Origin of the sequence: Seramator thermalis, from assembly GCF_004138125.1 — a bacterium.
GTDB lineage: Bacteria > Bacteroidota > Bacteroidia > Bacteroidales > Dysgonomonadaceae > Seramator > Seramator thermalis.
Map to the genome: position 1 here is coordinate 173,014 of NZ_RXHS01000005.1, position 57,671 is coordinate 230,684.

Annotated in this window: 58 protein-coding genes and 3 pseudogenes (2 of these 61 only partly in view); 20 read left to right on the forward strand and 41 right to left on the reverse strand. The window is 41.0% G+C overall.

The genetic code is table 11. The annotated features are described in order from the left end of the window. Together EJN84_RS05945 and EJN84_RS05950 are read left to right on the forward strand one after the other, a co-directional pair. Positions 1-3,037, forward strand: partial view of a hybrid sensor histidine kinase/response regulator transcription factor gene (locus EJN84_RS05945; RefSeq protein ID WP_129594552.1) — the 3' portion only. The gene continues 1,064 nt to the left of window position 1, outside the view; the window shows 3,037 of its 4,101 coding nt (coding positions 1,065-4,101); its start codon lies beyond the left edge, outside the window; its stop codon occupies positions 3,035-3,037. 239 nt (positions 3,038-3,276) lie between these two features. Beyond that, entirely contained in the window at positions 3,277-4,149 is an 873-nt protein-coding gene (locus EJN84_RS05950; protein ID WP_129594553.1) for a polyphosphate kinase 2 family protein, read from the forward strand. Between the two features lie 51 nt (positions 4,150-4,200). Here the strand turns inward: EJN84_RS05950 and EJN84_RS05955 are convergent, their stop codons facing one another. The 3 genes from EJN84_RS05955 to EJN84_RS05965 are packed head-to-tail and all read right to left on the reverse strand — an operon-like array spanning position 4,201 to position 5,569. Then, complete coding sequence (locus EJN84_RS05955; protein ID WP_129594554.1) at positions 4,201-4,587, reverse strand: hypothetical protein; 387 nt, start codon at positions 4,585-4,587, stop codon at positions 4,201-4,203. Between the two features lie 4 nt (positions 4,588-4,591). Then, the gene (locus tag EJN84_RS05960; protein ID WP_129594555.1) at positions 4,592-5,164 is read right to left on the reverse strand and encodes an RNA polymerase sigma factor; all 573 of its coding nucleotides are present in this window, start codon (positions 5,162-5,164) and stop codon (positions 4,592-4,594) included. 9 nt (positions 5,165-5,173) lie between these two features. After that, positions 5,174-5,569: a DUF6249 domain-containing protein gene (locus EJN84_RS05965; protein ID WP_129594556.1), complete on the reverse strand. Its 396-nt coding sequence runs from the start codon at positions 5,567-5,569 to the stop codon at positions 5,174-5,176. Between the two features lie 239 nt (positions 5,570-5,808). On the opposite strand from EJN84_RS05965, the gene EJN84_RS05970 reads away from it, so the two are divergent. Together EJN84_RS05970 and EJN84_RS05975 are read left to right on the forward strand one after the other, a co-directional pair. Next, entirely contained in the window at positions 5,809-7,071 is a 1,263-nt protein-coding gene (locus tag EJN84_RS05970) for a putative DNA modification/repair radical SAM protein (RefSeq protein ID WP_129594557.1), read from the forward strand. Between the two features lie 39 nt (positions 7,072-7,110). Beyond that, positions 7,111-7,878 carry a TIGR03915 family putative DNA repair protein gene (locus tag EJN84_RS05975; RefSeq protein WP_129594558.1) on the forward strand — a complete coding sequence of 256 codons (768 nt, stop codon included), beginning with the start codon at positions 7,111-7,113 and terminating at the stop codon, positions 7,876-7,878. Positions 7,879-7,937: 59 nt separating this feature from the next. On the opposite strand, the gene mscL is transcribed toward EJN84_RS05975, so the two are convergent. From mscL to EJN84_RS05995, 4 genes are all read right to left on the reverse strand, one after another. Continuing rightward, positions 7,938-8,354, reverse strand: coding sequence for a large-conductance mechanosensitive channel protein MscL (gene mscL, locus EJN84_RS05980; RefSeq protein WP_129594559.1), 417 nt, complete (start codon positions 8,352-8,354; stop codon positions 7,938-7,940). 89 nt (positions 8,355-8,443) lie between these two features. Further along, positions 8,444-9,346 (reverse strand): citrulline utilization hydrolase CtlX, encoded by a 903-nt coding sequence (gene ctlX, locus EJN84_RS05985; protein ID WP_129594560.1) that lies wholly within the window; start codon positions 9,344-9,346, stop codon positions 8,444-8,446. An 81-nt stretch (positions 9,347-9,427) separates the two neighbouring features. After that, positions 9,428-10,657 (reverse strand): ornithine--oxo-acid transaminase, encoded by a 1,230-nt coding sequence (gene rocD, locus EJN84_RS05990; RefSeq protein WP_129594624.1) that lies wholly within the window; start codon positions 10,655-10,657, stop codon positions 9,428-9,430. A 37-nt stretch (positions 10,658-10,694) separates the two neighbouring features. Next, entirely contained in the window at positions 10,695-11,330 is a 636-nt protein-coding gene (locus tag EJN84_RS05995; RefSeq protein ID WP_129594561.1) for a 3-keto-disaccharide hydrolase, read from the reverse strand. A gap of 216 nt (positions 11,331-11,546) precedes the next feature. On the opposite strand from EJN84_RS05995, the gene porX reads away from it, so the two are divergent. From porX to EJN84_RS06010, 3 genes are all read left to right on the forward strand, one after another. After that, complete coding sequence (gene porX / locus EJN84_RS06000; RefSeq protein WP_129594562.1) at positions 11,547-13,091, forward strand: T9SS response regulator signal transducer PorX; 1,545 nt, start codon at positions 11,547-11,549, stop codon at positions 13,089-13,091. Positions 13,092-13,095: 4 nt separating this feature from the next. Beyond that, positions 13,096-13,512, forward strand: a complete 417-nt coding sequence (tsaE, locus tag EJN84_RS06005) for a tRNA (adenosine(37)-N6)-threonylcarbamoyltransferase complex ATPase subunit type 1 TsaE (protein WP_101488102.1) — start codon at positions 13,096-13,098, stop codon at positions 13,510-13,512. A 101-nt stretch (positions 13,513-13,613) separates the two neighbouring features. Then, the gene (locus EJN84_RS06010) at positions 13,614-15,683 is read left to right on the forward strand and encodes a tetratricopeptide repeat protein (RefSeq protein WP_129594563.1); all 2,070 of its coding nucleotides are present in this window, start codon (positions 13,614-13,616) and stop codon (positions 15,681-15,683) included. An 82-nt stretch (positions 15,684-15,765) separates the two neighbouring features. Here the strand turns inward: EJN84_RS06010 and EJN84_RS06015 are convergent, their stop codons facing one another. The 3 genes from EJN84_RS06015 to EJN84_RS06025 all read right to left on the reverse strand — a co-directional run bounded on the left by EJN84_RS06015 (position 15,766) and on the right by EJN84_RS06025 (position 18,902). Continuing rightward, the gene (locus EJN84_RS06015; protein WP_165004105.1) at positions 15,766-16,068 is read right to left on the reverse strand and encodes a heavy-metal-associated domain-containing protein; all 303 of its coding nucleotides are present in this window, start codon (positions 16,066-16,068) and stop codon (positions 15,766-15,768) included. 60 nt (positions 16,069-16,128) lie between these two features. Then, the gene (locus EJN84_RS06020) at positions 16,129-18,342 is read right to left on the reverse strand and encodes a TonB-dependent receptor (protein WP_129594565.1); all 2,214 of its coding nucleotides are present in this window, start codon (positions 18,340-18,342) and stop codon (positions 16,129-16,131) included. A gap of 98 nt (positions 18,343-18,440) precedes the next feature. Continuing rightward, complete coding sequence (locus EJN84_RS06025) at positions 18,441-18,902, reverse strand: hypothetical protein (RefSeq protein WP_129594566.1); 462 nt, start codon at positions 18,900-18,902, stop codon at positions 18,441-18,443. Positions 18,903-19,168: 266 nt separating this feature from the next. On the opposite strand from EJN84_RS06025, the gene thrS reads away from it, so the two are divergent. From thrS to EJN84_RS06060, 7 genes are all read left to right on the forward strand, one after another. Beyond that, on the forward strand, positions 19,169-21,121 hold the full coding sequence (gene thrS / locus EJN84_RS06030; protein ID WP_129594567.1) for a threonine--tRNA ligase: 1,953 nt from the start codon (positions 19,169-19,171) through the stop codon (positions 21,119-21,121). Between the two features lie 48 nt (positions 21,122-21,169). Next, a complete protein-coding gene (gene infC / locus EJN84_RS06035) occupies positions 21,170-21,748 on the forward strand; it encodes a translation initiation factor IF-3 (RefSeq protein WP_129594568.1) in 579 nt (192 codons plus the stop codon). Between the two features lie 162 nt (positions 21,749-21,910). Continuing rightward, positions 21,911-22,108, forward strand: a complete 198-nt coding sequence (rpmI, locus tag EJN84_RS06040) for a 50S ribosomal protein L35 (protein WP_129594569.1) — start codon at positions 21,911-21,913, stop codon at positions 22,106-22,108. 94 nt (positions 22,109-22,202) lie between these two features. Next, positions 22,203-22,547 carry a 50S ribosomal protein L20 gene (rplT, locus tag EJN84_RS06045; RefSeq protein WP_101487890.1) on the forward strand — a complete coding sequence of 115 codons (345 nt, stop codon included), beginning with the start codon at positions 22,203-22,205 and terminating at the stop codon, positions 22,545-22,547. 118 nt (positions 22,548-22,665) lie between these two features. Further along, positions 22,666-23,169 (forward strand): pyridoxamine 5'-phosphate oxidase family protein, encoded by a 504-nt coding sequence (locus EJN84_RS06050; RefSeq protein ID WP_129594570.1) that lies wholly within the window; start codon positions 22,666-22,668, stop codon positions 23,167-23,169. Between the two features lie 88 nt (positions 23,170-23,257). Continuing rightward, complete coding sequence (gene trxA / locus EJN84_RS06055; protein ID WP_129594571.1) at positions 23,258-23,719, forward strand: thioredoxin; 462 nt, start codon at positions 23,258-23,260, stop codon at positions 23,717-23,719. 12 nt (positions 23,720-23,731) lie between these two features. Further along, positions 23,732-24,520, forward strand: a complete 789-nt coding sequence (locus EJN84_RS06060) for a TrmH family RNA methyltransferase (RefSeq protein WP_129594572.1) — start codon at positions 23,732-23,734, stop codon at positions 24,518-24,520. A 35-nt stretch (positions 24,521-24,555) separates the two neighbouring features. On the opposite strand, the gene EJN84_RS06065 is transcribed toward EJN84_RS06060, so the two are convergent. Together EJN84_RS06065 and EJN84_RS06070 are read right to left on the reverse strand one after the other, a co-directional pair. Beyond that, positions 24,556-26,799 (reverse strand): inorganic phosphate transporter, encoded by a 2,244-nt coding sequence (locus EJN84_RS06065; protein WP_129594573.1) that lies wholly within the window; start codon positions 26,797-26,799, stop codon positions 24,556-24,558. A 217-nt stretch (positions 26,800-27,016) separates the two neighbouring features. After that, complete coding sequence (locus tag EJN84_RS06070; RefSeq protein WP_238943944.1) at positions 27,017-27,862, reverse strand: glycoside hydrolase family 16 protein; 846 nt, start codon at positions 27,860-27,862, stop codon at positions 27,017-27,019. A gap of 175 nt (positions 27,863-28,037) precedes the next feature. Between EJN84_RS06070 and EJN84_RS06075 the strand changes: the two genes are divergently transcribed. Together EJN84_RS06075 and EJN84_RS06080 are read left to right on the forward strand one after the other, a co-directional pair. Then, complete coding sequence (locus tag EJN84_RS06075) at positions 28,038-30,461, forward strand: heavy metal translocating P-type ATPase (RefSeq protein WP_129594574.1); 2,424 nt, start codon at positions 28,038-28,040, stop codon at positions 30,459-30,461. Between the two features lie 83 nt (positions 30,462-30,544). After that, positions 30,545-30,760, forward strand: coding sequence for a heavy-metal-associated domain-containing protein (locus tag EJN84_RS06080; protein WP_129594575.1), 216 nt, complete (start codon positions 30,545-30,547; stop codon positions 30,758-30,760). A gap of 731 nt (positions 30,761-31,491) precedes the next feature. On the opposite strand, the gene EJN84_RS06085 is transcribed toward EJN84_RS06080, so the two are convergent. From EJN84_RS06085 to EJN84_RS06140, 12 genes and pseudogenes are all read right to left on the reverse strand, one after another. Beyond that, the gene (locus tag EJN84_RS06085) at positions 31,492-32,160 is read right to left on the reverse strand and encodes a nucleotidyl transferase AbiEii/AbiGii toxin family protein (protein WP_129594576.1); all 669 of its coding nucleotides are present in this window, start codon (positions 32,158-32,160) and stop codon (positions 31,492-31,494) included. Beyond that, on the reverse strand, positions 32,150-32,653 hold the full coding sequence (locus tag EJN84_RS06090) for a helix-turn-helix transcriptional regulator (RefSeq protein WP_101487904.1): 504 nt from the start codon (positions 32,651-32,653) through the stop codon (positions 32,150-32,152). Before EJN84_RS06090 ends, EJN84_RS06085 begins: the two co-directional genes overlap by 11 nt. A 598-nt stretch (positions 32,654-33,251) precedes the next feature. Then, the gene (locus tag EJN84_RS06095; protein WP_238943945.1) at positions 33,252-33,653 is read right to left on the reverse strand and encodes a HEPN domain-containing protein; all 402 of its coding nucleotides are present in this window, start codon (positions 33,651-33,653) and stop codon (positions 33,252-33,254) included. A gap of 8 nt (positions 33,654-33,661) precedes the next feature. Further along, positions 33,662-33,979, reverse strand: coding sequence for a nucleotidyltransferase domain-containing protein (locus EJN84_RS06100; RefSeq protein WP_101487907.1), 318 nt, complete (start codon positions 33,977-33,979; stop codon positions 33,662-33,664). A gap of 351 nt (positions 33,980-34,330) precedes the next feature. Beyond that, positions 34,331-34,714, reverse strand: coding sequence for a GxxExxY protein (locus EJN84_RS06105; protein WP_129594578.1), 384 nt, complete (start codon positions 34,712-34,714; stop codon positions 34,331-34,333). Positions 34,715-34,927: 213 nt separating this feature from the next. Beyond that, positions 34,928-35,410 (reverse strand): hypothetical protein, encoded by a 483-nt coding sequence (locus tag EJN84_RS06110; protein ID WP_129594579.1) that lies wholly within the window; start codon positions 35,408-35,410, stop codon positions 34,928-34,930. 22 nt (positions 35,411-35,432) lie between these two features. Next, on the reverse strand, positions 35,433-35,735 hold the full coding sequence (locus EJN84_RS06115; protein ID WP_129594580.1) for a nucleotidyltransferase domain-containing protein: 303 nt from the start codon (positions 35,733-35,735) through the stop codon (positions 35,433-35,435). Positions 35,736-36,034: 299 nt separating this feature from the next. Then, positions 36,035-36,466: a protein-export chaperone SecB gene (locus EJN84_RS06120; RefSeq protein WP_129594581.1), complete on the reverse strand. Its 432-nt coding sequence runs from the start codon at positions 36,464-36,466 to the stop codon at positions 36,035-36,037. A gap of 4 nt (positions 36,467-36,470) precedes the next feature. Next, entirely contained in the window at positions 36,471-36,908 is a 438-nt protein-coding gene (locus EJN84_RS06125; protein WP_129594582.1) for a hypothetical protein, read from the reverse strand. A gap of 1 nt (position 36,909) precedes the next feature. Next, positions 36,910-37,323, reverse strand: coding sequence for a hypothetical protein (locus EJN84_RS06130; protein WP_129594583.1), 414 nt, complete (start codon positions 37,321-37,323; stop codon positions 36,910-36,912). Positions 37,324-37,497: 174 nt separating this feature from the next. After that, positions 37,498-39,534 (reverse strand): polysaccharide biosynthesis protein, encoded by a 2,037-nt coding sequence (locus EJN84_RS06135; protein WP_129594584.1) that lies wholly within the window; start codon positions 39,532-39,534, stop codon positions 37,498-37,500. A 96-nt stretch (positions 39,535-39,630) separates the two neighbouring features. After that, positions 39,631-40,095, reverse strand: a pseudogene (locus EJN84_RS06140) (DegT/DnrJ/EryC1/StrS family aminotransferase); the annotation flags it as partial. Between the two features lie 172 nt (positions 40,096-40,267). On the opposite strand from EJN84_RS06140, the gene istA reads away from it, so the two are divergent. Further along, a complete protein-coding gene (istA, locus tag EJN84_RS06145) occupies positions 40,268-41,839 on the forward strand; it encodes an IS21 family transposase (RefSeq protein WP_129594586.1) in 1,572 nt (523 codons plus the stop codon). Between the two features lies 1 nt (position 41,840). After that, entirely contained in the window at positions 41,841-42,632 is a 792-nt protein-coding gene (gene istB, locus EJN84_RS06150) for an IS21-like element helper ATPase IstB (RefSeq protein WP_165004108.1), read from the forward strand. A 153-nt stretch (positions 42,633-42,785) separates the two neighbouring features. Here istB and EJN84_RS06155 read toward each other — a convergent pair. From EJN84_RS06155 to EJN84_RS06190, 9 genes and pseudogenes are all read right to left on the reverse strand, one after another. Next, positions 42,786-42,998 (reverse strand): annotated as a pseudogene (locus EJN84_RS06155) (DegT/DnrJ/EryC1/StrS family aminotransferase); the annotation flags it as partial. A gap of 263 nt (positions 42,999-43,261) precedes the next feature. Further along, positions 43,262-43,462, reverse strand: coding sequence for a type II toxin-antitoxin system HigB family toxin (locus EJN84_RS06160; RefSeq protein ID WP_129594588.1), 201 nt, complete (start codon positions 43,460-43,462; stop codon positions 43,262-43,264). Then, positions 43,459-43,587 carry a hypothetical protein gene (locus tag EJN84_RS12440; RefSeq protein ID WP_262707346.1) on the reverse strand — a complete coding sequence of 43 codons (129 nt, stop codon included), beginning with the start codon at positions 43,585-43,587 and terminating at the stop codon, positions 43,459-43,461. The genes EJN84_RS06160 and EJN84_RS12440 overlap by 4 nt, the downstream gene beginning before the upstream one ends. A gap of 41 nt (positions 43,588-43,628) precedes the next feature. Then, complete coding sequence (locus tag EJN84_RS06165; RefSeq protein ID WP_129594589.1) at positions 43,629-44,030, reverse strand: WbuC family cupin fold metalloprotein; 402 nt, start codon at positions 44,028-44,030, stop codon at positions 43,629-43,631. A gap of 19 nt (positions 44,031-44,049) precedes the next feature. Continuing rightward, positions 44,050-45,015 (reverse strand): MraY family glycosyltransferase, encoded by a 966-nt coding sequence (locus EJN84_RS06170; RefSeq protein ID WP_129594590.1) that lies wholly within the window; start codon positions 45,013-45,015, stop codon positions 44,050-44,052. Positions 45,016-45,023: 8 nt separating this feature from the next. Then, positions 45,024-45,962, reverse strand: coding sequence for an NAD-dependent epimerase/dehydratase family protein (locus EJN84_RS06175; RefSeq protein WP_129594591.1), 939 nt, complete (start codon positions 45,960-45,962; stop codon positions 45,024-45,026). Beyond that, positions 45,962-46,705, reverse strand: a complete 744-nt coding sequence (locus EJN84_RS06180) for a glycosyltransferase family 2 protein (RefSeq protein WP_129594592.1) — start codon at positions 46,703-46,705, stop codon at positions 45,962-45,964. Before EJN84_RS06180 ends, EJN84_RS06175 begins: the two co-directional genes overlap by 1 nt. Positions 46,706-46,758: 53 nt before the next feature. After that, positions 46,759-46,865 (reverse strand): annotated as a pseudogene (locus EJN84_RS06185) (polysaccharide biosynthesis protein); the annotation flags it as partial. Between the two features lie 229 nt (positions 46,866-47,094). Then, positions 47,095-48,444 (reverse strand): IS5 family transposase, encoded by a 1,350-nt coding sequence (locus EJN84_RS06190; RefSeq protein ID WP_238943946.1) that lies wholly within the window; start codon positions 48,442-48,444, stop codon positions 47,095-47,097. Between the two features lie 172 nt (positions 48,445-48,616). Between EJN84_RS06190 and EJN84_RS12225 the strand changes: the two genes are divergently transcribed. Beyond that, positions 48,617-48,769, forward strand: a complete 153-nt coding sequence (locus EJN84_RS12225) for a hypothetical protein (RefSeq protein ID WP_165004111.1) — start codon at positions 48,617-48,619, stop codon at positions 48,767-48,769. Next, positions 48,769-49,593: an IS3 family transposase gene (locus EJN84_RS06195; protein WP_129594593.1), complete on the forward strand. Its 825-nt coding sequence runs from the start codon at positions 48,769-48,771 to the stop codon at positions 49,591-49,593. Before EJN84_RS12225 ends, EJN84_RS06195 begins: the two co-directional genes overlap by 1 nt. Before the next feature lie 235 nt (positions 49,594-49,828). Here EJN84_RS06195 and EJN84_RS06200 read toward each other — a convergent pair whose 3' ends face one another. The 8 genes from EJN84_RS06200 to EJN84_RS06235 all read right to left on the reverse strand — a co-directional run. Next, positions 49,829-50,782, reverse strand: a complete 954-nt coding sequence (locus tag EJN84_RS06200; protein ID WP_129594594.1) for an IS1595 family transposase — start codon at positions 50,780-50,782, stop codon at positions 49,829-49,831. A gap of 176 nt (positions 50,783-50,958) precedes the next feature. Next, complete coding sequence (locus tag EJN84_RS06205) at positions 50,959-52,053, reverse strand: glycosyltransferase family protein (protein ID WP_129594595.1); 1,095 nt, start codon at positions 52,051-52,053, stop codon at positions 50,959-50,961. A 10-nt stretch (positions 52,054-52,063) separates the two neighbouring features. Next, positions 52,064-53,146, reverse strand: a complete 1,083-nt coding sequence (locus EJN84_RS12550; protein ID WP_129594596.1) for an EpsG family protein — start codon at positions 53,144-53,146, stop codon at positions 52,064-52,066. Continuing rightward, entirely contained in the window at positions 53,139-54,317 is a 1,179-nt protein-coding gene (locus EJN84_RS06215; protein WP_129594597.1) for a glycosyltransferase, read from the reverse strand. The genes EJN84_RS12550 and EJN84_RS06215 overlap by 8 nt, the downstream gene beginning before the upstream one ends. 8 nt (positions 54,318-54,325) lie before the next feature. Then, complete coding sequence (locus EJN84_RS06220) at positions 54,326-55,081, reverse strand: hypothetical protein (RefSeq protein WP_129594598.1); 756 nt, start codon at positions 55,079-55,081, stop codon at positions 54,326-54,328. 52 nt (positions 55,082-55,133) lie between these two features. Next, positions 55,134-56,183: a glycosyltransferase family 2 protein gene (locus EJN84_RS06225; RefSeq protein ID WP_129594599.1), complete on the reverse strand. Its 1,050-nt coding sequence runs from the start codon at positions 56,181-56,183 to the stop codon at positions 55,134-55,136. Positions 56,184-56,216: 33 nt separating this feature from the next. Then, on the reverse strand, positions 56,217-57,143 hold the full coding sequence (locus EJN84_RS06230; protein ID WP_129594600.1) for a glycosyltransferase family 2 protein: 927 nt from the start codon (positions 57,141-57,143) through the stop codon (positions 56,217-56,219). Between the two features lie 43 nt (positions 57,144-57,186). After that, positions 57,187-57,671, reverse strand: partial view of a TDP-N-acetylfucosamine:lipid II N-acetylfucosaminyltransferase gene (locus tag EJN84_RS06235; RefSeq protein WP_129594601.1) — the 3' end only. It continues 637 nt past the right edge of the window; the window shows 485 of its 1,122 coding nt (coding positions 638-1,122); its start codon lies beyond the right edge, outside the window — the gene reads right to left on this strand; it ends in the stop codon at positions 57,187-57,189.

Genomic DNA, 57,671 nt, shown 5'->3' on the forward strand with positions numbered 1-57,671 from the left:
TTCAAGCAGCATTGCATCCATATACACCGATCGACAAAACACCCTATGGGTTGGTACAGATAACGATGGCCTGTATCAGCTTGAAAACAATACAAAAAAATCCATTCATCACGCATTTACCAATCTGTCCGGGTCTGTTCCCAATACCGTATCGGCCATTGTCGAAATGGATAAGGGCGAAATTTGGTTGGGATCTTTTTCCCAAGGATTGGCTTTTTTCGACAAAAATACGGGCAGCTGCACTTACTACAATGATATTCCTCCCAATATTCAGTCCAACAATTGGTCGATCAAAATCAACTTTCTTATCAAGGACGATCGCGGTAATTTGTGGATAGCAACTCACGGCGGAGGACTTTATGTGTTCGATACATACTCGCGAACCTATATCAGGCATTACGGTATGAATGCGATTTCTAACGAATGGGTATCTTCGTTGTTTATGGACAAAGAGGGTAGAATTTGGGTTGGGACTTATAAAGGTTACTCCGTCATTGACACGAAAAATTCAATCATTCAAAGCAATATCGCCTCCGAATTGTCAAACGCAGTTATCTATACCATAACACAGGACAAAAAAGGAAATATCTGGATCGGTACTACCGAAGGACTTTATGTGTTGAATGGGAAGAATCAAACCCTGCTCAACAAATATACTCTCGAAGATGGATTGCCGAGCAATGTCATCTGTGGCATCATCGAGGACGAACAAGATAACGTGTGGCTGAGTACTCATAACGGTCTCTCGAAATATAATGTTAAAGAAAACATCTTCATCAACTATTACAATTCCGACGGCCTGCAGGGTAACGAATTTTCGAGAGGGGTTTTCCATAAAAGCCATAGCGGCGAAATTTATTTCGGGGGCATCAATGGCATTACGTTTTTCAATCCGTCGCAAATAAAAGAAAAACGGGAAGAACTTCAATTATACCTGATTGCATTAAATATCGGGGACAAAACAGTTTTTTGTAACAATAAAAGTGAAAAAGGCGAACCTTTATACTTTATATCCGACTTGGATACCCTTTATTTGGATTACAACGACAATATTTTCAATCTCGAATTTTCGACTTTCGATTATGGCATTCCCGAACAAATTTCTTATCGATATCAATTGGAAGGATTCAACAACAATGAATGGATTCATACCGAACCGGGTGTCAATAAAATTCATTTCACCAATGTCAATTATGGCAAATATCGGCTGAAAATTATGGCTTCCGTTCACGATACATATTCGCCGATAAAAGAAATTATTCTTATCATATCTCCTCCGTGGTATCTTTCCCGGCAAGCCATCACGGCCTATATCCTGCTATTCTTGTTAATCATTGCTGGAGTCGTCAAATATATTTATGATCGTATCAAATATCGGCACGAGCTCGTTCGTCAACAGCATATCGAGGAAATTAACGAAGCCAAACTTCAATATTTTACCAACATTTCTCACGATATCAGGACCCCCATGAGCCTCATCATTAGTCCACTCGAAAAATTAATGACCTCGGAAACGGATGTACAAAAAAAATACATTTATCAGATTATGTACCGAAATGCTAATCGCATTCTTCGACTTATTAATCAGATGATGGACATACGCAAGATCGAGAAAGGACAAATGGTGATGAAGTTTCGCCAAACCGATATTGTGGGTTTTATCGAAGATTTGATGAAAACTTTCGAATATACGGCTCAAAGACGCAACATCGAGTTCAAATTTCTTCATCAGGAGACGCAACTGAATGCATGGATCGATATCGATAATTTTGACAAGGTCATGATGAATGTTTTGTCCAATGCGTTCAAGTTTACACCGGATAACGGAAGCGTCGTCGTTTCTCTGAAATCGGTTCATGACTCTAAAAAAGAAGAGTTTCATACCAAAGATTATCTCGAAATCACGATATCTGATTCGGGCGCCGGAATTGATGAAAATGATACGGAAAAAATTTTCGATCGCTTCTATCAAAGCGAAAACAATTATACCGGTAAAAATGCGGGAACCGGCATAGGGCTACACCTGTCGCGTTCGATAATGGGTCTGCTGCATGGTACAATCACTGCCCGAAACAAAAAAGACGATAAAGGTGCTGAAATTATTATTCGATTGCCTTTGGGTAATGAACATCTTTCCTCAAAGGAGATCGAGCCATCTAAAGTTTCAACTGAAGCCGCTAACGTGCATAAATCGGGAGAGCAAGCCCTCTTGCTTTCAGACGAACCGACTTTACTTAATGGAAAAAAAATCAGGCCTAAAACAAAATATCGAGTTCTAATTGTGGAAGATGACGACGAAATTCGCAATTATCTGAAAAACGAATTGTCCGTCTATTTCAGAGTTGAAGAAAAAAATAATGGAAAAGAGGCTTGGAAGGTTATTCGGGACAATCATCCCGATCTTGTCATCAGCGATATCATGATGCCTGAAATGGATGGCATTGCCTTGTGCAAAAAAATTAAATCGAATGCCGATGTCAACCACATTCCGGTGATTCTGCTCACGGCTAAATCAACCGATTCCGATAAGGCTGAAGGCCTCGACGTGGGTGCTGATGCTTATATCGTAAAACCCTTTAACATTGACCTGTTGATAAAACAAAGCCTGAATTTGATCGAAAACCGAAATCGCATAGAAATAAAACCTCTTGACGATAAGGTGATCAAAGATATGCTTTCGCCGGAACCTTTACAATCGGCAGATCGGCAACTGTTAGAAAAAGTAGTGAAACTAATTAACGAAAACATTTCAAATCCCAATCTGAATGTCGAATTTCTGGCCGAAAACATCGGGATAAGTCGCGTGCATTTATACCGTAAATTAAAAGAACTCACAAATCAATCTCCCAGCGATTTTATCAAAACCATTCGCATCAAACAGGCTGCCGAACTATTGGCCAATCAAAAAGTTCAAGTATCCGAAATTGCTTACGCCGTGGGATTTTCCAACTTATCTCATTTTTCGAATTCCTTTAAAGAGTTTTACGGAATTTCCCCTACCGAATATGCCGAAAAATATAAAAATAAATCCTCTTGATAAATCTTTTCGATGAAGCCTACGACAAATTATGTTTCCGTCGTATTTGCGCCGTATTTGGGTCGAATGAGATTTTGACTTTTTCTACACTTTTCAACTGCCCGTTTAACTCGTGTGCTGACGAAAATAAAAGGTATCTTTTGGTGATTACACAAACCCGACACAATTGCTTGGAAATTTCGATTAAATAATTATTTTTGTTACTTCTAAAAAGTAAACTAAAACGAAAATCAAAATTCATGAACATAGATTACAACAAATTACGAGTCAATCCCGGAGCAAAAGTCGATCTGAAAGATTACTCCACAAGTGAGGATGGGGGTTACACCAAAAAGACGGCCAAAGAGGAGATCAAAAGAAACATCAACGACCTGAACAAGTATCAGGAGATGTTTTATGCGGATAACAGTCATTCGATGCTCATCATTTTGCAAGCACCCGATGCTGCAGGCAAAGACGGCGTTATCCGACATGTGATGTCGGGCATCAATCCGCAAGGATGTCGCGTACACAGTTTTAAGACGCCATCGAAAAACGAATTGGAGCACGATTACATGTGGCGGCACTATCTGGCTTTGCCCGAACGAGGCATGATCGAAATTTTTAATCGCTCGCATTACGAAAATGTGCTGGCCACTAAGGTCAATCCCGAATGGATTCTCAATGAACGCATTCCCGGCTTTGATTCTGTTGACAAAATAGATAAGGATTTCTGGGAAAGAAGATACAAATCGATTAACGCCATCGAAAAGCATTGGGTTGATAATGGAATGGTGATTGTCAAATTCTTTTTGCATCTGTCAAAGGACGAGCAGAAGCAGCGTTTTTTGGATCGACTGGACGACTCCGACAAGAACTGGAAGTTTAGTTCTGCAGACTTGAAGGCGCGCGCTCAATGGAAAGAATATCGGCATGCTTACGAAGAGATGCTCGAAAATACGTCAACCGATTATGCTCCGTGGTACGTGATTCCGGCCGACAAAAAGTTTTTTGCACGTGTTGCCGTAGGCGATATCATCATCGAAAACTTCAAACGACTGAACATGGGCTATCCCCAACCCGAATCTCCTGAAATGCTGGCAAAAGCACGCGAAACGCTGATGAACGAATAAAAAAACGCGTGGAATATGGGTGGGGAGTAGAAATTGTAGCGCTGTTGCAACTTAATGAGCCGATGGGTGTGAACGATTGCGATAGCGTTCGTGGAGGAAAGCATCGAGGCCGGCAATGAGCCAAATCATGCTAAAGATAAATGCCACGAGGAGGATTGTCCAGAAGAATTGAGGCGATTGAACGAGAGGGCTTCCTCCGGTCAGGTATGCTGCGCCGATTAAGAGTGCCAGCGCTGCGTACATGATGCCGAAAATGGTAACGAATTCGCGAACCACATTTCGTTGCGCTTTCGCCGGCAATGGCTTGCCGGATGTCATCGCTTTTTCGGTCTCGATCTGGTGCAGGATACGATATTTCAGATTATCGGGGGCCTGTTTCCGGTTGGTCTGAAGCAATGAGCGGATGAGTGCATCCTCTTTGTCGATATTTTTTTGCATAACGTTATTGTTGTAATTGAAGTTCCTTTTCGGTTTCGCCGTAGCAGGCTATGAATTTTTCTTTGAAAAGCTTTCGTGCACGGTGAAGTTTTACCTTCACATTCGGTTCGTTGAGGCCGATGATGTTGGCTATTTCTTTCACCGAATTGTCCTCCATGTAATAGAGCGTCAGGATGAGTGCATCGCTTTCGGGCATGAGGTCGAGAACGTGTGCCACTATTTCTCTTTGCTCGTCGATCGCTTCCGGCGACAGTTGCAAATCGGTTTGCGAAAAAAGCGAAGCATCATCGATTTCTTTTTCGTGCTCACTGAGCCGGAGGCGCGATTTTGCATGTGTCACGGCCACGTTATAAACAATGCGATACAGCCACGTGGAGAATTTGCCGTCGCCACGATAAGCATGCAGATTGCGGTAAGCCTTTACAAAACTTTCCTGCACGACATCTTCCGCATCCTGCATGTTGTCGCATATCCGGTAGGCTATCGTGAAAGCCATGTCCTGATAGGTTTCGACAAAATAGCTGAATGCGGAAGTATTGCCGGAGAGCACTTGCTGTATCCGTTGTCTTTCGTCCATCGTCAAGGATTAATCCTGTTGATCCCCTTCTTGAATATCTCTCTTTTCGATTTTCTGCGAAAGGAAAAAGTATGCGAGATATCCAATACCCAAAAATACGAGGATGGCAGATGCCATCACGGAGGATTCACCTTTTTTGTCCAATACGAGATTTTCGATAATCAAAATGCCGGCAACGATCCCTATACCCAGTGAAACGAGCACGATACCATTCCGAAGAGAAACCAATCGATCGGGGGCCGATTTCTTTTTCGATGTTTCGGGGGGAATGATTCCTTGATTTATCAATCCCATTCGTTCACGATGTCTTGATGTGATGAACTGATATCCAAGAATGAGGCCGGCCACGATGGGCAAGGTTACTGCTGATAAAATGGCTACCAGACCAATAAAATTATCATCCATGTTCTTAAAAATGTTTTAAAGTAAATAATCGAATTTCAGATATAGGACACCTCGTAGCCAAGTTTGGTTACAAAAATAAGTAGTTTTTTTTGATCATACTGTTTTTTATGCGAATCAACAGATGAATATGCGTATTATCAAATATCTATTGTTTTTTAAGATTTTATTTTCGCAATATTCCATTTGATTTTGTTCCTTTGCATATCAACATTCCTGTCAGGTTATTCAATTTGCACACTGTGAACGAAAAAACGCTCGAAAAACTCAAAATCCTTGCAGGTGCGGCCAAGTACGACGTTTCATGCGCCTCAAGTGGAACTACCCGCGGCAATTCTCGAAGTCAACTCGGGACGACTTCGGGCTGGGGAATATGCCACAGCTTTACTTCTGACGGGCGCTGTGTTTCTTTACTCAAAATTCTGCTCACCAATCATTGCATTTACGATTGCGCCTATTGTGCCAATCGACGCAGCAACGACGTGAAACGTACGGCTTTCACAGCCGACGAGCTCGCCCAACTCACCATCGAATTTTATCGGCGAAACTATATTGAAGGATTGTTTCTAAGTTCAGGCGTGATGCGGAATCCCGATTACACGATGGAACAAATGCTGCGCGTAGTGAAAACGCTGCGCGAAGTTTATCGCTTCAATGGTTATATCCACATGAAAAGCATTCCGAGCGCAAGTCGTGAACTGGTTGTAAAAGCCGGAATGTATGCCGACCGCATGAGTGTAAACCTCGAAATTCCATCGGAAGCCAACTTGAAACTACTCGCTCCCGAAAAAGATTTCGAAAGTGTTTTTGCCCCCATGCGCTACATTCAGCAGGGGATGCTCGAAAGTGCCGAAGATCGTAAAAAATTTCGCCATGCACCGTCTTTCGTGCCTGCAGGTCAAAGCACGCAAATGATTATCGGTGCTACTAACGACACAGATAGGCAAATTCTTACCCTCGCTTCTGCTTTATACAAAAGACCTTCTTTCAAGCGAGTTTATTATTCGGGATATATCCCCGTCAACACCAACGATTCGCGATTACCTGTGCTTGCCACTCCGCCCCTTGTGCGCGAAAACCGTCTTTATCAAGCCGATTGGTTGATGCGGTTTTATGATTTCAAGGCCGACGAAATAGTGGATGACACACATCCCGATCTCGATTTGGATGTCGATCCCAAATTGGGATGGGCGCTTCGCCATCCCGAATTTTTTCCGGTAGATGTCAACGAAGCTCCCTACGAAATAATCCTGCGTGTTCCGGGTATTGGCGTCAAATCGGCCAAACTGATTGTTGCTTCACGCAAATTCGGCAGATTGTCGTCTTCTCAACTCAAAAAGATGGGTGTAGTGATGAAGCGGGCTCAATATTTTATTGTGTGTCGCGAATTGTCCATGCAAACGGTCAACGAATTAACGCCTCAGTATGTTCGCCGGAAAGTCACTCAAAAACAAACAAAAGCGGCGGCCGATCTTTTGCAGTACTCCATCGATTGGGGAGAATAATTTGTCCGCTGCTTCTGCTTTCATCCATTCCGACAAACAATGACACTTTTCATTTACGACCATACATTCGACGGAATCCTTTCATGCATCTTTTATGCCTACGAGCATAAGACGTTTCCCGATGCAATTTTATCCGATGCCGACCAACGGCCTCTTTTCATAGACGAATGGCATCACATCGAAACCGACGAGAAAAAATCGCAGCGAGTTTGGACAGCTTTGGAAAGAAAACTGTCAAAAAGTGCACAAAACATGGTGTTGCTTGTTTGGCTTTCAGAACTTCCCGAAACAGAAATGCTGCTTTTCGGCTATTTCCGAAAGATAATCGACCACCAACACGGATTCGAAATGAATTTTGGCGACAGCGATGTATTGCGCGTAAAGGAAATCGCCCGGAAAGTGAACGGTGAAGCCGAAAAAATCAGACAGTTTGTTCGGTTTCAAAAGACAAAAGATGGAATCTTTTTTGCACCCATCTCGGCGCAATATAACGTTTTAGCCCTTGTTGCGCCACATTTTCGATCGCGTTATCCCGACCAACCTTGGATTATATACGACATCGCAAGAAATTTCGGATTGTATTATGATACTCACAGCTTGCAGGAAGTCACATTTTCACTTCAAGACCTTAAGAGTTTTAAATCGAGAAAACTTGAGAACGAAAAATTATCCGAAACGGAAATCTACTATCAGAATCTATGGAAAGAATATTTCGAAACAATCGCTATTAAGGAGCGATTCAATCCAAAACTTCAGCGTCAGCACATGCCAAAACGTTTCTGGAAATACCTGACCGAAATGCAATAAAAATACCTTCGATTTGGCTGCAAAATCGACGACAATCAGAAACTCATAACTAACGTTTCCTATTCTTTTTTCAGCAAATCGCGAATTTCGGTGAGCAACTGTTCTTCTTTCGAAGGAGCAGGAGGAGCGGCAGGAGCTTCAGGTTTTTTACTGCTCAGCCGATTCATTGCCTTAATGACAAAAAAGATGGCAGTACCCACAATCAAAAAATCGACTACAGTTTGGATAAAAGCTCCATAATTCCAGGTTATGGCTTCGTGAGTTATCTTATCCCCCGAAACAACTGCCTCGCGCAGCACAAGTTTCAGCTGATCAAACTGCGTATTGCCTAACAGTAATGCAATAGGCGGCATCAAAATATCATTCACGAAAGAAGTGACGATTTTTCCGAAAGCTGCACCGATAACGATGCCCACAGCCATATCCGCCACATTGCCACGAAGCAAGAATTGCTTTAATTCAGTTCCTAAACTCATAATAAAAATTTTATTAAAAAAATGAATTTATTTGGTTCATCGCAAAGGAAAGAGAAATATGTTACAATTTTTATTTTGTGGGGAAAATTCTACACAAAAATTTCGGCAATCATGCAGCGAGCTGAGCCACCCCCATTGGCTTCAATAATCGAAAGTTTCGGCGACACGATTTTTGCATAGGTTGCGAGGGTTGATTCCTGCTCAATCGAAAGTGATTTTCGTGCTGTGGCAGACATGATCATTAGAGGTTGGCCGTTCCTGCTTTTCAGTTCGAGCATGTTCCCGGCAAAATGCTCTACCTGCTCCAAAGAAATCTCTACGATAATCTTTCCGGTTGAAATGAGTCTTGCAACAAGTTTTTCGCGTTCGTCGTCGTTCCGAAGTGATTCCAAACAAACCACAGCCACCTGTGTGCCCACTTCCATCATCACATTGGTATGATAGATGGGGTTGCCCTTCTTGTCCACAGCATCAAACACCACAGCATCGAAATTCATCCGCGAGCAGAAATCTGCCAATACTTTTTCGGATGTTCTGGGCGATCGACAACAATAAGCAATTCGTTTTTCGCGATCGAAAATCATGCTCCCCGTTCCTTCCAGAAATTCCCACTGCTTTTCCCAATGCGTAAGATCCACAATTTTTCGATGATTCATCTTATGCAGCAACACGTCCATCACATGCGGTTTTCGTTCGAGACGACGATTCTCGGCAAACATCGGATAGAGCACGAGCTCGCCTCCCAAATGCGACGAAAACCAGTTGTTGGGAAATACCGAATCGGGTGTCCACGGTTCAGGCGTATCCTGCACAACGGTTACATCTACATCATTGCCACGCAATAATTTTACAAATGCATCGAATTCGGAAATTGCAGACTCGTTCACATTTTCGGTATCCGTCCGCTGTTGAAAATAATTGTTACGTGCTGTTTCTTCATTATATGCAAAGCGCGCAGGCCGCACCATCAGCACTTTTGAGGTAGTTTGCATAAGGGTTTATTAAGTTTGTAAAGCTTGAAAGTTTATAAAGTCCGACCTTCAACTTTTTACTATTTCTCCACCATCCCATCACTATTCCAACATCCGAATGGCTTGCTGAATAATCCCGATAGCTTCTCTCAATTCGTTCTCCGAAATCACCAGCGGTGGAGCAAAACGAATGATGTGATCATGCGTAGGCTTGGCCAGCACTCCCAGTTCAGCCATTTTCAGACAAACATCCCATGCCTGCTTGCCGTTATGCGGCTCTATAACAATGGCATTGAGCAAACCTTTTCCTCTCACGATTTTGATAAAAGGACTGTGCATTCGGTTCATTTCGTCGCGAAAAATTTTACCGAGGTATTCGGCTTTTTCACAAAGATTTTCCTCGCGTACCACTTCCAGAGCAGCCATTGCCACTTTGCAGGCAAGAGGGAATCCGCCATAGGTCGATCCGTGTTGTCCGGGTTTGATGGTGAGCATGATTTCATCGTCGGCCAACACTGCCGAAACCGGTAAAACGCCACCCGAAATGGCTTTACCCAAAATCAAAATATCGGGACGTACGTCTTCATGCTCGCAGGCAAGCATTTTCCCCGTACGTGCAATGCCGGTCTGCACTTCGTCCGCAACGAAAAGCACATTATACTGTTTGCACAAATCGTAGCAAGTTTTCAGATAGCCATCGTCCGGAACTACTACACCGGCTTCACCCTGGATAGGCTCAACCAGGAATCCGGCAACTTTGGCGCCTTTTTCTTCCAGAACTTTTTCGAGCGCTTCCGCATCGTTGTATGGAATCACTTCGATGCCCGGCGTGTATGGGCCATAATCTTTATAAGCCTCAGGATCTGTGGAAATCGAAATAATGGTGATCGTACGACCATGAAAATTACCTTCGCAACCTATAATGATGGCCTCATTTTCGGGAATTCCTTTTTTCAGATAACCCCATTTGCGGGTGAGTTTGAGTGCCGTTTCCACAGCTTCGGCACCCGAATTCATAGGCAGCACCTTATCGTACCCAAAATAGTCGTGCATCAACTCTTCGAACGGACCCAGACAATCGTTATAAAATGCGCGCGACGTAAGGCAAAGCGTTTGTGCCTGATCGCTGAGAGCTTTTACAATTTTAGGATGACAATGTCCTTGATTTACTGCCGAATAAGCCGAAAGAAAATCGAAATATCGTTTCCCGTCCACATCCCAAACGTAAGGGCCTTTCCCTCGCGACAACACTACCGGAAGCGGATGATAATTATGTGCTCCGAATCGTTCTTCCTGATCGATAAATTGTTGAGATTTAGGTGATAATGACATCATAATATGTTTTGTTGTGGTTTTTATTATTGTCTTGTTATTCGCTTATCGAAATGTTTCTGAATTGAACGCCATATCCTTCGCTTTGCAAACCTATATGACCTTCGGTCACCGGACTTGTCCCTTCGTTCTGAAGCAAATCGTTGATGTAAACTGATATGTGGCCTTCTTTTATGACGATTTTTGCTTTATTCCATTCGCCGACGGGTTTTTCGTTCGAATTGTTCTTTTTGGGAATAACCGGAAATTTTGGTCTTTCGGTTACTCCTTCGGGCAGAGCATATTCGGCAAGTTGTGAATGATTGAGCAGCACGAAATCCCCTGCATTTCCTGCCTTGAGCTGGCATTCAATTGCTCGGGGAAACGGATTATCGGGTGACTCGATGAGCAGGAATATACCACTATTGCCGGCTTCGCCGAGCCATCGCCATTCTGTCTCGAGGGTGAAATCCGAATATTTTCTTTTGGTGTACATATAACCGATAGGCTTTCCGGTAATGAAAATAGAATGGTCTTTAACTGAGAATACCTCTTCCGGAGGAACGGAATCGGTTTCGATAACAAAATTCCAATTTGACAGATTTTTTCCATTGAAAATTTTGTCCGATTGGCCCGTACATCCGGTTACTATGAGCATGATTGCGCTTACAATAAGAATCAAGGTTTTTTTCATTGTGAACAGATTGAAAGATTTCGTAGATGTTGTTTACAAAGTTAATGTTTTTAAGTCAAATAACGAAAATTCATCGTCGGGATTTTTAGCTCAGACTGCTACAAGTCAAACGGGAGTTTTCGGGGACTACTAAAAAACTGAAAAATGATTGGATGTAAGCGTGGAAATACATACATTTGCTCAATTTTCTGATTGTAAGTGAATAAGGGATAATCGATGAAAAAAACACGCTTTCTGTGGGTTGACGATGAGATAGAGTTGATGAAACCCTATCGGCTTTTTTTGGAAGAAAAAGGCTACGAACTCGAAAGCGCGAATAACGGACGGGATGCCGTCGACCTGTGTCGGAATGAGCATTTCGATATGATTTTCCTGGATGAACACATGCCGGGAATATCGGGTTTGGAAACACTTTCGCAAATCGCCATGATCCGGCCGGATATTCCGGTGGTGATGGTTACCAAAAGCGAAGACGAAGGCATCATGGAGAAAGCTATCGGCAGAAAAATTGCTGATTACCTCATCAAACCCGTTAATCCCAACCAGTTGCTCATCACCATCAAAAAACACCTTGACAAGAATGAAATCATTCGCGAAGCGAATATCATAAATTTCCGCGAGGAGTACCTCCCATTGAACAACGAAATAAATCGTTGTCAAACGGCAGAAGAATGGGCTTATGTATATAAAAAATTAGTACACTGGGAGATAGAGCTGTCGCAAACGTATAGCCCGATGCATGAAATGCTTCAATCGCAAATGATGGAAGCCAACAACGAATTTGTGAAATTTATTCGTCGAAATTACGAAAAATGGCTCCCGGGAAAAGACGAACGCCCGATGTTGAGTTTCGATGTTTTCCCTAAAGTTGTTTTTCCTTTGCTCGACAAGGGTGAAAAAGTCTTTTTCATTTTAATCGACAATTTCAGACTCGACCAGTGGTATGTGGTAAAAGACATTGTTTCGGAATGGTTTTCCTATATCGATAACACCTTTTTCAGTATTTTGCCTACGGCAACCCAATATGCTCGCAATGCCATGATGGCCGGGTTGACGCCAAAACAAATTGCCGACAACTATCCCGAATATTGGGTTGATGAGACAAGGGCGGAAAGCAAAAACGCAAATGAGGAATTTTTACTGCGAAAACAATTGGAGCGTCATCGCCGCGACGAATCATTTTCATATTACAAAATTAATACCGCTGAGGAAGGCGAACACTTACTTCGGTTGTTCCCCGAAATGGCACGTAAGGATTTGAATGTTTTGGTTTACAATTTTTTGGATATGCTGTCGCATGCACGATCAGAATCGGACGTGATTCGCGAATTGGCCTCCGACGAAGCTGCTTATCGTTCGCTTACCCAATCATGGTTTTTGCATTCGCCTTTGTCTCCACTGCTCCGGAAAATTTCCGAAAATGGCTGCAAAGCAATTCTGACAACCGATCATGGTACCATTCGAGTGAAAAATCCGCTGAAGATTGTGAGCGACAAAGACATAAATGCAAATCTGAGATACAAAACCGGGAAAAATCTGACTTACGATCCGGCAAAAGTCGTCGAGACACCTTTTCCCGAAAAGTTTGGTTTGCCTTCGGCAAATTTAAGTTCCCGCTATATTTTTGCTACAGGCAATAATTTTTTCGTTTACCCAAACAATTTCAATCCATATGTTTCACATTACGGCAACACATTTCAGCACGGAGGCGTTTCGCTCGAAGAAATGATTGTCCCGCTCATCACCTTGTCTCCAAAATAGAATTATGTATATAGAAATAAACGATTTATCGGAAATTCATCAAGCCGCACGACAATTTTTGGCGGAGATTGACAATCAAAACGTTTTTGCCTTTTACGGCGATATGGGAGCAGGCAAAACCACCTTCATCAAGGCCGTATGTGAGGAATTGGGAGTTCAGGAACCGGTAACCAGCCCTACATTTGCCATCATCAACGAATATCGGGACAAAAAAGGGAAATCCATCTATCATTTCGATTTCTATCGCATCAAAAAGTTAGAGGAAGTTTTCGATTTTGGCTATGAAGACTATTTCTACAGTGGAAATCTTTGTTTCATCGAGTGGCCCGAATTAGTGGAATCACTCTTGCCTGAAAACGTAGTGCGTTTGTCCCTGCGTCAAACGGAAAATGGGGCTCGAATACTCGAAAATATCCAATAAATTCGGACCTCTTTTAAACTTTTTCAAGCCAAAAACAATCATACCGATATCATTCGGTGATTCATTTAACAAATTGGAGCGCACGAAACAACAATAACAGTATGAAGAAATTTATTCTTATTTTTTCGATCCTTCTCGGCTCGATGACACTGCCGGCACAAATCAACACCGAAAGAGTGATGATGATCGGGCGAAATGCGCTCTATTTCGAGGATTATGTATTAGCTATCCAATATTTCAATCAGGTGATTAACGCAAAGCCGTATCTGGCTGACGCCTATTATTACCGTGCGGTTGCAAAATTCATGCTCGACGATTTTAAGGGAGCCGAAGACGATTGCACCTTGTGCCTCGAACGAAATCCGTATTGGACTGCGGCTTATCAACTACGCGGAGCTGCCCGACAAAATCAGGAAAAATACGAGTTGGCCGCAACGGATTATCAGCGAAGTCTCGAATTTTATCCTGAAGATCAACTAACGCTGGTGAACATGGGGATCGTCAATATTCAAATGAAGCACTATGATACGGCAGGAAAATTCTTCGAAGTATTACTCAAAAAATTTCCCGACTACGTTCCCGGATATTTGACCCGCGCTCAAATGTATCTCGAAACAAAAGATACGGCCAAAGCATTGGCCGATTACAATAAAGCTATCGAGATCGATCCGTATATGGCACAATCTTTCTCTGCGAGAGGATTGCTTTATTTCCAACTGAAAGATTACAACAAAGCTCTTGCCGATTTGGATGAAGCCATTCGTTTGGACCCATACAACCAGGGAAATTATATTAATCGCGGATTGGTTAAATACAATTTGAACGATCTTCGTGGAGCGATGGCCGACTACGACCGCGTTATCGAAACCGATCCCAACAACCTGATTGCCCGTTTCAATCGCGGGTTGCTGCGTGCACAAGTGGCCGACAACAATCGTGCCATCGAAGATTTCAACAAGGTGCTCGAGCTCGAACCCGATAACACAATCGCCGTACTCAATCGTGCGATGCTCTACATCGAAATCAATAACTATCAGGCAGCATTAGCCGATTTGAATATTGTATTGGAAAAGCATCCCGATTTTTTTCAGGGATACTACACCCGGTCGGAGTTGAAACGACGTATGGGTGATTTGAAAGGTGCGGAAAATGATTTTTATATAGCTCGAAACGAACAGGAAAAACTGCAAAAGGATCTCGATCGGGTAGATTCCAATAAACCGAAAGATGAGTTGGCTCAAAAACAAACACGCGAAACATCGGATAATGATATCGAAAAATTCAATTTGCTCGTCGTAGCCGATAAGGAAAGTGAACAAAAAGAAAGATATAAGAATCAAAGTCGTGGAAAAGTCCAAAACATGAATACTCGCGTGGAACTTGAACCGAAGTTCGTGCTGACCTATTACGAGAAATCGTATGAAGTGCAACGCCCCGTTTACTTTTCTAAAGAACTGGATCAGGCAAATCGCGAACTCGGTTTGGCGTGGAAACTTCGCATCACCAACAACGAATCGGCGCTCAACGAGCAGCAAATTCAATCGCATTTCCGCTCGATTAACAACTATTCGAAACAAATCGAACAGCATCCCGAAAACGCTTCATTCTATTTTGGACGGGCTATGGATTATATGCTCGTTCAAGATTATGCCAATGCCTTGCAGGATATTAATAAATCTATCGATTTGAATCCTAATTTGATGCTTTCATACTTTGCGAGAGCGGTTGTACGTTCGAAACAACTCGAATTCGATCCCGAATTGAAGCAGACCAAACCGGAAAGTTCCGATTCGCCGTTGGATATACAGTTACCCTCTCGTAACGAACCTATTACGGCACAGAATTTGCCGAAATTGCCCGAAGTATCGATACAAAAAATCGAATACGATGCTATTCTGAAAGATTACGAAACGATTATCGATATGAATCCCGATTTCTATTTTGCTTATTACAATCGAGCCGAAATATTCAGTATCGAAAAGGATTATCGGGCTGCTATCAACGACTACACCGAAGCAATCAAACGTGAACCGAATTTTGCGGAAGCCTATTTCAATCGCGGCTTGGCGCGATTATCCATCGGCGAAACCCGGCAAGGCCTCGACGATTTGCGCAAGGCCGGTGAACTGGGCATCGTGCAGGCGTACAGCATCATCAAACGGATGCAATGAATGCGATGATATTTACTTTCACATACGAAAAAAACCTCCCGGAATTTCCGAGAGGTTTTTTCGATAAATGGGAGCATCATCCTTATTGCAAAGGTACTTTTTCTATCGAAAGCACATTCAGTTTCACCTTTTCGAAAGCTTTCCGAAGTTTCGTTGTGTCGGTTTTATCTGTGCGATAGGTAACGTTTACGGTATTGTTGGGTCGGTCATAATCCAACGCAGTTACACCTTTTTCGAAAGCAATGTTGCTATCGATCTTTTTCACGCAGTGATCACACATGTCATCGAGTTTCACTTTTACTACTTCTTTCTTGATTTGGTTTTTGGGAGTCTGTGCCCATCCGATGCCTGTTGTCAGGACCAAAATCAGGAATAAAACGCTCATTTTTTTCATATCACAGTTTGTTTTAAATAGGGTTTTTGAAATGTTTAGTGATGAATTTTGTCAAAATCGAGGTACGTTCATGCGAAATCCGGCATAGATTTTTCGTCCATGCACAGGTCCCCACACCATAGTAGCGTCAAAATTTTCGCCTCGCGGATCAACGGCATCGACAATTGGATTTTCCTGTCGGAAATCAAACAAATTTTCCGCTCCGAGATATACCGACCAGTTCCGAAAGAACTTGGTAATTTGGGCATTTACTACTGTAAACGAATCGTATCGATCCTCCCACAAAGGTGTGGTTGCATCCGGAGTGGGCATTCGTCCTCCGCCGTTGAGCTGGGCTGTCGCATCGAATTGCCACTTCTTGAGCGGAGTTTGGTACGATGCCGTGATCAGTCCCTTGTAATCGTTCATTAACGGTTTGGAAAGGAATCTGCTTTCGCCCGTTTCGATGTTTCGATAGTCCGATTTTGATCGGGTGTAGCGATAAGCAGCCGTGAGTGTAAAACCATCGAAAAAAGGATAACTCATTTCGATTTGAGCGTTGCTCGAATACGACTTTCCATCCTCCAGGTTGTAGAAACTGATGGCATGCGGATCGCTGTCCACATCCACAACCACTTGCTGCAGAAAACGGGTGTAATACCATTCTCCGGTGATCGTCAGTTGATTGTCGGAGATCGGGATGTAAAGCGTGGCATTGAACCCTGTATTCCAAGCTTCTTCCTGGTCAAGATCATCAGCAATGTTTATTCTCCGCGAACTGGCCAGCAGGTAATTGTTTTCGGCGAGTACATGAGCTGTGCGAAATCCTTTTCCGATGGATCCTCTTATGTGTACTTGGTCGGTGGGCGTGAATTTTACATGAAATCTTGGCGTAACAAAAAATCCGTATTGGCTGCTGTAGTCGGCCCGAATACCACCCAACAAAATGAGTTGATCGTTTAGATTATAAGTATATTGGGCGTACGCCCCTGTTACGGTTTCGTTGCGATCGTACGAAGCCATGCGCAGCATTTCATCGAAGCCGTCGTGGTTGACGCTTAATCCCGCACTTAAGGCATGTGCGTGCGAAAATTCTTTTTCGAAAATGAGGCTCAGATAGAGATTTTTTTGATTGACGTCGTAACGCGTGGTGTCGTATATCGATTTCTGATCGTGAACCGATCCCGATGCTATAAGGGCAGTACTGGTCATCAAATTGTTCTCGTTCACAACGGAATACGCTTGTTTGGTGTAGAATTCGCCTCTGTTGGTTTTCAGTGAGATGAGATAAGGATCGGGAAAGTCGTGATGTTGGGTATCCTGACCGCCGGTACGATTTTCGTGAATGTATTTTATCCCGTATTGCGATGCATAATTGCCGGTTTGATGATTCCATCGGTTCATCAGGTTGACCTGTTCGGTTTTCGGGTAATCAAGAAACCCATCGTTGTTGCGATCGTGAGCTTTCGTATCGTTGGAATAATGTGCAAACAGAGCTGTCTGTACATGGTCGTTAATATGTATGCTCGCGTCGGCATTTGCTTCGATGCGTCTTGCATCGTTGGCGAAGAGGTTCATAGAAAATTTGTCCATGGTTTGAGGCTTTTTGTATTCCACGTCTATCTGACCTGCCAATGCTTCGTAGCCATTCTTCACCGATGAAGTACCCTTCGAGATGTAAATCCCTTCCATCCACGGACCGGGAACGTAATCCATGCCGAAAGAGGAGGATGCTCCGCGAAAATTCGGATAATTTTCGGTTAACATTTGTACGTAGGTGCCTGCAAGTCCCAGAAGTTTGATTTGTTTTGCGCCGGTGGCCGCATCGTTGTAAGCCACATCGACCGAGGGATTAGTCGTAAAGCTCTCTCCCAGATTGCAGCAGGCATCTCTTCGGATTTCGCCCATCGTTATCTTCTGTGTCTGCAAGATGGACGAACGTTGCGTAACTGTGCCGGGAGTTCGTTTGGTGATAACCACCTCATCGAGCAATCGGGAATCTTCTTTCAGAATAATTTCAATTTGCTCATCGACACCTTCAATATGAATGTATTGTGGAACATAACCGGCATAAGTTACAACCAAATGTTCATGTTGATCTGATTTATCGATTTCGAAATAGCCGTTATTATCGGAAACGGTTCCCTTTTTCGATTTTTCCCAATAGATATTCGCCCCAATGACGGGCTGTCTTTTTTCGTCATACACATGTCCGTGTACTTTGTCCGAAGCAGTTATGGGTAGGGCTGCAACAAATGAAAACAGTATAAAGATAATATTTTTCATAACTAATTGATCTGATGAATAATAAATAAGAAATACACATCAATAAAAATGTGTAGAATTTTTACTTGCCCGAAAAATCAGACAAGTTGTTTTATTCATCAAATAATCAGTGTAGTCAGCAGCGAGAAATATTCTGCTTTGCTTTGGTGAGGAGGTTTTTGAGTAGCCGGATCTACGGAACCGATCAAGGGTGTAACATCCGATAAGAGTTTCGATGAAGGCATCAGGGCAGAGAGAGAATGTGCCAGATAGAAGGAAAGAGGCTCTACTCCTGGGTTATTGTTTGAAGTTGATTCCCAAAGGACCGAAATTCTTTCCACGCCGCACTCTTCAGGGGTACTCGCAAGATGTGGGGTGCAGCTATGCTCGTCGAAATGCGTAATCAATCCGTTCAAATGATGATGATGGTGCAGTTCGCAGCATGTGTCACCGATTACGGCCTCAACACCTTCCGCACGACAATCGTCACAGCAATAGAAAAAAATGTTCACTCCCGAACCGCCGTAGGCGATTAGAGAAGCAAGCAAGACGGCGAGGAATGTGAGGATGTTTTTTTTCATACGGACGCAAAATTATCTATTTAGAGTGAGTGGTAGAATGAATAAAAGTTAAAAATGTCTAATAGAATTTTGTTTTTACCTGGTAAACTTTTCTTAACCCTTCTTCGCCTGACGATTTTCGAATTTTATTTCCAAATCTGCTTTCTATAAATCACAAAATCATTACATTTGCATTCGCAAAAAACAATTAAGGGACAACCGTAACCCAACCTTTGTGGAACACATATTGTTCAATCGCAATCGTCAGGGTTCGAAGAATGAAAAATATGATTAAAATTACTTTTCCCGACGGATCGGTTCGTGAATACAAGGAAGGAATCACGTCGTTAGAAATAGCCGAAAGTATCAGTCCACGACTTGCACAAGAAGTGCTTGCCGCAAGTGTGAACGGAGAAACATGGGATTTGACACGGCCAATCGAACATGATGCAACGGTGAAGTTGCTGAAATGGGAAGACGAAGAGGGTCGTCATGCTTACTGGCACTCATCTGCTCACCTCATGGCCGAAGCTTTGCAAGAACTGTATCCGGGTATCAAATTCGGCATCGGGCCTGCCATCGAAAATGGGTTTTATTACGATGTCGATCCGGGTGAAGGCGTTGTTATCAAGGAATCCGATTTCCCCGCTATCGAAAAGAAAATGTTGGAATTAAGTGCTGCGAAAGAAGAAATTCGCCGCCAAAGCATCAGCAAGGCCGATGCCATTAAGATGTTTTCGGAACGCAACGAAAACTACAAAGTGGAGCTGATCAACGAGTTGCAGGATGGTGCCATCACTACATACACTCAGGGCGGTTTCACCGATCTTTGTCGGGGGCCACACCTGCCCAACACATCGTATATTAAAGCCGTAAAAATACTTAGTGCCGCAGGTGCCTATTGGCGTGGCGACGAAAAACGGCCGCAATTGACCCGCCTTTACGGTATCACTTTCCCGAAGAAAAAACTGCTCGACGAATATCTGATTATGCTCGAAGAGGCCAAGAAACGCGACCATCGCAAAATTGGCAAGGAGCTCGAATTGTTTGCTTTTTCGTCCAATGTGGGAGCAGGGTTACCTTTGTGGTTGCCCAAGGGAACGCAATTGCGTCTTCGCCTCGAGGATTTCTTGAAAAGAATTCAAAACGAATTTGACTATCAGCAGGTAATTACACCACACATCGGAGCAAAACAACTGTACGTAACTTCGGGACACTATGCCAAATATGGGAAAGACTCATTTCAGCCCATCCATACTCCCGAAGAAGGTGAAGAATTTTTACTCAAACCGATGAACTGTCCGCACCACTGCGAAATATATAGAGCTTTTCCGCGCTCATACAAGGAGCTTCCGCTCCGGCTTGCCGAATTCGGAACGGTTTATCGTTACGAACAAAGCGGCGAACTTCACGGACTTACCCGCGTTCGAGGTTTTACGCAGGACGACGCCCATATTTTCTGCACGCCCGATCAGGTGAAAGGAGAATTTCTGAAAGTGATGGACATCATCTTCATCCTTTTCAAAGCTCTCAACTTCGAAAACTTTGAAGCACAAATATCCCTTCGCGACCCCAACGACAAAGACAAATACATCGGTAGCGAGGAAAATTGGGAAAAAGCTGAAGCAGCTATTGTGGAAGCTTGTGCCGAAAAAGGATTAAAAGCCAAGGTAGTACTCGGCGAAGCCGCTTTTTACGGGCCAAAACTCGATTTTATGGTGAAGGATGCGCTTGGGCGTCGTTGGCAGCTGGGGACTATTCAGGTGGATTACAATTTACCCGAACGTTTCGAACTGGAATATACCGGTGCAGACAACCAAAAACACCGCCCCGTAATGATTCATCGAGCTCCATTCGGTTCGATGGAACGATTTGTTGCCGTGCTCATTGAGCACACTGCAGGTAAATTCCCATTGTGGCTTGCGCCTACGCAAGCAGTGGTTTTGCCCATCAGCGAAAAATACAATGAATATGCACAGCACGTAGTGAAGACGTTGAAAAAACATGAAATCCGCGCCGAAGTGGACGATCGTAACGAAAAAGTCGGGCGCAAGATTCGCGATAATGAACTTAAACGCATTCCATATTTGCTTGTCGTGGGAGAAAAAGAAGCAGAAAAAGAAGAAATATCTGTGAGAAAACAAGGCGGAATTGATTTAGGTTCAATAAATTTACTTACTTTTGCACAAAATGTTACTCAGGAAGTCAAAGAAATGATGAACCGGGAGCAAACGAATTAAACCGTTCAAATAAAAAATATCTAAAATAGCGAAACAAAGAAGAGCTGAATGAATTATAACTCCAAAGATTCAAAAGACCTATATCGGATCAACGAACGCATCCGAGTACCCGAAGTCCGTTTAGTAGGAGACAATGTTGAACCGGGAATTTATCCCACTCGAGAGGCTTTGAGAATGGCTCAGGAACAGGAGCTTGATTTGGTGGAAATATCCCCTACGGCGAATCCGCCTGTATGTCGCATCGTCGATTATCAGAAATTTGTTTATCAGCAAAAGAAGAAGCTCAAAGAACAGAAAGCCAAATCGGTAAAAGTCGTGGTGAAAGAAATTCGCTTCGGCCCTCAAACCGATGATCACGATTACAACTTCAAACTGAAACATGCTCAAAATTTTTTGAGCGAAGGGGCAAAAGTTAAAGCCTTTGTGTTTTTTAAAGGTCGTTCAATCTTGTTTAAAGAACAGGGAGAAGTGCTTTTATTGAGATTTGCCAACGATTTGGAGGACTATGCGAAGGTAGAACAAATGCCCATCCTCGAAGGTAAACGCATGTCAATTATGCTCGCACCGAAAAAGGGCGCTGCGTCTGCAAAAAAAGACAAGGAGAAAGAGGCCGAAACTGACGAATGAGTTTCGATTTTTCCGGAACGTGACAAAAGCCGAATGCATTTTCGGCTTTTTTATCGGTAAAATCCTATCTCGTTTTGGCAATCGAAATAAAATCGTTACCTTTGCACACTTTTTCGTTTGAAAGGGAGAAAAAATAATTAATTATCATTAGACAATAGCAAAATGCCAAAAATTAAGACTAATTCCGGTGCCAAAAAGAGGTTCGCCCTTACCGGATCAGGAAAAATCAAAAGAAAGCATGCTTACAAGAGTCACATTCTGACCAAAAAAACCAAAAAGCAGAAACGTAATCTTACCCAGACAGGTCTTGTTCACAAAACAGACGAACGGAACGTGAAGTTTCTACTTGGACTGAAGTAAACACTTTCATTATTAACGATTTATTAACCGAATGTATGCACCAAAGATCGCTATTTTCTGACAGCGACGCTATCATTCAAAACAAGTAAACATTATGCCAAGATCAGTGAATCATGTTGCTTCGCGCAACCGCAGAAAAAAAATTTTAAAACAAACAAGGGGATACATCGGCGCTCGCAAAAATGTATGGACAGTGGCCAAAAACACTTGGGAAAAGGGTCTGACTTATGCCTATCGCGATCGTAAAAACAAAAAACGCAACTTCCGTGCTTTGTGGATACAGCGTATCAATGCCGGCGCTCGCGCCAACGGAATGTCGTATTCGCGCTTGATGGGTGCTTTGCACAAAAACGAAATCGAAATCAATCGCAAAGTACTTGCCGATTTGGCCATGAATCATCCTGAAGCATTCAAAGCCATTGTCGATAAAGTAAAATAAGAAAAAGCTTCGCACCTTTTTCGGGGTAAATGAGGGAAAATCTTCACGGATTTTCCTTTTTTTATTTCAGGATGTATTTTTTTTTGCTATGTTTGTTCTCCTGTTATCGAATCAGCAGATGAAAACATTCTCTATAGAAGAACTCGAACGAGTAGAAACTATCCTGCGATCATGTAAATTATGTTTCGTGGGAATGGCCGATGAAGATGGCTTTCCTTATGTATTGCCGATGAATTTCGGATATGAGGACGGGACTATATATTTGCACTCGGCGCAGGAAGGGAGGTCCATTTCTATTCTCGAAAAAAATCCGCATGCCTGCATCACTTTTTGTTCCGATCCCGAATTGATTTTTCAACATCCCGATGTGGCTTGCAGCTATAGGATGCGGGCCGGTAGCGTGATTTGCGAAGGAAAGATTGAGTTTGAAAACGATTTCGCCGAAAAAGAAAAAGCCCTCGACATCATTATGAAACAATATACCGAAAGAACATTTTCCTATTCTGTTCCCGCAGTCAACAACGTGAAAATATGGAAGATGAAGATTGAAAACATGCAGGCCAAAGAATTCGGAATTATGAAACCGGGAAGTATCTCGTATAAGGATAGAACCGAATTCTGATGCGTGAAGATAAATATGAACGCAATTACTTTTACGTCATCTTATTTTGAATCATTTTAAAAATCATCACTCACTAATTGTATTAAACATGAAGAAAAATCTCTTGTTGTTTGTCGCACTTATTTTTACATGTCCCATTTTTTCGGCAGATCCTCCCGAAAAAAATGCTCCGGCTAAACCCATCGAGCTCACAAAGTCCGAATTTCTGACCAGGGTTTTCAATTACGAAGAAAATACCGAAGTGTGGAAATACAACGGCGACAAGCCCGCGATTGTGGATTTTTACGCTACGTGGTGCGGTCCCTGTCGCATAACTGCACCCATTCTTGCTGATTTGGCCAAGGAATACGGCGAAGCGATCTATGTTTACAAGATTGATGTGGATAAAGAACCCGAATTGGCTTCCGTTTTCGGGATTCAGAGCATACCCACCTTTATTTTCATTCCGCAAAAAGGCGATCCTCAGATGGCAATGGGCGCACTGCCGAAAGAAACGTTCAAGAAAGTTATCGATGATTTTCTTTTGCAAAAAACTTCTCTTCGAGAGTAATTTTCATATTGCATGCATATTTCCAGCCTTCAAAATCCGGCTATCAAGAATGTTGTTAAACTTTCGAAAAGCAAAGAGCGAAAAGAGCAGCAATTGTTTGTTATTGAAGGTGCTCGAGAATTGTCGTTGGCTTGTGCCGGCGGTTATCAAGTAGAGGCTGTGTATGTGTTTCGGGATATGTTTGCCAAAACCGAGTACCCCGATGTGTTAGCCGGCATCGACGATAGACGAATTTTTGATATTTCGCAAGCCGTATTCGAAAAAATTGCTTATCGTGAAAATTCGGACGGAATTATTGCTCTGGCGAAGCCTAAACTCCATTCTATAGAACAACTCCGCGTGAGCGAAAATCCTTTCGTAATTGTACTCGAATCTGTAGAAAAGCCGGGTAATCTTGGAGCTATCCTCCGCACGGCCGATGCTGCCGCAGTGGATGCTGTGATTGTTTGCGATCCGCAAACCGATTTGTATAATCCCAATGTTATCCGATCGAGCGTCGGAACCGTTTTTAGCGTGCAAACCGCCGTATGCTCCTCTCAGGAGGCTTTCGATTGGCTCGAGACACATCATATTGTTTCTTTTGCTGCCGAGCTGCAGGCCTCCGAGTTTTATCAAACGGTCGATTTCAGAGGGCCTTCTGCCATTGTGATGGGAACCGAAGCCGACGGATTGACCGATTTTTGGTTGCGGCATGCAAAAAAGCGAATCAAGATTCCCATGCGGGGGAAAATCGATTCGCTTAATGTTTCGGTTTCTACTGCTATTCTTACTTTCGAAGCGATGCGACAGCGAGGCTTTTGAGAAAAGCAATGGCACATCCTTATCACACTACTGCATTACAGGTACTGCGTGTTTTTCTGGTTGTTGGTTAATATCATATCACGTTGAGCGCGCATCATGTTGATGGATTGCAATACAATGTTTTTCGTTTCGTTCAAAATATTCAGAAACAGAATACTTGTACGCGTTCCCGATTCCATGTTTTTTACTCGTTTTATTTGACGTTTGGTTAGTTTTGCGTAAAGGTCGAGCATATTGTCTCGATATTTCAGTAATGTGTCGAACGACGAATAGTCATGTCGTTCCATCATATTGATAAAAGCATTATACATATCCGATACATTTTTGCTCATGCGTTGCAAGTCTTCGGCCTGCTGTTCGTTAAATCCGGTGTGGTTGTTGTCGATATGCTTGAAACTTTCGGATGTGATAGACTTCAATGCTTTCGTTATTTCGTAGGTATAGTCGATAATCTGCACATATTCCTGCTCGATATCCATTTCCTCGAGGGCGATGCGTTGTATCGTCGGAACCACTTCGTATGTTCGCTTATCCTTGTACAGATTATATAACTCGTCTGCTTCCTTCGAGATCGTCTTCAACAATTTTCTATCTTCATTCAGCAATCCGTCGATATTTTTCTGATAAATATCGAGCATTCGTTCCATTGTATTCCGGACATCAGACGTACAAGCCTTAATGATTTCGTTTTCGTCATTGAGCAAGGTAGCATTTGTTTGTTCTTTCTCCTTTCGCCGCTTGTGAAAATTTGATGATTGGAGTAAGATGAAAAAGAGTAATACGAGGAATGCGAAAATAGCAATATTTCCACCCCAAGAAAGGATTAAGGCGATGATAAACGATACGGAAAATGCGACTATAGCCGTAATAAACCACCCGCCGATCACCGTTAGAACGCCGTTAATGCGATAGACGGCACTTTCTCTACCCCAAGCCCTGTCGGCAAGAGAGGTTCCCATAGCCACCATAAATGTGACATAAGTTGTGGACAATGGCAATTTCAGAGAAGTTCCCAATGATATTAGCAGGGCAGAAATAGTAAGATTTACAGAGGCTCTGACCAAATCGAATGAAGCATTTTTTTCTTCACGTTCGTAGGGAATAAATCTTTCGTTTAGTGCTTTCTGCACTCCCGTGGGAATAATTTTTTTCAGCGTAGAATTAATGCTTACCGCAGAACGCACCACCGAACGTGCAACGGGTGAAGAAGAAAACCGTTCCATCCCGGCATCTTGCCGCGCCAGGTTGACCTCGGTTTCGGTAACAGTTCGCGACTTTTTCGAAAACCATAAAGCCAAAATCATGATAACGCCGGCTGCCAACATATATCGCCAATCCGCTATCACCGGTGCATTCAGTCCTTCCATATACAGATTGTTGAGATCGCCTCCTTGAGAGAGAAAGCTTTGCCCAATCTGAAACGAACTTAACCCCGCCATAAACACCCCGATGAAATTTACCAGATCGTTGCTCGCAAAAGCCAATGCCAGTGCCATTGTGCCTGCCAATACTATGATTCGCAATATGTTTACTCTAAATAAATGCTGAAGAATCGCCATAACGATCGTCCATCCTGCAAAAGTGATCAACAACGCCTGCGTCATGTTGTTGTTGAGGTATTCCATAAATTCGGGAGTGATAATGCTGCTTCCTTTCAATCCCTTAAACACTGCGAAATAGGTGATGGCTGTAAGTGCAAAACCTCCCCATAACGCTCCGAAATACTTGAACGGTTTTTTGTAATTGAATGAAAATATGATTCGCGAGAGATACATAATCAGGCTTCCGGTTACGAAGGCGATGGCCACCGAAACCAATATGGCCGTAATCATGGCGAGTGCTTTGGCCGTATTGATGTAATCTGCGAGATTGCCGCCGTTGTTTTGCCAGATTATGAAAAGAGAAACTCCTACCGCTGACCCCAATAGTTCAAAAATGAGCGAGACTGTAGTCGATGTCGGCAATCCGAGCGAATTGAAAATATCCAGCAGCATGACATCTGTTATCATTACGGCCAGAAAAAGCATCATCACGTCGTGAAAAGTGAACATCTCGGGCCGGAAAACCCCATTACGGGCAATTTCCATCATCCCGCTCGAAAAGAGTGTTCCAAGCAGTACACCTAATGATGCAACCGATAAAATAACCCACAACGGGGCAGCTTTAGAACCAATACCTGAGTTTAGAAAATTGACGGCATCGTTTGCGACCCCCACGGTCAAATCGAGAACTGCCAGAAGTAGTAATACCAGAACGATAATGAGGTAGATTGTATCCATAAAAATTATATGGTTAATTTACAATTGAATGACCAACCATTTCAAATTCCGTCGCAAAAATACAAAATAATTTTTAACATAGGAGACAAATTTATTCCGGAAACGAAAACTTAACAAAAACGTAACATTCGTCATTCTGTCCCGATTCCTCAGGATAAGTCTTTCGTGGATCTTATTTATGGATCAGATATTCATATGTATATAATTATGAATAGTTTCAGTTTGCTTTTTTGGCGTAAACCCTTACATAGTCGATATAGAAATGATGAGGAAACAGCGATTCGTCAATCCCTTTTTGCCCACCCCAATTTCCTCCGACAGCCAAATTCAGAATCAGATGAAACCTCTTGTCGAATGGCCATTCGGCATAACTCCCATGTTCGTTTTGAAATGTGAAATAACAAGTGTCGTCCACATACAGACGATATTCTTCGGGTTCCCATTCCAGTGCATATACGTGATAATCGGTATGGCATGTCGGGACATATATCTTCGCATTTTTCTGTGTGCCGGCAACATGGTTGTAGCTCTTTGTGTGCGCCGAACCCACAATCGTATCGGGGTCGTACCCTACGTTTTCCATGATGTCGATTTCGCCGCTGTTAGGCCACGCTCCGTATTCCCAATCGGTTGGCAGCATCCAGATGGCAGGCCAGGTGCCTTTGCCGGTAGGGAGTTTGGCTCGAATCTCGAATCTTCCGTATAACCAATCGCCCTTCCCTTTTGTGATCAGTCGCGCCGATGTATAGCGTTTCCCACCCATACTGTCGATGCGTGCGGTGATAGTAAGCACGCCGTTTTCTACGAACGCGTTGGCCGAATCGTTAGCTGTGTAGTGCTGCGCTTCGTTGTTGCCCCATCCCCATTGGTTTCCTTCGGTGTCGTAACTCCATTTTGCGGAGTCGGGTAAGCCGATATAATCGAATTCTTCATCCCAAACAAGTTGCCATTCGCCTGTAGTGGTCGAAATGTGTTCGTAATCTTTTTGAGCTGTTTTTTTATCGTGATTTTGATTACAGGCAATTAAAAGAAAGCCGGTCAGCATCCATAATATTTTTCCCATTTTCTTTTTCGGTTTTTTTTAAAGGTAGATTTATGTTTCAATTTTCTGTTTATCTTGCCGATCGTTGTTGCCGGCATGGTTTACTTCACCTGCAAAAATACGGTATTTTTTTCTTTTAGGGTGTTTTAACGCGAGAATATGAACCTCAAACACCTATATTTGTTTTTTCTGTGTTATGAATGAAGACGTTAAAACCTTTCAAATAAAGTTGCTTAAACTTCCCGATTTCTCTCGAAATAATCTTCAGGAAGTGAACGGAATCGAATCTTTACACATAGACGAAAAAAATTCGAAACTCTCGTTTTCCGTTTCCGAAAAGTATGTCGATGATGCTGCCGAAATCGTTCAAGGGCTCGTATCGCGGATTCGCCGGGCGGGAGGTGAAGTGCTTTCCCGACATGCAACTTATCCGGTGCTCAACATGACGTGCGCTTCTTGCGCATCGAGCACACAAAACATTTTGTCGTATGTTCCCGGTGTTTTGGATGCTTCCGTAAACTACGGAAATGGAAAGGGCAATATCGAATATCTGCCTGATATAGTGACTCCGCGAGCGATGAAAACCGCTCTTCAGGATATCGGTTACGATTTGTTGATCGATGAAGCCGAATCATCCTTCGAAAATGTAGAGCATCTTCATGCCGAAAACTATCGCAAACTTCGCAGGCAAACAGTCTGGGCAATCAGCCTTTCGATTCCGCTGGTGCTGATCGGCATGTTTTTCATGCATATTCCCTATGCAAATTATATTATGTGGATATTGGCTACTCCCATTTTGTTCGTTTTCGGTCGTCGCTTTTTCATAGGTGCGTGGAGGCAGGCAAAACATCGTTCGGCCAACATGGACACACTCGTGGCCCTCAGTACGGGCATTTCCTATCTTTTCAGCGTGTTCAATACGCTGTTCCCTCAGTTTTGGGAAAAACAGGGTCTCGAAGCGCATGTCTATTTCGAAGCTTCGGGGGTTATCGTCGCGTTTATTCTTTTAGGAAAATTGCTGGAAGATCGAGCTAAGGGAAATACCTCGGATGCCATTCGCAAACTGATGGGTTTGCAACCTTCGACGGTTACCGTCATGCGCGACGGCAAACCGGTAGAGACAGGCATTGCGGATGTGATGATAGATGATATTGTGTTGGTGAAGCCCGGAGAAAAAATCGCCGTCGATGGTGTTGTCGTCGAAGGAAATTCGTTTGTGGACGAAAGTATGATCAGTGGTGAACCTGTGCCGGTCGAAAAACTTCCCGGTGCCGTGGTGTTTGCCGGAACGATCAATCAGAAAGGGAGTTTTTCGTTTCGTGCACAAAAGGTAGGTAAAGATACCTTGCTCGCCCACATCATTCAAACGGTGGATCAGGCACAGGGAAGCAAAGCTCCCGTTCAAGCCTTGGTGGATCGAATTGCCGCGGTTTTTGTGCCGGTGGTCATGGGTATTGCCGTTATCAGTTTTGTTGCGTGGTTGATTTTCGGAGGCAACAACGGCTTCGTTTACGGACTGCTTTCGCTGGTAACCGTGCTGGTGATTGCCTGTCCCTGTGCATTGGGGTTAGCTACGCCTACTGCCATCATGGTGGCCATCGGCAAAGCTGCCGACGAAGGTATTTTGATTAAAGATGCCGAAAGTCTCGAGCAAGCGAAAGATGTGGATGTTGTGGCACTCGACAAGACGGGAACCATTACCGAGGGAAAGCCGCGTGTTGCCGATATGATATGGACTTCCGACGCTACGAGCATTCATCGCGATATTTTGTACAGTATCGAATCACGTTCCGAACATCCATTGGCTGAAGCTGTGGTTGCCGCCATCAAAGAGGATGCCTCCCTGCTCAACGATGTCTCGGTTGAACATCAAAGTGGGAAAGGGATCGAAGGTGTTTACGGCGGCGTAGAGCGATATTTTGTTGGGAGTGTTGCGTATATTCAGTCGCAACACGTCCACATACCTCCCGATTTGCAATCGAGAATCGATGAGGAACTTGCTTCTGCCCATACCGTTTCTGTTTTTGCTTCGTCCGAAAAAGCGCTTTGCGTGATTTCCATTACCGATAAGGTGAAACCGACCTCGATAGAAGCCGTAGCTCAATTGCATAAGATGGGCATTGAAGTGGCTATCTTTACGGGCGATAACGAACGAGTAGCCGCCGAACTCGGCAAACAACTGGGCATCGCAAACGTGAAAGGGAATCTACTCCCCGAGCAAAAATTGCAATTGGTAAAAGAGCTTCAGCTGCAGGGTAAAAAGGTAGCGATGGTGGGTGACGGCATCAACGATAGCGCGGCGCTGGCGCAGGCAGATGTGAGCATTGCGATGGGCAAGGGTAGCGATATCGCTATGGATGTGGCCAAAATGACCATTATTTCAAACGATCTTACCAAAATTCCGAAAGCAATCCGTTTGTCGGCCGAAACGGTCAAGACCATTCGTCAAAACCTCTTCTGGGCGTTTATTTACAATGTTATCGGCATTCCGATTGCTGCCGGCTTGCTCTATCCCGTAAACGGATTTTTACTCAATCCGATGATTGCCGGAGCTGCTATGGCTCTCAGCTCGGTGAGTGTTGTGTCCAACAGCCTTCGACTAAAATCGAAACGCATCTGATTTTACAAACAGAAGTTATTCCCGAGACGATATCGTGTCGTTCGGTCAAAACGAAACAGAATTTTTTAAAAAAATATAGCAAAATGAAAACCCTAAGATTTAAAACAAATATCAATTGTTCAAATTGTCTGGCAAAAGTTACTCCCTCTCTCAATCAAAAGGAGGGTATTGCCTCATGGAACGTCGATCTCGATAGTCCCGACAAGATTCTCACTGTCGAAACCGAATCGCTCATGCCCGAAGATATCGTCAAAACCGTGAAGAGGGTGGGGTTCGAGGCTACGGAGATGAATGGCTGAAAATATTTCACGTAAGGTAAGAGGAGTACCGCCGAAGGCGGGGAGGTGTTATGAATGAATTGACAATTGACAAATAATAATGGATAATATAGGAGAAGTGAAGAAGTTAGAAATATCATAACCCCTGTGCTGCTTGGCGGCAGTACTTGTCCCCTTATCTTAAGGGGACGGTTTACGTGAGGATCCCATAATTTACTCTCCTCTTAAGGTAAGAGGAGTACCGCCGAAGGCGGGGAGGTGTTATGAATGAATTGACAATTGACAAATAATAATGGATAATATAGGAGAAGTGAAGAAGTTAGAAGTCAGAAATATCATAACCCCTGCACTGCCTGGCGGCAGCGCTTGTCCCCTTATCTTAAGGGGACGGTTTAGATGGTGTAACCCATAATTGCTCCCCTCTTAAGATAAGAGGAGTACCGCCGAAGGCTGGGAGGTGTTATGATGTCGGAAATGAAGAATTGGAAAAATGAGAATTACGAATGCGCTCATCTGCGCTTTCAATCTGCGCCTATCTGCGTGAACTATTTTTCTGATCTTTTTTTCTCGCAGATTTACGCTGATCTTTTCCACTAATAACGCTAATCCTCTGCGCTCCCCTGCGTGAGATGTATTTTTTCTTTCTCTCGCAATACTTATAAAGAATTTACAAATCGGTAAATCCTTCAATCTGCAAATTATCCACTAACCATTATCGATTGATTATTAGAGCTTTATTCAAGACAGGTGATTTATTGTACCTTTTCTACCAACTCATCAAAATCCAATTTGATCAATTCCCATATTTTATTTTTTAAGCAAATCGGATCCATATCGTCATCGGCAAAAGCGAAATTTCTAAATGAATCGAGAATTTGTACCCTATCATGGGTATATTCATGTCTTTGCCTATGAAATTCAAGCATTTCAGGTAAGGAATAATGATCTAACAGTTCGTGCAAATCCCAGAAATCTTTTTTGCGGCCTCCGCGTGAAATAACATCTACTTTCATAGCAATTATATCGGGAAAACTTGCCATACGAATACCCTCTATTACCTCGCAAGGGTCGATTATTTCATCGTGATAAAACAAATCTACTTTCACGCTGTCATCTTCCGATTCTCCTATATAATATGACCGTCCTAAACCTACAAGTTCCGTTTTATCCAAACAATCATAATAATTGTATTTATCGTAGAAATATTTCTCGAAATCTTTAAAGTTCAAACTCCCATAGGGAGCATTGGTAAACAAATCGATATCAATAGATTTTCTATGCCCTAAACGTAAACTCAGCGATGTTCCCCCAACCAAATAAAAGGGATCGAAAATCGGATTTTCCATTATTTCGTGAAGAATCTTTTTCAATAATGGCGTAACCGTTTCATAATGCAATATTGGAAAATTTCTATTGGTCATCTTTTGTCGCTATCTCGGTCGATCGAAGAAATCTTGGTTTAAACTTCATCAAATCGCTTTCCTTTAGTTGATAATATCGGGTGATCTCGTCTATTTCTTTTTTATTCCCTCTCTCCAACACTCTACTGATAACAGCTATTTTATTTCTTTTCCAATCAATTTTATCCATATCCGTATCCCAAAAAACTATTCTTCGGATATGAGGAGCCGTTTGGGGAGGCATTCTTGAATTCGTTTGGTTTTGATTTTGTTTAATATCGTGATAAGTTTGTAGTTGCGACAGAAAGCCTTTGTCGTAACCCATGAAACTTTCAATTTTCATTGCCTGGTCATTAGTCAAATTGCATTTCCCGGCGATAACTTCGTCTATTGTCTGGTACTTAACACCCGTCTTCACAGCCAGAGTTCGCTTTGTTATTCCTCTTTTCTTTAAGTCCCTTTCAATAAGTTTTCCGGGATGAATTCCTTTTATGAGTTCAATGCGATTGTACATACTATTGTCTTTTTGGCAAAGATATGAAATATAAACAGAGATGTTTATTTTGCGACGTTTTTTCTACCGAACTTCAACCGTCAATTGTTGTTCCTCCATTAGTGCAGTATCCTGTATATGTCCAACCAATTACGATGCAACTAAATATTAGAGCCGGTTAGGCGATGTTTTTCTTAACATCTTTGCGCTTTTCCATCTGCGCCTATCTGCGTGAACCTATCTTTTTCTCGCTGATAACATTAATTTTATGCGATCATCTGCGTGAAATACTTTTTCTGAATTTCCCTCCCCGACACCCAAATATTCCCCACAACAACTCTTCTCTTAAGGTAAAAGGAGTACCGCCGAAGGCGGGGAGGTGTTATGATGTCAGAAATGAAGAATTGGAAAAATGAGAATTACGAATGCGTCCATCTGCGTTTTTCAATCTGCGAACATCTGCGTGAACCCATCTATTTCTTTCTCGCAGATTCACGCTGATCTTTTCTCGCTAATAACGCTAATTCTCTGTGCCCCTCTGTGTTTTTATCTGCGAATATCTGTGTTTTCAATCTGCGTCCATCTGCGTGAGATGTATTTTTTTCTTTCTTGCTGATATTTATTCTCGTGATTTAGTAACCATTTCTTTAATCGTTGAAGTAAATTCTTTCGTTAATGCGATTAATTCTTGCGTCATTTCATGATCGAAATAAATAAAATCATCGTAATCACCACTGTGCCTTTTTTCAAAAAGAGTATAATAGATGGATGCCTGATTAATAGAAATCTTTTCGGTTTTAACGTAATGCATACCGAACTGAGTTTTCATGCCACTATGAGTATGCGCTTCAATGTCATCTTTGAGAAAGAGCGCTGAGATAACATAATAACAAGCATAATATAGTCGGTTTACGGCGGCATTGTAAAAACCTTCCCGACATAGCAATTCTGCTTCTTGAATAGCTTCGTCCGATCGTTGACACCTATAACCGATTAACGCATCAATGCTGTTTTTATCCATTTTTTCTTTCATAAAACGATGCCTTCATTCATAATGTTGATTTGGAAAGGTGTTTTAAACGGTCTTTTTTCCCAGTTCTTTTTCAAAACAATCATTGCGCTGATAGGAACACCTGTTTCCATTTCTATCTCATAAAGCGGTATGGTAATTTCCTGCTCTTCTTTTATCGATAGCCGATCTTCATCGACAATAATCAGCAAGTCGATATCGCTGTCCGGCCTGAAATCTCCTCGTGCCTGACTTCCGTACACAAAACTCTGCGCTGTGGGAGCTACCCTCTGCAGCGTTTCTTTAATTTGTTTTACTATTTCGCTTCTGTCCTTCATTGTTGTCCATGTTCGTAATGAAGAATTTTTCGTTCTTCTCTATCGGATTGGCATATAGCTTTATGCAAAGATAAGCATTATAAATTTCTCTTAAAGGCCCGGCAAAAACCGATTTGTTATGACTTTATTTTATCGCGCGATTACTCCTTTAATTTTTCTCGCTGATTTCCGCTGACTTTCTGCGTCCATCTGCGTATTTCAATCTGCGAATATCTGCGTGAAATAATTTTCTGATCTTTTTTCTCTCGCAGATCAACGCTGATTTCTTTCTCGCCGATTTACGCAGATTTTTTTTCTGCGCCCCTCTGCGTGAGATGTATTTTTTTCTCTCCGATTCCGAGCAAACCTACCTCATCTCTCTAAACGATTCACCATTCTTTTGATGGAAGCCTCGATGTTATCTGTATTGAAATTTACCAATATCCCTAATTTTTTCCCGGATAATTTCAAGTAAGTCAACAATTGCTTGTAATGAACTTCCGCCAACTGTTCCACCGACTTTATTTCAATAATCACTTTATCTTCAACCAGAATATCCACCCGATACCCATTATCCATTACAATTCCTTCGTAAACAAAAGGCAGCCCGACCTGTGTCCTGATGGTAAGATTCTCTTTCGCAAGTTCATAAGCCAGAGCCGATTCGTAAGCTGATTCCAACAATCCCGGTCCGGCATTATTATAAACCCTGTAAATGGCTCCCCGAATTTTATAGGATATTTCGTTTTCTGTCATGATGCGGAATATTTTTCTCGCCGATTAACTTTTATTTTCTGCGTCCATCTGCGTTTTCAATCTGCGCCTATCTGCGTGAACTGTTTTTTCTGAATTTTTCTCTCGCAGATTTACGCTGATCTTTTCCACTAATAACGCTAATCCTCTGCGCCTATCTGCGTTCAACATCTGCGCCCCTCTGCGTGAACTAATTTTCTGATCTTTTCTCGCCGATTAACATCCGAAACGGGTTTCGATGAAATTCCTCACATCAAGCCAAATATCGAGGATCAACATACAATGCTTCCCCAAAAGATTCAGTCCTTCTATCACCTCATCGGTTACAAAAGGATATTCGTGGGTAACGATATTCCTCGTTTCGCGAAGCACCATCCATTCGTCGGCATTCGGTATCACATTCAATTCTTCGAGTTTTGCAAGTCTGTCGATAAAAGGTAATTCCCGCACATCTTCACCCAGATTCTCGAGAATAGCGGGAAACAGCTTCCCTCCCATACTATCCTGAAGTTTTGAAAACCGAAAGATCAACTGATTGAAATAACTCAATTCTTCGGGTTGTAAATGTTCGTATTTTTCCTTATCGAGAGGAAAATGCATTTTTATTTTTTCCCGGGCAAAACTCATACGTTCGCTGTGAATCGTGCACAGCTGAACCGCTTCTGTCAGTTTGTCCCGTTTCTCCGATAGTTTTTGCATATTTGTGCGAATTGAAAGTTCATCACAATTTTACTCGATCTCGAATGATCGATCTATAAAAATTTTCTTTTTGCCGTGTAAAGTCATTGTCGAAAACCACATCTATTTTCCGGTCACCGATTTTTGTCTTTAGTTCTGCCAGAAATTGCACTTTTGCCTCGATATTCAATCTCTTTTCATCTTCATTACTTATGAACAGGTCGATGTCTCCTCCTTTTTTATTTTCGTCCGTTCTCGAACCGAAAAGATAAACAGTTGTACCCTCGCCGAAATGCTTCTCCGCAAGTTCCTTGATGGTTTCTATTTCAAATTCGTTTAAACGCATACCGCTTCGTTGTAGGAAAATTTTTATTCGTCATCGATAACAGCGAATCTCTTTTTTATGAGTTCAATGCGATTATTCATATTTTCACTCTTTAGGCAAAGATATGAAATATAAACAGAAATGTTTAGTTTTCGGCGTCTTTTTCATTGATAAGTCGCAACTTCTGAATGAGAATGATAGCTTGTAGTTAGTAGTGGGCAGATGGAGATTAGATGATGAAGGTGGCGGTAGTTGCTTAAGGTCGGGGTGACAATGTGGGACGCTTAATGATTGCAAGATGATGGTGAGGGGAATGGTGATTAGATTTTGGTTTGTGATTCGGATTTCATTTTAACGAAATTTACCGGGGGCAAGAAAATGAGTCCGAGTCCGGCCTTTGCTGTTAGTTGCGAGAAATGCTCTCTTATATAAGGATAAATTATGGCAGAACCATTTATTTTTCCGAATTCTTCTGTGTCTAGTGGCGAATCATCTTTTTTTTCAAAATCTCCAAACATTTTAATAAATGCAGAAACCTCTTCTTCATCTTTGAATGTTTGTTTAAAGGACAAAGATTCGGACACCGATACTTTATTTTCGATGACATTGACTTCAATATCAATAGTGATTTCTCTTTTTATTTCGGGATTGTTAAAAGTAACATTGGGTATTCTTTTAAAACGACTTTCAATTAATAATATATTGTTAATTTGAAAAGCCGAACTTAATTCATTAATTTCTTTTTTTTCCATTTAATTATACGGTTAATGCTAAATTATCAGGGAAGAAAGTTAAGTTATTATTATTATCGGTAAATTTTATGCTTACATTTTTTCGAAAAGAATTGAAAATATATTGTGTATTTTTTTCAAAAGAAATTTTTATAATTTGATCATTTGTTGAATATGTGGGAAAATATTTTGATCCTCTAATCTCAAAATCGACTTTATCGATGCCAACTAATGCATCATCCGATATAAAACAGATGATTTCCGAAGGAAATTGTTCAGTGAACTCGTCAAAAAACTTACTTTCCCATTGAATGTACTTATTGTCGAAATGATAGACTTCGTTAGGGACAACTTCAATAAAGTGGGTATTCGATTTTTCGTCATGTTCATAACGAACACGAGTTCCGGGAAATTCGGTTATAAACGATTTTAATTTTGATATAATGAATTCGCTTGATGTCATATTAATATTTTTTTAATATAGGTCTGATTTTTTTTGATAACTCAATAGCTTTTAAACTATCGTTATGTAAGAAACTCTTATCTTTATAATCGGCAGAAATTCTCAATTTCCTTAATTGACCTATTGTTCCATTTATAACGCGAAAATCGTCCTGATTGTTTTCTTTGATATACCTTTGAATTTCGTTAATCAGCGTTTCGTGACTGCCTTCTATGTTTGCTTTGTTTTCTTTATGCTTATTTATGATAAAATTCAAATCAGTTTCTGATTTCATTAACGAATAAAACCAAATATGAAGTAATAACTGATAACAACTATAATAAGCACAATGAGCAACTGATGGATAACTCCCTCGGTCGTGCAAATATCGAGCCGATTCGTAATTAATTTCCGATTTATTCTGAAGTTCACTCATTATTTACAAATCAATAGTAATAATTCGATTGTTAAGCAAAGCATTATTTTCTACAAAGGTAGATATTTTCGTGTAGGAAAAATAATTTTTTACCTTTTAATTTGCCGCTTGTATGTAGGTGGTTGGGGATGATTAGGAAGAAGTGAGATGAGAACGGGTTGAGATTTAAGGGTTTTAGTAGTGGGATGCGTCGTGTGCAGCTTCGTTGGTACCGGCAACAGGTGTAGCGTATGTTGCGGCATCTCCCCAAGTTGTTTTCGGGGAAGCGTTTGAAGGATAAGTAGCAGCTGCGTCAGAGGTAGCGGTAAAAGGCACGTTGTCAAGCGAAGCGTAAGGCGAATTCAGGCTGTGAAACTCCGGAACAATCTCCTTCATCTTGCGCACCGTCTTCATGTCGTCATATTCATACGACAGTTGAATCAGCTCCTCAATCTCCTTCTTCACCACTTCATATTCGTACTCCCGCACTTCGGCAATCATAATTTTTTCGTGGTGCGTCGGTTTGGTATACTCCTCCACGTTCAGCAACTCCTCATACAGCTTCTCACCCGGCCGCAGCCCCGTGAACCGTATTTGTACCTCTTTGTGCCCCGAAAGCCCGATCATCTTCTTGGCCAGATCCACAATTTTCACCGGCTTGCCCATGTCAAACACGTAAATCTCGCCGCCTTTGCCCATCGAGCCCGCTTCCAGCACCAGCTGGCACGCCTCGGAAATCGTCATGAAATAACGGATGATTTCCGGATGCGTCACCGTCACCGGCCCCCCGTTGCGTATTTGCTCTTTAAACAGCGGAATCACCGAACCGTTCGACCCCAGCACATTGCCGAAGCGCGTGGTAATGAATTGCACCGAGTGTCCTCCCTGCCGCTGCAGGTACTTGGCCAGCGACTGAATATAAATCTCGCAAATCCGCTTCGAGCACCCCATCACGTTCGACGGGTTCACCGCCTTGTCTGTCGAAATCATCACAAACTTTTCCACACCGTATTCCACAGCCAGGTCAGCCACGATCTTCGTCCCCAACACGTTCGTCTGAATCGATTCCGACACGTTCTCCTCCATCATCGGCACATGTTTGTAAGCCGCTGCATGAAAAATATACTGTGGGCGTGTCTCCTCAAAAATCCGTTTCATCCGCGAACCATTCGCCACATCCGCCACAAAAATCTGCGTATCCACCTCACACCATTTCTCCTTCATCTCCAGCCGCATATCGTTCAACGGCGTCTCGGCCTGATCCACCAAAACAATCGTGTACGGATTAAAAACCGCCACCTGTCGCACAATCTCGCTGCCGATGGATCCCGCCGCACCCGTCACCATCACCCGCTTCCCCTCAATGTGCGAAGCAATGTGCTGCATGTTTATCCGTATCGGTTCGCGCGGCAGCAAATCCTCTATCTCGATCTCCCGCAACTGCGACTTCCTCGTCAGTCCCCCCGTCAAATCGCTCAGCGGCGGCGTGGTCAGCAACGCAATGTTCCTTTCGAAAAACCGGTCGAGCAGCGGCGAGTTCATCACCTCCTCAATTTTTTGAGGCGACACAATCACCGTATCCACCCCCTTTTTCTCCATCACGTCAAACAGCCTGTCGTCGTTGGCATACACATTCACCCCCATCAGCGTTTTCCCTATCATCGGCACTTCGTCAGAAATAAACCCCGCAACGCGGTAATTAAATTCGGGATTGCCATTCAGCGAGCGCGCGATGCTTATGCCCCCCTCTTTCGTGCCGTAAACAAACACATTCTGTAATGCTTTAGACTGATGTGTCACGTATTCGTAAAACTCCTTGATGCAAATCCGCGAAAACACCATCAACATCAGGTTGAGCACATAAGTAGAGAAAAACAGCGTTTCCGAAATGCCGAATGAAGGATGACGAAACGAGAACGTTTTCAGCAGAATATACGACAGACCGTAACCCAACGTAAGCGAATAAACGATCTTCAGCAAGTCGGTAAAAGCCGAGAAACGTAAAATTCCGCTGAAGGTGCGAAATACCATAAAGAAGATCATGTTGAATACCACCAGCACCAGGGTAATCCAAAACCCCTCCATGCGCCCATTCGTACTGAATCCGTCGAAGCCGTAACGCAAGAAATACGTCAGCAGGCACGAGAAAACAATCATGATTACGTCGAGAATCAGTATCGAAAAACGCGACAATACCCTGTTCGACAGGTACTCTTTAATTAACTTTCTCATTTGCGCTTCTCTAATCTTTTACAAATATAAAACAAAAATTAATATCATACACCAAACGGAGGATGAATTTCGGGATTAGAAAATAGAGAATAGTCATTAATACATATTCCTGATGACGTCGGCAACGCGTTCGATATCCTTGTCGGTGAGGGTAGGTCCCGAAGGCAGGCAGAGCCCGTCGTCGAACAACCTCCCTTCAGTATTGTCACCGTAATAAGGACAATCGGCAAACACCGGCTGCAGGTGCATGGGCTTCCACAACGGACGCGTTTCGATATTTTCTTCTTCCATTTTCAAACGCAACTCTTCCCGAGTGAACCCGGCTTCTTGTGGATCGATGACGATGCACGTCAGCCAGTAATTCGAATTGAAATCGCTGTTAGGATTGGTATGAAAGGTAATTCCGGGCAGATCGTGCAGGAGCGTTCGGTACAGCTGATTAATTGCTCTCCTTCGGGCAATGTGCTCTTCCAGCACATACATCTGTCCGCGTCCGATGCCCGCGCAAATGTTGCTCATCCGATAATTGTAGCCAATGTGCGAATGCTGGTAATGTGGCGCTGTAACAAGAAATTAGAAATACAGCAAAATCGGTAATCACAGTGCAGCAATAATGGTAACAATAGTACGACAAAAATGGTAACAATGGTGCAGCAAAAACGGTAACAACAATACATCGTTTTTTATTAAATTAATTCCACCTTTGAGTCATAATTTTAAATGCAAAGATATTATGACAGAGAAGGAAAAAAAATTATTAAACCGTTACATTATGCACGACACCATTCACAAGCTCTATCACGAGCAAAACAAATCAATGCGATGGATCGCCGATAATCTTGGTATAAACTTTAGAACAGTACAAAAGTATCTTGACATGGACTCAGGCGAGTTTCAAAAGTATTCCGAAAGTATAAGCAACCGCAAGTGTGCTCTTGACCCTTACAAAAATTTTATTGTCGATCGTCTTAAATTGTTTCAAGATACACCTGCTGCACAGATGCATGACTGGTTAAAAGAGCGCTATCCTTCATTACCTGACGTATCTGCAAAAACAGTTTACAATTACGTGATGAAGATCCGCCAAGAATATAACCTTCCAAAACTTAAACCTGCAAATGAACGCGAGTATGGACCTCTTCCCGACACTCCACCGGGAAAATATGCACAGGTCGACTTCGGTGAATACAAACTGCGCAAAGGCGATGGCTCAAGAATAAAAGTATACTTCTTTGCCATGATACTTGAATATAGCCGCTACAAGTTTATATGGTTCCAGGACAAACCATTTACCAGTGAAAATGCAGTTTACGCTCATGAACTTGCCTTTCGTTTCTTTCACGGGATACCCGGGTTTATCGTTTATGATCAGGACTCTGTATTCCTTTATGATGAAAATATAGGAGATTACCGCATGACGGATGTGTTTGACAGCTATGTAAAGAGCCGTCCGTTTAAGCCTGTCTTTTGTCGGAGGGCAGATCCTGAAAGCAAAGGCAAAATAGAAAACGTTATCAAGTATGTCAAACAGAACTTTTTACTAAACAGGTCTTACAGTAACATTGACAATCTTAATAAAGATGCAGAAAGCTGGTTGAACAGAACCGGCAATGCAATGGTTCATAATACCACCTGCAAGGTTCCCTACAAAGTATGGTGCTCAGAGTGCAAAGATCTGCGACCCTATATGCCCGTAACCTCTTCAGCTATTGAACAAGGTTATAAGGTGTTAAGCACAAACAAGCTCCGTTATAAAGGAAACCTTTACTCGCTTCCCTTTGGCACATACCGTGGTGAAGAGACCAGAGTGCTTGTGAATGAAAAAGATGGCTCTCTGATTATTAAAACCATGAATGGAGAGCATTTGGCAAAGCACCTGATTGCAGCAGGTCGTGGTGAAAACATTGTCAATAATAATCACCGGCGTGACAAATCGGCAAGCATCCAAAAACTCAGCGATCAGGTACAGGGCCAGTTCACGGATAAATCCGGTTCTGAGGCCTTCATTGCTAGGCTAAGAGAGCGTTATCCCCGTTATATACGCGACCAACTGACCGTTATGCTTAACTGCCTTGCAAAATATACACGGCAGGACTGCGATAAAGCACTTGATCTATGCCTGAGTAAAGGACTTTTCAGTGCTACCGACTTCAAATCGATACTCTCTCAGGTTACTCCTATTATTGAAATCAATGAAGAGGTGGAGATTAAACCACTTGGAACACCGCAAACCAAGTTAATGGTTAATATCAAGCCAAACAGATCAGACATTGATGTGTATCAAAACCTTTTTAAAAACAATTGATATGACAGCAGATAAAACAACCGCCATACGAGGATACGCAAAGAGGTTAAGGCTATCGGGATTGACTCTCAATGCTCAGGATATCCTGCTCAAAGCACAACAGGAATCACCAAGTTATGATGATTTTCTTAGCCATATACTGGAGATGGAAATAAAGGGACGTGAAGAAAGGCAGAAACTTTTACGCTTAAAAGCAGCCAAACTTCCGTTGGCACATAATCTGGATCTATATGACAGAAGTATATCCAACGGTCTGAGTACTACTCAGCTAAATCAGCTCAGGGAGCTGCATTGGATTGATGAAAGCTATAATCTTATGCTCACCGGACCTTGCGGTGTAGGTAAAACCTTTATTGCTGCCGGTCTTTGTGCAGATGCCATTGATAAGGGATATAAAGCCTACTTCAGGAGCATGGATGAAATACTGACCACATTGAAACTGAAAGATATAGTTGCCAGTGCAAAAAAGGATTATAAAAATATTACCACTGCAGATGTTATAGTTATAGATGATCTGATGAATATACCTGTCAGCCGTGATGACGGAAGCCTTCTCTTTGTTTTTATAAACAGCATATATGAATCTACCTCTCTTATAATCACAACAAACAAATCACCTGCAGAATGGGCACGTTCGCTTGACGACGAGGTGCTGGCAACGGCTCTACTGGACAGGATTTTATATAAATGTGAGCTCTTGCAGCTGTCCGGAAACAGTTATCGTATGACTAACAGGAAAACTATTTTTAAAAAAGAACAGAAAAGAGAAAGTGAACAAAAAACTAAAATATAGAATGAGAATATTAACGAATAAATTATCTTTGCAACTGATGCACTATTGTTACTAAAAATGCTGCATTATTGTTACCGAAAGTGTTGCAGTGTTGTTACCAAAAACGCTGCACGCGAAATTACCGAAAATGCTGCATTCTTATTTACCGTTTACAGGCGCCTTATCTCGAGCCTGCGTGGCAAAAAACTTGGTCCGTTCTGCCTCCTCCTCCGTACGGCACACCAGTGCACCCCCACCCGATGTAGTGATCATCTTGTTGCCATTAAAGGAGAGGCAGGCAAACTCACCGAAGGTACCGCATTTCTGTCCTTTGTGTTCAGCCCCCAACGCTTCAGCTGCATCCTCCAGCATGCGAATGCCATACTTGATAAATATCCTAAGATCGTTTATCATATTTTCCCTTTCCCGATGTTTCTTCCAAAATAAACAACGTGTAAATGAACTCCTGATATTTTGACTGTCCTAACAGTCGGCCAACCCCATGGGGTTGTGTAAACGAACCTATGATACATTCCCTTGATTAGAACGTAAACGAACTCCTGATACACTTTCCTCGCTTAGAAGTGTAAACGATCTTATGATACATAACAATTAATGTTTAAATGGAATAATGATTTAGCTATACTTTATTAACAATGCCGAATCATGGTTACAATCCTGTATTTGTTACCTTTGATGTTGAATACATAACGGTCATTGCCTATATAGTCCGTTTTCGGGTAAACGGCTTTCAGTTCCGCAAAATTTTTCCATTGGGTGTTTTCAACTGTCGAAACATGCATCCAGAACACATTTATTTCTATGCTGCTTTCAATCCATCTGTTGGTCATTTCGTCCAATTGCGGGCTTCCAACTGCAACGAGAACAGCTTACTCAAAATGGAGGCATACATATCCATGCAGAGCATGTCTCTGTCAGGCGACTCTAACTGAGTCACCTCCCAGGTCAGTGCCATATTATCGAGAATATCCTTTCGGCAAATATCGATTGGTACGACTATGGCACCGGTATCAGGATATCTTCCGGTTGCAGGGGAGCATACGGGCCATCCTTCACTTCGAAATTGACAATGCCGCTTTCCAACACCTCGAGCGTGTGCCATTGACCTTTCGGGATATGGATGCCGTAGGTTTTCTTTTTTGGATCGAGATCGAACGTATTCGTCAATTCTTTCCGATCGTTGTAAAACAACACACGAATAGCTTCTCGAAGCACGATGTACGTTTCAGCCGTATGCTGATGACGGTGAATGGGCAATTCCGTTCCCGGTTCGAGAGCATTAAGCAATCGTTGTGCTTTGGCCTCCGGCGCGTCGTGCAGATTATAGTTCATTCTCAGTCGCGGACTTGCTTTTGCTCTGTCGGTTACTTCATTCAGCAATGCTTCGTTTATGATCATGCGTTTTAGCTTTTTTTGTTTATGATTTCTGTTGTTTCATCAACTTGAATTTTAGGCTGTATATCACAACCAATACTACCGACAGAATGACGAATATTCCCCAACCTATAGAGGGATAAAAGGCTATAATAGCAGCAGAACAGGCAAGTTGCACGATAAAATAAATGATCGACACCCATAAGTGGGAAATTCCACATTCATTGGCCAGTATCTGGTAGAAATGCAGCCGGTGTGCCTCCATGATATTTTGTTTCAGGTAGATGCGATGCAGGATGGTCATCACCACATCCACCCCGTACACCATCAGGAAACCCAGCCATATCAGGTTCTCCGTTTTGATGATCAGCAACAGCAAGAGCGTCACAATCCAGAAGGCGATGGCCACGCTCCCCACATCCCCCGCGAAGCACCTCGCTCTTTTCCGGAAGTTGAAGAAAAGGAACACCACCGATGCAATCATCGGGAACCGGATCAGGTCAGGATGCACAAAGTTGCCGTACCACAGGTTCACATATTGCAGCGATGCCAGTACCGCAATGCTGTAGAGCCCGGTGATTCCGTTGATCCCATCCATAAAGTTATACGCATTCACGATGCCGATAAACACCACGTAGCCAATCAAGATAGCCCACCAGGGGTACGCTCCGAAAACGCCCGCCAGGTAAAAAGCGCAGCTCATGGCCAGCAGGTGGAAGAGCAGGCGTACCTTCTGTCCCAGTCCCTTCACATCATCCCAGAAGCTCACACCCGCTATCAGCGTGATGCCGGCAAAGAACCAGAGCGAAGTTGGGGAGAAATGAAACAACAGGAACAGCAACGCCGCCACCCACCAGATAATGCCGCCACCCCGAATGGTGATGTAGTTGTGCGAGCTCCGCTCGTTCGGTTTGTCGATGATGTTGAACCGCTCCGCAATCCGGAAATAAAAAAGTTCTGCTGCAAGCAGCAAAACCGTGACGAACAAATATGTTGTTATTGCATTCATTCTATCTTTTATCTAAAACTTTCCAGCGTTTTTCGCATCCCTTCCTGTGTCGACACCGGCATCTTTTCGATGCCCAATGCCTGTTTAATCCTGGCGTTGCTTACCACGTAGTTCTCCGTCAGCTTGCGCAGCCGCTCCTTGTTCAGCGGCAGGTGCAAAGCCCCGCCAACCGAAGCAGCGGCATTCATCAAGCCCTTCGGCAGTCTCCAGATGTGCGACTTTTTCCCGACCGATTCGCTGATCAGCCTGATCAGTTCGTTCGTTGACAGCGGCTCATCATCCCCAACGTGGTAGATACCACTCTCAATGCTCTCCTTCACGATCAATTGCTCCACCACGTATGAGATATTATCGATGGAACAAAACGAACGCCTGTTCTCATAGACACCCAATGGCCAGGGAATCCCTTTGCTTACCACGTTATACAGCAGATTCAGATTTCCCTTGTTTCCCGGTCCATGAATCATGCACGGGCGCAGAATATAAATATCCTTAGTCTTGGCTCTTGGCTCTTGCATCTTGGCTCTTATGTATTCTTCTGCCCTGATCTTCGACTCCCCATAGGGACCCACCGGTGCAGGCACCACATCCTCCGTCAGCACCTCACCCGGTACGCTGTCTGCCGCCGCTTTCACCGAACTGAAAAAGATGAATTTCCTCGCACTCGACTCCAGAAAATAATCGAAAATCTTCTGTGTAAGGCCAGTGTTTATATCAAAATAAACCTGCGCTTCACTCATGTTCTTCGTATCGTGCGCCTTCCCTGCCAGATGTACAATCGCATCCGTTTTAGGAATTTCTGTTAGCTGCTCCCAACCGTATATTGCCTTCACTCCATCTTTTGGAGATAGGTTTATATCCAACCCGTAGAGAATATGATGTCCTTTCCACTTTTCGGTGAAGTTGGAACCCACAAAGCCGTTAATGCCGGTGATAAGAATATTCATTATCTAATTTCGAAAATTTTATATAGATATTTTAGTGATATCAGAAGTGGATTTGTCCGAATCCCATATTTTTTACATGCTTTGGCACCTTCTTGGTTCAATATCATTTTGCTATTCAGATTTTTTGTGCTTACTCCACCATTCCGCATCGTAACAAAATCTTTTTTTAAATATTTGTATTTTATTTTATGAATGTGTAGAAAACGGACTAACAGATCGAAATCGGAAGCAATTTGATAATCCAGTGAATAAACGCCATATTTTTCGTAACAGCTTCGTTTGACATAAAAAGAGGGATGGGCGGGCATAAGGCCAAATTTAAATAAAGAGGGTTTGAAAACCGCAGATGAATAATACCTTACACACTTATTCAGATTCTCTGGATTTACGTAGTGCACATCTCCATATACAGCATCGATATCATTATTTTCAAAAGCAAAAACAATCGCTGATATTACATCCTCTGAAGTAAAGAAATCATCCGAGTTCAATATTCCGATTACGTCACCGGTTGCGGCTTTTATTCCTTTATTCATCGCATCGTAAATTCCTTTGTCGGGTTCGGATATGATTAGAGACACTCTTTTCCCGTATTTTTTCACAAGATCCAATGTGTTGTCCTTACTTGCCCCGTCCACAATAATATGTTCAATATCGGGATATGTTTGTGCATTTACGCTCTCCAACGTATCTTTTATGGTGGCTTCACTATTGTATGTAGCTGTAATAATGGATATTTTCATTTCCCCTTTTTGTCTGTCGAATAGAAAAGTTTATTTCAGATTTTTTCTTAGTGGCTGAAGATGTGGATACCTTTGATATCCGTATCGAGAAACCGCCGCAGCACAGCATTCCCAAATGAACCCGTGCCGCCGGTAATAATAAAATCTTGTTTTTAAACATTTTTGTCTATTGAATGTTTTTATTTTCGATAGCGTTTGTGGAATTACTACTTTAGCCTCATAATATGATTATAATATACCCCATAATTTGTACCACGATCTAAGCAAATAAAAAAAGCTTATATTTGTGATATGAACAAGTCAAGAAGAAAACATTCAGCCGCCTTTAAGGCAGAGGTTGCAATAGCAGCCATTAAAGAACGGGAGACCCTATCTGAATTAGTCGAGCCTTAAAAAGCCCATTTTACTCTGGTTTGTAAAATTATACCAACCCTGATTGGGTCAAGTTGCCTGTTCAGGAACAAAAATATCTTTTCCAAGAAGAGCCAAAAAGATGACTTCCACTTGTTCATCATCCTTTTGAAGTTGAATCCGGCGGCTGCGAGCATCACATTGATCTCATCTCCGACAATTCCCTTGTAGTAATTGCGGGAGAGACGATGATCTTCTTTCAGGTGACCGATTACCGGCTCAATACCTGCCCGCTTGCGGAAGTACTTTCTCTCTTTATTCTTTCGATACGCACTCACAGCTTTTGAAAAGGATTTGGGAATGTGGATGAGTGTATCCCTAACTTTACTTCTTCCCCGGTACCCCCTGTCGCAGATACCGTTTCGGGGTTTTCTTTCCGTCAACTTCTCCACTTGCTCGATAGCCTTGTCCAGCGTGTGTCCGTCAAATTCATTTCTAAAACTCAGTGCACCTACAATTACACCGGTCCCGGTTCGTGTGATGGATACCTTATTTCCAAACTCGTACAGTTTATGCTCTTTTCCCTTGCTGATGCATTGCACATCCACCTCGTGCAGGGAATAAATCTTGTTCTTGTCTTTCTTCTTCTGGGCCAGTACCCGCTTGTACAATTCCAATTCATCCCGGTAAACATCAACCCTAGTGCCCAGTTTCCTTTCCACGTCGCGTACCAGCCGTCCGGCTATGGTACGCACTTTCTTATCCGCTTTCCTGGCCTTACCCTTGTTTCGTGGGTGATTGCGGAAGCGTTGGTCGTAGGAAAGATCTTTTAGGATCCGCCTGTAACTCTGGCGCAACTCCAAACCGTTCCTGTCGGCCATCTTCCAGCACCTTTTAATAATTTTCTTTGCCAGCTTATCATCCGTGGGAAAGGTGATGTTCTTCTCCTGGACAGTGGTGTCGATATAAACGTCCTTATCGTTCGAATCTTTACCATTGATGCGGATGCTCTCCCTTAAGATCAGCTCCATACCCTCTTTGCCGATGCGATGACGAAAATGAACCAACTCGGACGCTTCACAAGGTACACGAGCTTGAAACTCCTGTTCCCCGCAAAAGTATTGGTAATAATTGTTTTCACTCCATTGTTCCACCACGCTTTCATCAGAGAGATCGCGAACATGTTTCAGGATCAATAATCCCACCATCAGGCGAATAGGTTTAGCCGGACGTCCGTTATCGGGACAATACAAGGGTGAGAATTCTCTTTCAAACATCTCCCAATCAATTTTATTGGCCAGAATGAATAGCGGGTGCTTATGATTCAATGTGCTTTCCAGTGAAAAGAACAATGAGTGTTGTGAGCGATCTTGTTGTTTTGCCAGCATGATTTTCTGCAAGATTTATATCTCAAATTTACGAAAACTTGCAAAATTAACCAAGAAAAATATATACTATTTTACTGTAATATAGATTATTGAATACTTTTTAAGGGCCGACGAATTAAGTGCCCGTTATGGTATTCACCCCACTGTAATATCTACGTGGAAAAATGAGTTTTTGAAGCGTTCAGAAGAGTTGTTCTTGAAGCATGGCCCCAAGAATGAAGCAGACTTTGAAAAAGAGCGGAGAGAGCTCTATGCAAAAATTGGAGAACTAGAGATGCAACGTGACTGGCTAAAAAAAAAGTCGAAACAGTTGGGCTTGGAATAATGGAACGTCGAATCCTTGTTTCGAAAGATGATTGTATAAGCCTCCAGAGTCAATGTGATCTACTGGTGATCAGCAAATCCGGTCTTTACTATTTGCCAAAAGGTGAAAGTGATGAGAATCTTGAGATTATGAAGAAAATGGATAAGTACCATCATGATCATCCCACTTACGGAGTTCTGCAAATGCAAGACTACCTGTTTGCACCGGGTTTTCTGGTCAATCCCAAGCGGGTGAGACGACTCATGCGTAAGGCCCGGATAACAGCTCAATATCCAAAGCGGAATTTGAGCAAGTTGGGACTGGCCGGGTATATCTATCCCTATCTGCTGCGTAATCTCAATATTGACCACCCCAACCAGGTCTGGGAGATTGACATAACGTACATACCCATGGACAAGGGCTTCATGTATTTAACGGCAATCATAGACGTGTACAGTCGTTTTATTGTTGGCTGGGGCCTTCATAACAGCCTGCATGGAGAAAACGTGATTGAAGTACTTGAGGCAGCAATGCAAGAGCATGGTGTGCCTGAGATCATCAACTCAGATCAGGGGAGTCAGTTTACCAGCCCGGGATGGGTAAACAGGCTCAATGAACTTGGAATCGGCATCAGCATGGATGGCCGTGGCAGGGCAACGGACAACATCTATATTGAACGGTTTTGGAGAACATTGAAACAGGATTACGTTTACCCGTTTCCGGCAGAAAACGGTACCACTCTTTGGAAAGGCCTCAGATGGTTTATGAATCATTACAACAAAGAGAAAACCAACCAGGGGATTGGAAGACGAACGCCGGAAAGTGTGTTCCGGTTAAGCGCATGATTTTTTTATTTGTAAACAAAGGAACATGTATCAAATGAGACATCAAGCTAAATCCCTGTCGGGTTTTTGGAAAAATAGCTTGACTTACTCATTTGCTCCACGAAGGGCTGGTTTACAAATGAAAAAAACCAGAAAAGTAAAAAATTGAGAGAATTATTTTTGTTAAAAACCCCGCTTAGACGGTACAAAGAATAAGGAGTATTAAAGATTGATACATGAAAAATTAATTTTATGATTATCCGCAACTGTTCCTATTATAAATTCTTGATTTGAAATCGGGGGTGTAAGTAACGGCGGCTATGAGCAGCCTGTCAAACTGTTTTTCCCCGAAGTAACGCCTATTGAATTTGTAACAGAACTGGTTGAGATAGTATTGTAAATATTCGGGTTTTATTTTGTAATACACACCCAAGAGCTGTCGTTTGGCATTACTGATTGCCGTATGCACCCAAGGCAGCACGTTGGGAAGTTCCTCGTTAGGAATGACAGATGCCGTATGCGAATGGACATGTTCTTTTAATTTCGTGTAAGAGGTCGAATCATCGGTCGTTAAATCCGCTGTGTTTTCAACGTGGTCTTTGACATTCTTTGTAATTGTTTCGGACTTCAGGTCGCTGATCACTTTCATTTTCAGGTACCTGACCTTCTTGGGCTTCTTACCTGCTTTGGGGTTTTCAACCGTTTTGCTTTCGGCCATTACCAATACTTTGGTCTTTTTCTGACTGCCTCGGCCTCGTTTCAATGGTTTATCCCTGTCTTCAAGGGATATCTCGGTAGAAAAGAAAGCATCGTCCAACTCGATGGCTCCTTCGAGCATGTACTCATCGTCTCGTTTGCCCATCACGTCGCGCAATTTATTGACCATCTCCCATATCGGTTGATAACGCTTGTGTCCTAATTGACGCTGCAATTCTGCCGTGGAGAAAGACCCTTTCGTGGCCGTGAGCAGGTGCATGGCAACGAACCAATAACGGTAAGGAAGGTTCGAATGCTGCATGACAGTACCCGAACGCAAGGTTTGGCGTGCATGGCAACGCTTGCATTCATAGGCCTGCTTGTTCTCAAGCCAATAGTGTTCTTTACAATTACAATGACGGCACGTGACTCCCATTTGGTCTCTTTGTTCTTTGAATTTTTTCCGACAAGTTTCCTCATCGGGGTAATTTACAGCAAAATCAAGGATATTCATAGCTTGTTTTTTATATCGTTAGTGATACAAATATAGTGAATATCAGTGAATTGTGCAAGTATTTTTAAAACTTGTTTATAACTTTCCCCGTTAATTCTTTAGGAAGAATTACGGATAATCATTAAAATTAATTTTTTAGTTGTTATTTTTTTATCGTGAATTATATAATTAATTTGTTATTCATTATTAGGTTGATTTAGAGCGTTTTTCAGCCTTGTTTCAAATTCGTCAATATCATTTTTTATATCAAAAAGTAATTCAAGACAACTTTTTTGATAAATAGTTTCGTCAAACGAGTTTATATATTCTAAAATTTTTTCTCCAATATCATCATGTTCTTCGATAATTAAACCAACTTTATATTTTGATACATATTGGGCATGGAAACTCTCTCTATTTACAATCATTGGTTTCCTATGAATTAATGATAAATAAAAACGATTGGTCATAAGGTTATTATCGATATAACTAATAGGCAATAATATGTTTATCAAATCGTATTTTTCTACAATATCCCCTTCGTCAGCTTTCAAATACCTTCCAGTGAAATAAACATTATTTGCAACTTCGGCAAACTTTTTCAACTGATTTGTGCAAATTCCTTCTCCTACGAAATACAGCTCAAATTCTTTTTTGTTCGTTAATGAATTTATAATTTTCGAGTTCGAAGAGTAATCGCGTATCTGTCCTATTGTTAGAATTTTTATTGGTTTGCCTTGTTTAAATACAGTTAATTGATCCATGGTTCTCATTGCTTCAAGAAGAAGTTTCTTTCTTATATTATGGCTCAAAACATATTCATATTGTCTTGGAAGCCATTGTTTATACCCTGGAGAAGAAATTACACAAAAGACGGAGTGTTCAATCAATTCTTCCACATTCTTCTTAAAAAAAGGATAAAGAGGAGAATAGTCGCGTATATCAAAGATGTATTTCTTATCGAAGTATTTCTTTAAAAATTCATGAAGAAATACCCCCCCCTGAATTGTAAATATTATAATATAATCCACATTTTCAGCTTTTAATACTTTTTTGACAAAACTAGCGAAAAACTTATAATGAAATATTTTTTTTATTTTTGAATTTGTTTCCGGACTTTTAAAATTAAATTCATATACTTTTTTACCAAAATAATTTTCTTGTGATTTTTTGTCTCTTTGCCAGGTTATATAAATCCAATCAATATTTTTATTTTCTTTGAACACATCTGTATAGTAGTCTACAAACGGAGCTTTATCTATGATATTCGGTAAAATTAATGCAATTTTCATTATTGGACAATTATAGATGATTGAACCAGAATTTGTAAGGAATAAACGAAATTTTTTCTAATTGGTTATTTTTGTACGCACTTATATATATCCACAAATAAAAGAATACAATAAAAATTAGCAGAAAAAATATTATTTGTTCTATTAATTTCTGGTATTTAATTGGGAATATTTTCGGATAATAGGGAATAATATACATTAGAAAAATCAAAAAGAACGCGCTAATTCGTGTTGCACTAATTGGTTCAAAAGACAGCAAATTAAATATTACAACACCAAATGTTACAAAAGAAATATATTGTTTATTTGATTCGTTGATTTTTACTAGCCTATCATAAAATAATAAATTTATTCCTGCAAAAGCATAGTATAGGTATTGGAGTAACGTATGGCCTTGAGTTTCTGCATAGATATAAAACTGAAGTCGAGTAGATACTATTGAATCAGGAATGTAATTTGAGAGAAAACTCATGATTATATCTTTCACAAACAACGGAAATATGAATGATACAATAAAAAGTATAATATTTACTATTCTGCTTAATTTCAATTTATATACTATCCAAAGGAAAATACCTGCTATACCCGATAAATGAAATAATGATGCAATTAATATGGAGATAAAAAATTGTAAGTTCTTCCCTTCCTTGAGATATTTGTAAGAATAAAGAATTATTGCTGCCGCCAAAGACTGTCTGATAGTTGATAAAGATGCAAAAAAGAATAATGGCAAAGAGAAATACACCAGCCATGATAGGGTCGGATGATTTGAATATTTTTCGATCGATTTATAAACCAAGAGTAATGTTGGCCATGCAAAAAGGATGAAGGCCAATGGATAGAAATGAAGATTTGCCGCAAGCGTGAGAAATAATTTACTTAATGGTTCATATCTTTCACTAATAACGTTAAGTTTAATCTCTTCTACGTATGCCGAATAATCCCATCCAACATCGTACCGAAAGATACAGAATAATAAAAGAGTAATATAAATAATTTTTGACCTATCTTTTATGTTAAAGACATAACATAGAATGAAAATCAATGCTATACCAATATAAGGCCATAAATCGAGTAAAAAGAATTCATACATAGAATCGAGAAAATATAATGTCGTTAAAACGTACTATGGTCCTATCTTTAATATAGTTATTATCAATTTTCATGCTCTCATACTGATTTATATTGCAGATAAATGATTTTATTGCCGCAGGGGAAGAATCTGTTAATAGGATCCCTAACTTATATTTTTTGACCAACTTCCCGATCAAACCCTTGCCCGGCACAACTACAGGTTTATTAAATTGTGCTGCGTAACCGATTACTCCACTGCTTTGACTGGTCATTAAGTAAGGGATCAATAAAAAATCACTTAATCTACATAGTGAAGCAAGAAACTCATAGCTGCAAAACTCGTCAAAAATATTTATTTGAACATTTCCTCGAATTTCGTTCACGATTTGATAAAAATCCACTTTGATTTCATCATCAACTTTCCCTGCAAAAATAAATGTCAGGTTTTTTAAATCTTTTTCGTTACAAAGCGATATTGCCTCAAGAATATTCAATGAGCCTTTTCTTTTTGCCAGAGCGCCAAAATGTAAAATAATTTTATTTTCTTTGGGAATATGAAGTTTTTCCCTTAGGTTATTATACAGGTTTTCGGTTGGTAATAAAAGAAAAGGATCCGGTAAATATTGGAATACCTTTGTTTTGAATTTTTTATTCAAATAAATGGGAGCTATTTCATCATTCAATAAAAAAACGGTTTTAAATTGTTTTCCATTACTCATTAAGAGATATTTGATGCTATCTTCAATTTTGAGTTTTAAATTTGATTCTTTCCATCGATATAGATATATCAGATAAATAATTCCCGAAATTTTTATCGATCTTGGTAGAACAAAAGAAATTGCAGGCAGTACGCTCATTAACGAAACAAAAAAAACTTCATCTACACAATATTGTTGCGCTATTTTTTTTACAAATTTACTGAGTTCAAAAGAACGTTTGATTTTATTTGTGGAAAAGGGTTGATCTTTAAAAAGATGAAATCTTATATTGTCGGCTTTGTCCCATCTCAATTCACTTTTTGTTTCGAATCCTTCGGGAAGTGCAAATATATAGTTGTTTGCTTTATCTTGTACAGCTCCTGTATATAAATGATGAAGATATTCCAAATGATGTCCGCTCAGTTGGTCGTCGAAAATTAATATTTTTTTTTGATCATTTATTTTAGAATTTCTTTTAAACAAATTGTACATTTATTATTTTATTTATTATTGATGTCAAACCGTTTGAATATACTATATAAAGTATTGCCTATTTTTGATTTGAGAGAACTATTATATTTATTTCCAGTTGAACCAGAAATTCCTCGTAAAAACCTATAAACTCTAAAAGATCCAAAATTATAATGTTCTTTTAATGATTCAATTTTTTTCAAAAATGCATGTTCAAGATAAAATCCATCTTTATCAGAGACTTCAGTGCCAATTTCAGAAAAATGATTTATGAAAAGATTTTTTTCTATTTTGTAGATGATAGTTTCAATATATGGTGGATTTGCTCTTGAAACATAATAGAATGAATTATTCTCGTACGAAGAAAGAATGACAAAATCAAAATTCGATACTTTAATTCTCCCAGTTAGTTTGATAAAAATATCTGATGTGTTAATCAATTCGCTGTGTTTTAATGCATAATTTATAATTTCGATTTCACCATAACCCTTTCCATGGATAGAGGTTTTTGTTTGATTACCTTGAAAAGAAATTATTTCTAGCTCTTTATCATATATTTTTGATAATTCTTTGAGCTTTGTATAGTTGTATAAGTAGTTTGTATTTTCTGCAAATACAATTTTTTGAATGGAATGATATTTTTTAATAGCATATTCGATTGAATCAATATATTGTTGTAGACGTTCTGTTGTATCTGTTAATTTTATATGAGGAATATTTTTATTAATATCAATAGACCCTGTTATAAGTAATACGGCGCTATTTCTGTAATTATTTCTTCCCATTTTATCTTTATAAAAAGTATCTTTAATTATATCAAAATCAAAATTATTACAACTATTTATCAACTTTTTTTGTGCGAACTCCAAAGTATTTTTTTATAATTAAATTATTTTGTTTTATAGAATTGTAAATATCAAAAATCTTAGCAGAAATTTTAATAAAGGGAGTACATGCTAAAAGATAATTTAGTTTACTTAAAAAAGAAATTTCGGTATATTCCATTATGTATTTGTGAGTTTCAGGGAAAATATTTTGCCAAGATTTTAAATCACGAATGTTTTTGTTCGTTAAATACGGAGCCTTTGATGCAAATTTTAAAAATTGTATTAGTAAGTTGTATTTTTTATATTCATTAATTTCTTTATTTTTAAAGAAATTCTCAATGAATTGTGCACATTCAATTTGCTGCTTCACATTATTTTCGTTATATGATTTTGGAGATGAAATTGAATTATTGTTATGAATGTAATGGTAAAGTGGAGTCGAAATAATTGAAATTTTTTTTGAATAATAAACTAATCTGTATGTGACAACCATATCTTCCCACATGGAAATACCCTGAATTGGAAAAACATTATTGCTAAAATATAGTTCTCTTTTGATGAGTTTATTGCATAGTGAAGAGTATTTACCTCCTAGCGGTATTTTAGATAAATAATCCATTTTACTCATTGGTGAAATATGGCTACTAAAAGTGTCAACACTAACTTTCTCGCCATCATCGTAAAATAAACCGGCACATACTATGTCTGCATTTTCTTCTTTAGCTTTACTTAGCATTAATTCATACATATTGGGCTCAACCCAATCGTCGCTGTCGCAATGAATTATGTATTCACCCGTTGCTATGTTTAGGCCGGTTAATCTAGCAGCACTTAGTCCCTTATTTTGTTGATGATTGATTAAGATTATGTTTTCCTTTCTCTTAGGATATTTTTCTATGATTTTATTTAGTATAAATAAACTGTTGTCAGGAGTGCAATCATTAACAAATATATATTCAATCTCTTGCAAAGTTTGTTCAAACAAAGATATGGCGCATTTTTCTATTCGTTCTTCTACTCCATAAATAGGTATGATAACCGATAATTTGGGATTGTTCATTATTTGAATTTGTATTAATTTAGTATATCAAATCTAATCAGTTATGCATCTCTCAATAAAAAGATATTTTGTTTTATCTTTGAATTTTAAAAATAAATCGATGGAGATATCCTTAAATTTCATTGTCTTAATGGTGGGAATTAAAAAATGTTTTATCCAATCTGGATTATTTTGTTTTTTTACTTGCATAATAAAGTTAAATACATCCATTCGATATTTGGTTTTCCCAATTTCTAACAAATAATTATATTTTTCAAGTGCCACTTCAAATCTCGATTGAATGTGATCAAGTTGAGTTTGAGAATCAAGTGAATCTGATCTAACTGTTGAGCAATATAGATAATTCGCGTCTATCAGGATTTTGTTAGCTAAATGACTACTTTTAACGGAAAACATGACATCATTTGCTGTAAATACTTCATCAAATTGTATTTGATTAGCCTTTATAAACGAGTTTGAAAATATTTTTGCCCATGGCGGATTGATGCAGTATCTTACTTCTTCCAGTATTATTCCTTTTTTAAGAGATTCAATCAGCCATTCATTATAAATCTTTCCTCTGCTTTCAATAGGATGCATTGTATCACATTCAACCGAATTCGAAAGGAAAAAAATGATATCAGCATCCACCGTTTGGTACTTATCCATTATTTCATGGAAACAATCATTAAAGAAATCATCTGCATCAGCAAAAATCAACCATTTCCCTTTTGCTTTTGATAAACCGATATTTCTTGCATAGCCGGCACCTTTTCCTTCTTTGGTAAAATATACTTCTATATTTGTTTCATTCAGACCAGGGAATTTTGAAAAATCCACTATTCCCGGATCACTATTATCATCTACTACGATTATTTGGACATCATTTCTTTTTGGTATTGAGTCCAAACAGCGTCTCAATAGTGTAGGAATATTTTTGTGAGGAATTATAATGGAATAATTGACAGAAGACTTATTCATATTTATGATTCAGATAGGGTTTTGATTCAATATATTAGATAGACTAATGCGGAGACTTTATCTTTTTAAATTCGTTTGCGATATAATCGGCTCCTCCATTTTTATTCGTATATAAAAAATGATTATGTTTCGCATCTTCATAAGGTAAAGGAGTATCGATTGATTCTTGTGTTAAATCATCTTCTATAGTAAAAATTTTGTAGCCGTTTTTTGTTAGTTGTTTATATACAAGACTATCTTTAAATAAATATACTTTTGTTCCATTACGTAAACACATATGAATATTACCTAGAGATTGTTGTCTTATATTTCCGAAAATAGCATGTGAACAATTATCTGTAATTGAGTTATATTCTTCTTTTGTGAGAAAATTTTGGAGAATGACATTATTTAAATGTGAAGGTAAATATTGTTTTACAAAGTCAGCATAATTTTGATCTCCATAACTCAAAGGTAATATTACTTGTCGTGATTTCAATGAGAAATCCTTAATGATATTTAATATATCCAAATGGTTGTTTGAGGGAG

Excerpts from the sequence above, each read along its gene's own strand:
- EJN84_RS06130 (WP_129594583.1), bottom strand. The coding sequence starts at position 37,323 with ATGAGTGAACTTCAGAATAAATCGGAAATTAATTACGAATCGGCTCGA.
- rplT (WP_101487890.1), top strand. The coding sequence starts at position 22,203 with ATGCCAAGATCAGTGAATCATGTTGCTTCGCGCAACCGCAGAAAAAAA.
- EJN84_RS06190 (WP_238943946.1), bottom strand. The coding sequence starts at position 48,444 with ATGCTGGCAAAACAACAAGATCGCTCACAACACTCATTGTTCTTTTCA.
- ctlX (WP_129594560.1), bottom strand. The coding sequence starts at position 9,346 with ATGCAAACTACCTCAAAAGTGCTGATGGTGCGGCCTGCGCGCTTTGCA.
- mscL (WP_129594559.1), bottom strand. The coding sequence starts at position 8,354 with ATGAGTTTAGGAACTGAATTAAAGCAATTCTTGCTTCGTGGCAATGTG.
- istB (WP_165004108.1), top strand. The coding sequence starts at position 41,841 with ATGACAGCAGATAAAACAACCGCCATACGAGGATACGCAAAGAGGTTA.
- EJN84_RS06175 (WP_129594591.1), bottom strand. The coding sequence starts at position 45,962 with ATGAATATTCTTATCACCGGCATTAACGGCTTTGTGGGTTCCAACTTC.
- porX (WP_129594562.1), top strand. The coding sequence starts at position 11,547 with ATGAAAAAAACACGCTTTCTGTGGGTTGACGATGAGATAGAGTTGATG.
- EJN84_RS06230 (WP_129594600.1), bottom strand. The coding sequence starts at position 57,143 with ATGAATAAGTCTTCTGTCAATTATTCCATTATAATTCCTCACAAAAAT.
- EJN84_RS05955 (WP_129594554.1), bottom strand. The coding sequence starts at position 4,587 with ATGCAAAAAAATATCGACAAAGAGGATGCACTCATCCGCTCATTGCTT.
- EJN84_RS06160 (WP_129594588.1), bottom strand. The coding sequence starts at position 43,462 with ATGACCAACAGATGGATTGAAAGCAGCATAGAAATAAATGTGTTCTGG.
- EJN84_RS12550 (WP_129594596.1), bottom strand. The coding sequence starts at position 53,146 with ATGTATGAATTCTTTTTACTCGATTTATGGCCTTATATTGGTATAGCA.
- istA (WP_129594586.1), top strand. The coding sequence starts at position 40,268 with ATGACAGAGAAGGAAAAAAAATTATTAAACCGTTACATTATGCACGAC.
- EJN84_RS05965 (WP_129594556.1), bottom strand. The coding sequence starts at position 5,569 with ATGGATGATAATTTTATTGGTCTGGTAGCCATTTTATCAGCAGTAACC.
- EJN84_RS06085 (WP_129594576.1), bottom strand. The coding sequence starts at position 32,160 with ATGACCAATAGAAATTTTCCAATATTGCATTATGAAACGGTTACGCCA.
- EJN84_RS06080 (WP_129594575.1), top strand. The coding sequence starts at position 30,545 with ATGAAAACCCTAAGATTTAAAACAAATATCAATTGTTCAAATTGTCTG.
- EJN84_RS05995 (WP_129594561.1), bottom strand. The coding sequence starts at position 11,330 with ATGAAAAAAACCTTGATTCTTATTGTAAGCGCAATCATGCTCATAGTA.
- EJN84_RS06095 (WP_238943945.1), bottom strand. The coding sequence starts at position 33,653 with ATGGATAAAAACAGCATTGATGCGTTAATCGGTTATAGGTGTCAACGA.
- EJN84_RS06195 (WP_129594593.1), top strand. The coding sequence starts at position 48,769 with ATGGAACGTCGAATCCTTGTTTCGAAAGATGATTGTATAAGCCTCCAG.
- EJN84_RS06120 (WP_129594581.1), bottom strand. The coding sequence starts at position 36,466 with ATGGAAAAAAAAGAAATTAATGAATTAAGTTCGGCTTTTCAAATTAAC.
- EJN84_RS06050 (WP_129594570.1), top strand. The coding sequence starts at position 22,666 with ATGAAAACATTCTCTATAGAAGAACTCGAACGAGTAGAAACTATCCTG.
- EJN84_RS06020 (WP_129594565.1), bottom strand. The coding sequence starts at position 18,342 with ATGAAAAATATTATCTTTATACTGTTTTCATTTGTTGCAGCCCTACCC.
- EJN84_RS06215 (WP_129594597.1), bottom strand. The coding sequence starts at position 54,317 with ATGTACAATTTGTTTAAAAGAAATTCTAAAATAAATGATCAAAAAAAA.
- EJN84_RS12440 (WP_262707346.1), bottom strand. The coding sequence starts at position 43,587 with ATGGCACTGACCTGGGAGGTGACTCAGTTAGAGTCGCCTGACAGAGAC.
- EJN84_RS06025 (WP_129594566.1), bottom strand. The coding sequence starts at position 18,902 with ATGAAAAAAAACATCCTCACATTCCTCGCCGTCTTGCTTGCTTCTCTA.
- EJN84_RS06205 (WP_129594595.1), bottom strand. The coding sequence starts at position 52,053 with ATGAAAATTGCATTAATTTTACCGAATATCATAGATAAAGCTCCGTTT.
- EJN84_RS06070 (WP_238943944.1), bottom strand. The coding sequence starts at position 27,862 with ATGGGAAAAATATTATGGATGCTGACCGGCTTTCTTTTAATTGCCTGT.
- rpmI (WP_129594569.1), top strand. The coding sequence starts at position 21,911 with ATGCCAAAAATTAAGACTAATTCCGGTGCCAAAAAGAGGTTCGCCCTT.
- EJN84_RS06065 (WP_129594573.1), bottom strand. The coding sequence starts at position 26,799 with ATGGATACAATCTACCTCATTATCGTTCTGGTATTACTACTTCTGGCA.
- EJN84_RS06200 (WP_129594594.1), bottom strand. The coding sequence starts at position 50,782 with ATGAATATCCTTGATTTTGCTGTAAATTACCCCGATGAGGAAACTTGT.
- EJN84_RS06180 (WP_129594592.1), bottom strand. The coding sequence starts at position 46,705 with ATGAAAATATCCATTATTACAGCTACATACAATAGTGAAGCCACCATA.
- EJN84_RS06170 (WP_129594590.1), bottom strand. The coding sequence starts at position 45,015 with ATGAATGCAATAACAACATATTTGTTCGTCACGGTTTTGCTGCTTGCA.
- EJN84_RS05975 (WP_129594558.1), top strand. The coding sequence starts at position 7,111 with ATGACACTTTTCATTTACGACCATACATTCGACGGAATCCTTTCATGC.
- EJN84_RS06075 (WP_129594574.1), top strand. The coding sequence starts at position 28,038 with ATGAATGAAGACGTTAAAACCTTTCAAATAAAGTTGCTTAAACTTCCC.
- EJN84_RS06220 (WP_129594598.1), bottom strand. The coding sequence starts at position 55,081 with ATGGGAAGAAATAATTACAGAAATAGCGCCGTATTACTTATAACAGGG.
- EJN84_RS06165 (WP_129594589.1), bottom strand. The coding sequence starts at position 44,030 with ATGATCATAAACGAAGCATTGCTGAATGAAGTAACCGACAGAGCAAAA.
- tsaE (WP_101488102.1), top strand. The coding sequence starts at position 13,096 with ATGTATATAGAAATAAACGATTTATCGGAAATTCATCAAGCCGCACGA.
- EJN84_RS06060 (WP_129594572.1), top strand. The coding sequence starts at position 23,732 with ATGCATATTTCCAGCCTTCAAAATCCGGCTATCAAGAATGTTGTTAAA.
- thrS (WP_129594567.1), top strand. The coding sequence starts at position 19,169 with ATGATTAAAATTACTTTTCCCGACGGATCGGTTCGTGAATACAAGGAA.
- EJN84_RS06135 (WP_129594584.1), bottom strand. The coding sequence starts at position 39,534 with ATGAGAAAGTTAATTAAAGAGTACCTGTCGAACAGGGTATTGTCGCGT.
- EJN84_RS05960 (WP_129594555.1), bottom strand. The coding sequence starts at position 5,164 with ATGGACGAAAGACAACGGATACAGCAAGTGCTCTCCGGCAATACTTCC.
- EJN84_RS06115 (WP_129594580.1), bottom strand. The coding sequence starts at position 35,735 with ATGCGTTTAAACGAATTTGAAATAGAAACCATCAAGGAACTTGCGGAG.
- EJN84_RS06010 (WP_129594563.1), top strand. The coding sequence starts at position 13,614 with ATGAAGAAATTTATTCTTATTTTTTCGATCCTTCTCGGCTCGATGACA.
- EJN84_RS06015 (WP_165004105.1), bottom strand. The coding sequence starts at position 16,068 with ATGAGCGTTTTATTCCTGATTTTGGTCCTGACAACAGGCATCGGATGG.
- rocD (WP_129594624.1), bottom strand. The coding sequence starts at position 10,657 with ATGTCATTATCACCTAAATCTCAACAATTTATCGATCAGGAAGAACGA.
- EJN84_RS06105 (WP_129594578.1), bottom strand. The coding sequence starts at position 34,714 with ATGACAGAAAACGAAATATCCTATAAAATTCGGGGAGCCATTTACAGG.
- EJN84_RS06110 (WP_129594579.1), bottom strand. The coding sequence starts at position 35,410 with ATGCAAAAACTATCGGAGAAACGGGACAAACTGACAGAAGCGGTTCAG.
- infC (WP_129594568.1), top strand. The coding sequence starts at position 21,170 with ATGAATTATAACTCCAAAGATTCAAAAGACCTATATCGGATCAACGAA.
- EJN84_RS06090 (WP_101487904.1), bottom strand. The coding sequence starts at position 32,653 with ATGTACAATCGCATTGAACTCATAAAAGGAATTCATCCCGGAAAACTT.
- trxA (WP_129594571.1), top strand. The coding sequence starts at position 23,258 with ATGAAGAAAAATCTCTTGTTGTTTGTCGCACTTATTTTTACATGTCCC.
- EJN84_RS05950 (WP_129594553.1), top strand. The coding sequence starts at position 3,277 with ATGAACATAGATTACAACAAATTACGAGTCAATCCCGGAGCAAAAGTC.
- EJN84_RS06125 (WP_129594582.1), bottom strand. The coding sequence starts at position 36,908 with ATGACATCAAGCGAATTCATTATATCAAAATTAAAATCGTTTATAACC.
- EJN84_RS06100 (WP_101487907.1), bottom strand. The coding sequence starts at position 33,979 with ATGAAGGACAGAAGCGAAATAGTAAAACAAATTAAAGAAACGCTGCAG.
- EJN84_RS06225 (WP_129594599.1), bottom strand. The coding sequence starts at position 56,183 with ATGAACAATCCCAAATTATCGGTTATCATACCTATTTATGGAGTAGAA.